Below are 57,671 nucleotides of genomic sequence, written 5' to 3' on the forward strand. Positions count from 1 at the left end.
TCACAAAACCCGTATAAATTAATCCGCAAACTTTGGGAAACATGGAATCAAGCCATTCAATCGTTTCCTGTCCTTTGGAATCCACCAGGGTCAGATCAAAAATAATCAGGTCCGGTTTTTCAAACAGGTGTTCACGGGCTTGAACCAGACTGGTCGCCACATGAATTTGGGCGTGGGGAGCCATGTCTTTGCAGACGTCCTCAATCACCATTGAAATCAGGGGGTGATCTTCGAGCACCAAGATTTTTTGATTTTTCATTGTTCGCAGGCTAAGTCAGGCACACAGGACCTTTGGGTCTCTTCTTCCACCCAAAGAGTACATGAATTCACGGTAACAATTAAGCCTGCATTTTGCCTTTTTTTACAAAGGGTTCCGCTTTTCGGGGGGGCATCAGAAACAAGCATCCTCATTTCACGGAATGGGCAAGAAAATTCAAGTCAGTAAGATGGATTCATACCGAATTCTTTGCGGAGCAAGCCATCATGACAATCGCACTGGTCCAACATCACCAACACGACTGCGAACCGCTTTATTTTCGCCAGTCCGAAGCCAGAGTCACCATGGAGCTGGACAACGTGGCACACGGGCTAAAACATTTTGCTCAACAACTGCGTAAAACTGCTTCAGCACAGGCACGCTTTGCCTTGGTGGTTCAGCTGAAAACCTGGACGCTGAACAAACCCACCCTGCAAACCCTGATGACGCAATACCTGGATGAGGTTGAGCGCACCCAACAAGTCGTGCACCTGGACCCTGAAAGTCATAACGAATCCATTGAATCGCTGTGCGAGCAGCTGGTGTTTTTAAGTGCTGTGTTTGAGCAGGAATCTGAACTGATCGATCAAATGGCATTTGCCGATCCCCAACTGATGTTGTGCGACTAGAAATTACTTGCCGATACAAAACCGACTGAAAATCAAGCCCAGCAAATCATCGGGCAACATACGCCCGGTGATTTCGCCCAAAGCATCGTGCGCCAGGCGCAACTCTTCTGCAAACAAATCCAGGATTCGATCATCCTGTTGTGCGAACTCATGTGCGGCCGCAAGATGCTGACCGCACACCATCAAAGCATCAACGTGGCGCTGTCGCGCCATGAAACCATGGTCGGGCGTGTGGGCGATCCCCACCTTGGCCAATATGGCGTCTTTTAACAGCTCCAAGCCCTGACCATTTTTTGCGGACACTGGCAGTATGTCGAGCGGTAATTGTGGCATCTCAGGCAGCAAATCGACCTTGTTCATCACGGTAATGGTAGGCAAATGCACCGGCAGTTCAAGGTGGGTGTTCAACGCACTCGGTGAGTCCTGAGTTGCATCTTTCAGGATCAGCAACAGATCGGCCTCCTCCACTGATTTTCGAGTCCGCTCAATGCCAATTCTTTCCACCTCATCCGCTGTTTCACGCAAACCGGCCGTGTCAACCAACACCAACGGAATGCCACGAATATTCAGCTCCTGTTTGATTCGATCCCGCGTGGTGCCCGCAATGGACGATACGATCGCAATTTCCTCGCCGGCAAGCGCGTTTAACAAACTCGACTTACCCACATTGGGCTCGCCCACCAGCACAATTTGCAAGCCATCGCGAAACTTCACTCCTTCCTGCGCTGCACCGAGCAACTGTCGATGTGCATTCAAGATATCCGCAAGTTGACCTTTGGCATCTGCCTTCTCGAGAAATTCGATTTCCTCTTCAGGGAAATCAAGTGTGGCTTCGAGCAGCAAACGCAAATGTACAATCCGGTCGGCCAGATCATTGACCTGCTTCGAGAACACACCACTGAGCGACGCCGCGGCGGCTTTGGCTGTCGCTATAGAGCCAGCATCGATCAAATCGGCCACCGCTTCAGCCTGCGCCAGATCAAGTTTGTCATTCAAGAACGCACGCTGCGTAAACTCACCTGGCATGGCATGGCGCAACGGAATATTCAACTGCCGGGCAAGGGAAAGGGCATGCGCCACAACACCTTGCAACACTGCCTGACCACCATGGCCCTGGAACTCAAGCACATTTTCGCCGGTGAATGATGCAGGCGCGTTAAACAACAGGGCAATGCCCTCATCAATGGCGTGCTTATCAAAATCACGAAGCGTTAAAAGAGTTGCCAGGCGCGGTTTGGGCAACTTGCCACAAAACGCCATGCAAAAGGTCTGAAAACTGGAAGAAGAAGGAAAAGAAAACCGCACCACCCCCACCCCGCCCTTACCGGGCGCGGTGGCGATGGCGACGATGGGATCACCGTGCAGTGGCTGGTGCAGACTCAATTTGACGTGTAATTACCCACTGTTGGGCAATCGACAAAATATTGTTAACAACCCAGTACAGCACCAAACCAGCCGGGAAGAAAATGAACATGACCGAGAACACCAACGGCATGATCATCATGATTTTGGCCTGAACAGGATCGGGGGGCGTTGGATTCAACTTGGTCTGGATGAACATGGTTACCGCCATGATCACAGGCAAAATGTAGAAGGGATCCGGCGCAGCCAAATCGGTTACCCAACCCAACCAAGGTGCGTTGCGCATTTCAACACTGGCCAGCAACACCCAGTACAAAGCAATGAACACTGGGATCTGAATCAGAATGGGCATACAACCGCCCAAGGGGTTGATTTTCTCGCGCTTGTACATTTCCATCATGGCGCGCTGGAAACCCATTTTGTCATCGCCATATTGTTCTTTCAGCTTTTGCATGCGCGGGCCAACCTTGCGCATTTTTGCCATCGATTTGTAACTGGCGGCTGACAGCGGAAAAAACACCAGCTTGATCAAAATGGTCAGTACCACAATGGCCCAACCCCAATTGCCGATGTAGCTGTGAATTTTCTCCAGCAACCAATAAATAGGCTGGGCAATCACGGTAAGCCAACCGTAGTCCACGACCAAATCCAGTCCGGGGGACAAGGCTTCCAGCACACTTTGATCTTGCGGGCCTGTGTACAGTTTGGCCGTATAGGTGCCAGTCTGCTCAGGCGCCAAAGTACCCAGGCTACTCACGAGGCCAATGGAGTACAAGTTGGAATCTACCTGACGGGTGTAATTCTCGCGAGGACCATCCTGACCAATGATGGCTGACACAAAGTAATGCTGAATCATCGCCAACCATCCGGAATCAGCGGTTTTTACATAGTCTGCACTGCGATCGGCGATGTCTTCAAAGTCGATCTTCTGGTACTTCTTCTCAGGTGTATAAACAGCCGGCCCTGTGAATGTTGCATACAGGGAAGAGTCACTTTCAAGCGGGTTGCCGTCACGCGTAATTTGCACATATGCACTGGGTGATACGGGCTCTGTGCTTATGTTGCGTGCATTGATCACGAGGTCAATGTCGTAGCGATTCTTGAAAATTGTGTAGGTGGTTGTGTTTTCAACACCACCGCTTGTGGCTTTAAACACGAGCTTCAGCTCATCCTGACCAGGTGCAAATTCAGTAGAACCCGACACCAGCTCAAACAAGGTACGATGATTGGGTGCATCAGGCACACCCACCAAGCCAGCCTGGCCAACATAAGTACGGTTGGCTGTTTGCTCAAACAACTGAACCGGCAATTCCGGATTCTCGGCAGCAGGGTGATTGAGCAATTTTGAAGTAATCAGCTGTGCACCTTGGCTTGAAAACTGTAGTTCAAGTACATCGGTTTTGACAGTAATGGTTTGCGCTGCAGGCGCTGCTTCAGCAACGCTCGATGCAATCGCGTTCGGATCTGCAGGCACATCACCGGCAGTCGGGGCCACTGGCTGAGGCAAGTCATTCGCTGCATTGGCAGCAGTTGAACCACCAGCCTTGGCGACATCGTCTTGGTCGCTGGTTTGAGCGCCAGTGCTAAGGCCAAACAAGGTGGGCTTGCCAATAGAAGCCTGATAATTGTCCCAAAGCATGATGAGAGACAAGCTGAATATCATCAAAAGGACTAGCCTGCGCGTTTCCATTTAAATCCTTAATTACTGAGCTTAATGACTAAGAGTCGTGACTGGTGTGGCGAGCTTCAGGAACAGGGTCCAAACCGCCAGCATTCCAGGGATTGCATCGACAAATGCGGCCAAAAGACAAAGCCGCTCCTTTCCATGCGCCATGAATTTTAACTGCTTCAAGGGCGTATTCCGAGCAACTGGGGTAAAAACGGCAAGAAGGCGGGAAAAGAGGGCTAACAGCAAGCTGATAGCCTCGGATCAGTGCTGTGATGGCACGCGCCGTGAGAGATCGTTGAAAAGTTGTTGGAGTTCTATCCACCACGCTGCTCGATCTGAATGACCTACTGCACACACTGGCTTGCTCAAGCGAACCAGAAATCTGCCTTGGTAGTTACCCAGCGAGTCTTGGCAGGCATGGCGGATTAAACGTTTTAGCGTATTGCGATCCACGGCCCGTTTGGCCAAGCGCTTGGGAATCAGTATTCCGAATTGCGGCGGGGTGTCTTCGAACAGTGCGTGAAGCATCAACCGATCTGTTTTGGCCACTGGCCTGGTTTTTAACAGACCACCAAATGTTTCAGATCGAGTGATTTTTGTCGCATGCGACCCGGAACCCACCCTGTGCAATTCAGAATGTTCAAAGCGCCAGGCTTATACGGACAAACGTGCACGGCCCTTGGAGCGACGTGCGCGCAGCACGGCACGACCACCACGGGTGCGTGAACGTACCAAAAAGCCGTGTGTTCTTTGACGGCGAACTTTAGAAGGTTGATAAGTGCGTTTCATGGCAAGCCTCTGGCCCACATGGGCTTAAAATTTGGCGAAAAATTAATTAAAACTGGTTTGGCCCCTGGGTTAGCCTGTTACTAACCGGTACTTATCGGTCAGGCAGAGCCGACATGGATCGACGCTCACACCAAGGGAACCCAAAATTATAGAGGCAAATTCGGGAAAAACCTAGAAAAATCTGCAAGTTCGCGTGAAGGCAGCTAATCACTCACTCAATCCGTGGGGGTTTGGATACAATGGAGCGCTGAGTTTTAATTCCTGCAAAGCAGTTCATCCGAATAATAAGGCTGTTCATAACGTGATTGATCAATTCTGGAACCACTGTGTTGAAGCGCTTCGGAAGGAAATTCCAGCCCAACAAATCAAACTGTGGATCGAACCACTGACTGTGGTTGAATTTGATGAAAACACCGCGAGCCTGAGCATGGCCGCCCCAAACCGCTTCAAGCTTGATTGGGTGCTGAATAATTATGGTGGCCGTTTCAATGAACTGGCCACCGAGTTTTTTGGCTGCGATATGGCCATTCAGTGGCAAGTAGCCGCTAAACAGGCGAGTCCCCTCGTAGCGCCCCCCGCAGCGCCAGCCAAGAACAACAGTGATGCCGCCGCGCAAGGTGCACCCAAAGTTGCCGCCGTGAAGCGCGACGAAATTGCGGCCACGGTCTATGAACGTAGCCGTTTGAACCGAGACCTTTGTTTTTCCAATTTTGTGTCGGGTCGTGCCAACCAGCTGGCCCGAGCTGCCGCAGAACAAGTGGCATCCAACCCGGGTGTGAGCTATAACCCGCTGTTTTTATACGGCGGTGTTGGTTTGGGCAAAACCCACTTGATTCATTCCATCGGCAACCGCCTGCTGGAACAAAACCCAAACACTCAAATTCGTTACATTCACGCCGAACAGTATGTAAGCGATGTGGTCAAGGCCTACCAAAAAAAGGCATTCGAAGAATTCAAGCGCTCTTATTACTCACTCGACTTGCTCTTGATTGACGATATTCAGTTTTTCGGGGGCAAAAGCCGCACCCAGGAAGAATTTTTCTACGCATTCGAGCAGTTAATTGCTGCCAAAAAGCAAATTATCATCACCAGTGACACCTATCCCAAAGACATTCAGGGCATGGACGACCGGCTGATCTCCCGTTTCAATAGCGGTTTGACCGTGGCCATTGAGCCTCCCGAGCTTGAAATGCGGGTTGCCATTTTGCTGAAAAAAGCTGAACAGCAAAAAAATCCTGTTTTCAGAAGACGTGGCCTTTTTCGTGGCCAAGCACATGCGAAGCAATATTCGTGAACTGGAAGGTGCCTTGCGCCGAATCATGGCTTTTGCCAGCTTTCACAACAAACCAGTAACAATGGATCTGGTGCGGGAAGCTTTGCGCGACATGATCTCGGTACACCATGGTCAGGTGTCCGTGGAGAGCATTCAAAAAACAGTGGCCGATTACTACAAAATCAAGGTCGCAGACATGTTCTCCAAGCGCAGGCAAGCACAAATTGTGTTGCCACGCCAGGTGGCCATGTATTTGGCCAAGGAATTGACTGAAAAAAGCTATGTGGAAATTGGTGAGTTGTTTGGTGGAAGAGACCACACTACGGTGCTGCACGCTGTGAACAAAATATCGGAATTGCGAAATCAATCCTCAGAGTTGAACCATGCGCTGCATGTGCTGGACCAAACCTTGAAGGGTTGATTTAGAATTGTGGATAACTGTGTAACAAACGTGCACAACAATACGAGTTATCCACAGAAAAAAAAGAACCTGAAAAATTCGAAAAAAGTTATCCACAGTATGCAGATCGAGTCCCGGAAGTTCTACACCAATTTCGAAAGAACCTAAGAAGCTCAATTCAAAGGAAAAAATAGAGTTGTCCACAGAATTGAATCAACTCTATTAACTAATCCTATAAGGAAATATTAAATGGAATTAATTCATAGCTCGCGCGATGCATTGGTTCGAAAACTGCAAATCGTCAGCAACATCGTCGAACGTCGAAACACCTTGCCGGTGTTGGCCAACATTCTGTTGAAGAAACAGGGAGGCCTGCTGACTCTGCTGTCTTCAGACATTGAGATGCAGATTCAAACCAGTGCGGAAGTGGGTGCTGGTGGCGAAGACACTGCAACCACTGTGGCTGCTAGAAAATTCCTGGATATTTTGAGATCACTGCCTGAAGACTCGGATGTGATGGTGAAACTGGACGGCAAGAAGATGTCCGTGCAGGCCAAGAAAAGCCGTTTTGCATTGCAAACCTTGCCAGCAGAAGACTTTCCACTGGTACAGGAACCCAAAGAATGGGTCACTCAGATCAGTTTGCCCCAAAAAATGTTAAAGAATTTGTTGGGCATGGTTCACTTTTCCATGGCTCAGCAAGATTTGCGTTATTACCTGAATGGCGTGTTGCTGGTCATTGAAAGTGCTTGCGTTCGAGCTGTCGCCACCGACGGACACCGTTTGGCCTACGCTGACGCGCCTGGCCAAGGCGGTACCGCCAAGCATGAGGTGATTATTCCGCGTAAAACCGTGCTTGAACTGTCGCGTTTGTTGAATGATACGGATGACACCGTGACTATTGATTTGGCCAGCAACCAGGCCAAGTTCACTTTCTCGGACATTACCCTGATCACCAAGCTGGTTGAGGGCAAGTTTCCTGATTATCAACGGGTGATTCCGAAAACCCACCAGCACCATGTGGTCATTTCCCGTGATGCCTTGTTGCATTCGCTGCAGCGGGCCTCGATTTTGACCAGCGACAAATTCCGCGGCATTCGCTGGGTGTTAAGCGCCAATGGTTTGACCATTGTGGCCAACAACTCGGATCAGGAAGAAGCCCGGGATGAAATGGAAGTCGAATACCAAGGTCCCGAGATTGACGTGGGTTTTAACGTAAACTACTTGTTGGATGTGTTGAACAACCTCAAGTCGGAAACCGTGCAGTTTACGTTGCAAGACGGGAACAGCAGTGCATTGGTGACCACCCCTGGCAAAGACGATTTCAAGTATGTCGTGATGCCCATGCGTATTTAAAACGACAATAAAACGAAAACAACAACACTCTTATGACTTCAGAAACACAGAATGGCGGTGATTTGCCCGTACAAGGCAACAACGCAGATTATGGCGAAGGTTCAATCCAGATTCTCGAAGGTCTGGAAGCGGTCCGAAAGCGTCCTGGCATGTACATCGGTGACACATCCGATGGCACCGGTTTGCATCACCTTGTGTTCGAAGTCGTCGACAACTCGATCGACGAAGCCTTGGCTGGCCATTGCGATGACATCGTGGTGACTATTCATGCTGACAACTCAATCAGCGTGACCGACAACGGCCGGGGTATTCCGACCGGTGTAAAAATGGATGACAAAAACGAGCCCAAGCGCTCGGCGTCTGAAATTGCGCTGACCGAGTTGCACGCCGGCGGTAAATTCAACCAGAACAGTTACAAGGTTTCTGGTGGTTTGCACGGTGTTGGTGTGAGTTGCGTCAATGCCTTGTCGAGTTGGTTGCGCCTGACGGTACGCCGTGAAGGCAAAGTACATCAGCTTGAATTCGCGCGTGGCTTTGTTCAAAACCGGATTATCGAGCAAGTAGACGGTGTTGATGTATCGCCCATGAGAATTGTGGGCACCACGGACAAGCGTGGTACTGAAGTACATTTCCTGCCTGACACTGAAATTTTTCAGCAGAACAATGATTTCCACTATGAAATACTGGCCAAGCGACTGCGCGAACTCAGCTTCCTGAACAATGGTGTGCGCATTCGCTTGAAAGATGAGCGCACAGGCAAGGAAGATGATTTCGCTGGCAGTGGCGGTGTGATGGGTTTTGTTGAATTCATCAATGCCAACAAGAAAATTTTGCACCCCAATACATTTTACGCGGCGGGTGAACGCCCAGCCGAAACTTACGGTGGCATTCCCGGCACCAGCATTGGCGTTGAAGTGTCGATGCAATGGAATGACGGCTTTAATGAATCGGTGTTGTGTTTCACCAATAACATCCCGCAACGCGATGGGGGTACGCACCTGACTGGATTGCGTGCCGCCATGACCCGCGTAATTGGCAAATACATTGAAGTCAATGAAATAGCCAAGAAGCAAAAAGTGGAAGTGACTGGCGACGATATGCGCGAGGGCCTGTGCTGCGTGCTGTCTGTAAAAGTGCCTGAACCCAAGTTTTCAAGCCAGACCAAAGACAAACTGGTGTCAAGCGAGGTGCGTGCACCCGTAGAGGACATTGTGGCCAAGGTGCTCAGTGAGTTTTTGGAAGAACGGCCTAACGATGCCAAGCTGATTTGCAGCAAGATTGTTGAAGCAGCGCGTGCGCGTGAAGCCGCTCGCAAAGCGCGTGACATGACGCGACGCAAGGGCGTGCTGGACGGTGTTGGTTTGCCGGGCAAACTTGCCGATTGTCAGGAACGCGACCCTGCCAAATGCGAAATCTACATTGTCGAGGGTGACTCTGCGGGTGGCTCGGCCAAACAGGGTCGAGACCGCAAGTTCCAAGCCATTCTGCCGCTGCGCGGCAAGGTACTCAACGTTGAGAAAGCCCGATTCGACAAATTGCTGACTTCGGAGCAAATTACCACGCTGATTACTGCCTTGGGTACCAGCATTGGCAAGGACGATTTCAATCTGGCGAAATTGCGCTATCACCGCATCATCATCATGACCGACGCGGACGTGGATGGCGCACACATTCGAACCCTGTTGTTGACTCTGCTTTATCGCCAAATGCCGGAACTGGTTGAACATGGCCATGTGTACATTGCGCAACCGCCACTGTACAAAGTCAAGCACGGTAAAGATGAGCGTTACCTGAAAGATGATCAGGAAGAGGCGCAGTACATGCTGACCATTGCCTTGGAAAAAGCGGCGCTGATTCCTGGTGAAGGCAAAGACCCAATCAAGGGTGAAGCACTGGAAGAATTGGCCCGACAGTTTGTGACCGTGGAGGCTGTGGTACGCCGTTTGAGCCGTTTGATCGATCCCGATGTACTGAACGCGATTGTGGAAGGTGTTGAACTGGATCTGGATTCGGAAGAAGCATCCAAGGCAAGCGCAGCCCGCTTGCAGGAAGTACTCGATCCAACAATCATGACTGTCTTTTCACAGTTCGATGAGCAAAGCGACAAGCATCGTGTCTTGATTCACCGCCGCCACCACGGCAATGTGCGTGTCACCACAATTGATCCGGATTTCGTTCACGGCGCTGATTATCCACTGTTGGCCCACGCCGCGAAAACCTTCAAAGGCTTGATTTCCGAAGGCGCCGAAATTCAACGTGGCGAAGGTGAAAAACAAAAGGTACAGGCGGTGCAAAGTTTCCGCGAAGCCATGCAGTGGTTGCGTGAACAAGCAGAAAAAGCAATTACCAAACAGCGCTACAAAGGCCTGGGTGAAATGAACCCACAACAGTTGTGGGAAACCACCATGGACCCCACCGTGCGCCGTTTGCTGCGCGTTCAAATTGAAGACGCCATTGCGGCAGATCAAATTTTCACGACCCTGATGGGCGATGAAGTTGAGCCCCGTCGTGCGTTCATCGAGAGCAACGCTTTGAAAGCAGGCAATATTGACGTTTAAGAACAACGTCCTTGATCAGATAATCACAATCTTCGATTAAGCTCAAACCCCACACACTACGTCGTGGGGTTTTTTATTGGGGATGCAACTTCATGGAATCCAGCAAAGCAAGGTGGATCGGCCTTTCGGTCATTGCATTGGCTTGTGTACTTTACTCCATGGACTTGACGGTATTGAATCTCGCAATACCCGCCATTAGTGCTGACCTCCAGCCCAGCAGCGCGCAGCTGCTTTGGATTGTTGATATTTATGGATTCATGGTAGCTGGTGCCTTGATCACCATGGGCACACTGGGTGACCGGATTGGTCGCAGGCGTTTGCTGATGATTGGTGCGGCGGCATTTGGCGTGGCCTCAGTGTTGGCGGCTTTTTCAAACAGCGCAGAAATGTTGATCGTGACGCGCGCTTTGCACGGTTTGGCTGGTGCCACGATTGCGCCTTCTACGCTTTCGTTGATTAGAAACATGTTCGATGACCCCGCCGAGCGCATGAAGGCCATTGGTATCTGGATCAGCAGTTTTTCAATTGGCGCAGTGATGGGGCCTTTGGTCGGCGGGGTATTGCTGGAATATTTCTGGTGGGGCTCGGTTTTTTTGATCAATGTACCGGTGATGATTTTATTGTTGGTACTCGCGCCACGCCTGTTGCCTGAATACAAGGATGAATCTGCAGGTCGCATGGATCTGCCCAGTGCAGCGCTTTCACTCAGTGCTGTACTTCTCCTTATTTATGCACTGAAAAACACTGCGGAACAGGGTTTGAACATCACCGGAGCTTTGTGTTTAGTGGGGGGTTTGGCGCTTGGCGTGTGGTTTGTGCGTCGGCAAGCGGGCTTGAAGGATCCACTGATTGATCTAAACCTGTTCAAGGCACCCGGCTTCAAGGCGGTGCTGGGCACTTACCTGTTGAGTTGCCTGACCATGTTTGGTGTCTACGTTTACATCGCCCAATACCTGCAACTGGTGCTGGGTTTGACTCCTTTGGTTGCGGGGGCCTGGACAGTGCCCTGGGCACTCGCTTTTGTGGTGGGCACGAACATCACGCCTTGGCTGGCCAGACAATTGGGACAAGCGAAATTGGTTGTATTTGGATTGTTGGGTACAGCGATTGGTTTTGCCGGCCTGGCTTTGTTGAGCATTAAAGCCGACATGGGATTGCTGGTGTTGGCTACAGTGGTACTTGCCTTGGGTTTGTCTCCGATGTTTACTTTGGGAACAGAATTGATCATCAGCAGTGCACCACCGGAGAAGGCCGGTTCTGCATCTGCATTGGCAGAAACGGGTGCTGAATTCGGCGGTGCAGTGGGTATTGCAGTATTCGGCAGCATCGGTGTGGCCATTTACCGGGATCGCATGGAGAGTTTGTTGAACCCAGCCTGGCCAAGCGAGATTCAGCGTGCCGCCCAAGATACCTTGGGTGGGGCCGTGGCTTCTGCTGTGCAATTGCCGGCAATGGAACAAATCAGTTTGTTGCAAGCCGCCAGGCATGCCTTTATGGAAGGCATGCAACTGACTTCAATTGCTGGCGCGGTACTTATGTTGCTGGCCAGTGTACTGGCCTATAAAAGTCTGAAGCACCTGCGCACTGCGCACTAAGCGGACTCTTTAATTTTTCTTCAGGTTCCAGGTCACACGCATGCGGGCCACGCTTTGCCCGCTCGCATCGCTAACCTCCACTTCAACTGGAAAATTGATTTTTCCAGTAGTACGAAGCGTCTTCTTCAGCGGCGAAATGGCTTGCGCCACCTTGGCCTGGGCATTGACAAGGCCAAGGGCAGGTTGCAGCACTTCAAACTCAACCTGAGCGGCTACTGGCCGCACTCCCAAAATAACGGAGGCAAAGCCACCCGCCATGGCTGCGCCCGAGCAGGTCTCGGCCAGGGTAAACAGAGCACCGTCAGCAAGCTTGCCAGTGTCGTCCAGCAGTTCGGGCCTCTGTGCCATTTCACACCGAGCCACGCCCTCGCCCATGCTGCTTAACCGAACACCACAGGCTTTGGCAAAAGGCACTTTGCCATCCATTTGCATCTTGACCAGGGGTCGCATGATCAGGGTAAGTAGTGTGTCCAACATTATTGTTCTCCTTGAAGCAGTGTGAACTGAATGTGAAGCTCAGCCAGGGGTTCGTTGGCTTCGTTGTTCAAAGTGCTCACCGTCTGCGCAAGTCTGTTGTCGAAATCAATTGTGGGCGCTGCGGTGTGGATCCAAACAGGCCCTTTCGCGGGTCGTTTGTAAGCGATTCTGCTGGTATAAGCCGTGATTTTCCAGCCATGGCTGTGCAGTGCCAATGCTTGTAGAAGTCGCACTTTTGCATCTGCTTGAGCGGCGGTGAACAAGGCGCCAGCATGGAGGGTTCCAATGTGGTTTTTCAGAAAAGAATCAAAACCCAGTTGAACGTGTTCTTCTGAGTTTTTATTCACAGAGCCCAGTTTGGCAAACTGGAAAAATGGATTGCTGGCCAGTGTTTGGGCCAGGCGCATGGCGTTCATTCGGGGTCTCCTTTGGGTTGCGAGAAACGCGTGTGTACGGCATTCAAAAACTTCAGCACGGTGTCAATTTCCTCCGTGGTAAAACCTTCGACCAGTTGTTTATTCAATTTGACCAACAGGGGTTTGGCGGCCTGCATTTTGTCCCTGCCTTTGTTGGTCATTCTCAGGTGAGCCACGCGGGCATCTTCTCTTGAAACCACCCGTTCAATCAGTTTGGCGGTTTTCATGCGTTGCACCAGACCGGTCATGGCAGAGCTGTTCAAACCAAGCACTTCGCCAAGCTCTTGCATGGAAGCGTGTGGAAATTTATCCAGTGCAAACAACAAACTGACCTGCGCGGCCGGCACACCAATGGCTTGTTCAACGCCACTGTCGGCGTGGCGATAAAGTACAGCACGCGCGCGGTTGAGCATGAAGAAAAGACGACGATCCATGTGCGTTCCATATATTACGTATGCGTAATATATGGAAATCAGACAGATCAGTCAATTAATACGTGTGTGTAATAAATTCAGTGAAGTCAGAACCGGGGTCTTTTACTGCGATAGACCTGAGCGTTCTCGCGGTGACTGAAAACCAGTTGCCACAGCATGCCTTTGCGGGCACGGAAGTAAGCTGCGCAGGTCATCAGGTAATAGGTCCACATGCGATGAAAACGTTCATCGTAATTGGCTTGAAGTGTGGGCCAAGCCTTTTCAACATTGGCATGCCATGCCATCAGTGTTTTGTCGTAATCCGTGCCAAAGTTGTGCCAGTCTTCCAGCACCAGTTTGCCGTCAACATGTTCGGCAATCTCGCTGGGCGACGGGATTTTTCCGTTCGGAAAAATGTATTTGTCGATCCAGGGATCGGTGGCCTCGGTTTTATTGAATCCACCAATGGTGTGCAATAAAAAAAGCCCGTCTTTCTTCAGAAGACGGTGTATGGCGTCAAAGTAGGCTGGGTAATTTTTCAAACCTACGTGTTCGAACATACCCACAGAAACTATTTTGTCAAACTGACCCTGAAGGTCGCGGTAATCAATCAATTCAATTTCTACAGGCAACCCGGCGCAACGCGCCCGGGCATATTGTTGTTGCTGGGTTGATACTGTAATGCCCAGTACTTGCACGTTAAAATGTGTTGCAGCGTACCAAGCCAACCCACCCCAGCCACAACCGATATCCAGCAATTTCTCACCTGGTTGCAACTGCAATTTTTGGCAAATCATGTTGAGTTTGTGCACTTGAGCCTGTTCAAGCGTGTGAGCTTGTTCCCAATAACCACATGAATAAATCATGAGCGGATCAAGCATCGCCTCGAACAGGTCGTTGCCGGTGTCGTAATGATGTTCCCCGACTTGAAATGCACGCGTGGGTGCCTGCAGGTTGATGACTTTTTCACGCAAAGCCAACATCAGCCATTGCATTTTGGTCCAGGCTTTGGTGTGCTCATCGGCGTTGTTGCGCATCAGGCGATACATCATTTCGTCAAGTCGTTTTACCGTCCACCATCCGTTCATGTAGGCCTCACCCAAACCCAGAGAGCCATGGCCGAGCACAGCACCGAACAGGCGTTCGTCGAGTATTTGAATATCGTGGGGTTCAGGGCCGTTGATGCGTACGCCCGCGCCTTGCAAAAGGCCGGCTATCGGCTTGGGTACCTTTTGGGCATCGACCAAATCATGCGAGTTTGTTTTCATAGGACCTGTGAAGTGACTATGACGACACACTGATTATTGCAGACTTGAAAGGTGCTTGCCAAACAGCTTCTTGACGAGGAAATTCAACGTGAAAACTGGAATGCAGGCACACCGTTTGGAACGGTTTTGTTGATATTGCCTTTCCAGCCTTCTACCCGTGCAGCAACATGCGCAAGGCCTTGAACCAGCAAGGTGGGTGTGGACAGCAGGAACATCAGAATGCCAATGTTGGTCATTGAGAAGTTCACCGGAAAATTTCCTTCGGTGCTGACTGTTGAGGGGCTGCCCGTGGCGTCGGCGGCAATGGGAATAAAAGTGCCAAAGATGATGGCCAGCACTGCACCACCGAAAAAACGCCCCAGACTGTTGCACATGGAGCGTGAAGCCGGGCTGGTGCCCACAGCGTTGTGTGCAAGAAGGGCAATGTTGTTAAAGATTCGTGACAGGTTTGCGTTGGATGCCAAAACCACGTTCATGTTGAACAAACGCATGCCTTCAGCAATTTTTATGCATGCGCGGGTCACTGGTCCATATTGGTGGATATTCTTGGCCATGTATTCACCCTTGAAACAGTTTTTTGAGGCCCTGACAGGGTCGCTCATTTTCTTGGCATGTGCTTTTTGATAACTTTCACTGGCCCATTTTCGCAAGGTGGGTGCGATGTGGGTGTTGGCCACGCGATCAAGCAATGCCGCAGGGTAGGCAAGTGTTTTGAGGGCAAAATTGTGGATGGCGGGCGCTGCAATTTCTTCGGTTTGCCGGCGTGCATCTTTCATCGCCTTGGCATGCGGGTTGGCGATCTCCATGTGGTCCACTGTACTGACCAGCGCCACATAATGGCTTTCTTTGGTCGTGACTGCTTTGGCATAACGATAGCGTGCCCAAAGGGTTGCCGAGTCGCCGGTTGGCTTGTCAACTTGCATGTATTGCCCCAAAGCATTTCTAAGGGCTTGCATGTTTTCAAGCTCGGTTTTGGCTGGGTCGATTGCGGCCAGGGCAGAATTCAGAATGTGTGGAATACCTTGGGTATCAAGGCTATCCGATTTGATTTTCTTCAGCAGATGGTGCTTGCCTTGCATGGCCTTGACCATGATTTGAATCAGTTCGGGTTTGTTTTTGATGGCTTTGAGTTGCGACAGTAATTTTTGAAGATTGTCGCTGACGTCTTTCGACAATTCCTGCTGTTGTTTTGTGTTGACCTTGTGTTTTTGAACCGCAATTTGACTGGCCAAGCCTGCGCAGAAGCCCAGCAAACCCAAGGCTGAAGAGGCCACTGGAAATGCAATGAGCAAGTTCAAGATACCTTGCCCCAAGAAAGTGGCCGTGTTGCCTGAAAGGCCGCGTATTGCGGTCAACAATTCGGTGGTGGCTACACCGATGAACCCAAGCATGCCGAACATGAGAAATTTGTTTTTGGTGCTTTTTTCATCCACACCACTGGCAGCAGTATTGCGCATCACGTTGTAAGTCATGCCTGTGGGTGCTGCATTCATTTCACACAATCCGTGCAAAATATGGCTCAGATTGGAGAAACGCCGAGCCCACAGATTGCGTGACGTATGGCCATTGTCCTTGTTGTAATAATTTGGGCTGTAGCGAATATAGTCTTCACGCATCAAGCGGTTTTGAACACCACTGGAATTCCACACGGCCTCGTCGTATTCCTCATCGGTCAGGTCGCGGCCCAGCGCGTTTGATTTTTGTTTGGCTTGGTAGTCTTTTCGCAGAATGGCTGCTTCGGAGTATTGTTTGGATTCAAAATGCGCTTTGCCGACGACGTTGATGGCGCGTGTCGAGCCCACAAAGTCGCAAATTTTTTTCCACATGGTCCGCTGTTTGTAGGTGTCACCGTGCACATGTTTGTTGCCTGATTTGCGGGCGATGTTGTTCTTGATGCTGCGGTCAAGCGCGGGTGTGATTAAGTTGGGTGAGGAGGAAATTTGCAAGGCCACGACAGGTCTCCAGAACGTACAGTTCGAGTGCATTTCATCTTTTCTTTGACCCTCAACATGTCACAAACTGTGAATTTGTCCAAAAGCGGGCACAAAGTCATCACCCTTTGTGTGTCACTTTATTCATTAAAGTTTGAAAAAATAAGGGTTTCCCCTATTTTTTGTGCACCGCAATAGCGCAGTACTTGAACTCGGGAATTTTTCCGTCGGGGTCGAGTGCTGCGTGGGTCAGTTTGTTGATGGCTGCCTCGGCATAACAAAAAGGTACAAACACATGGCCCGGTGGTGTGCCAGTGTCGGCGCGTGCAAACAGTTGAACCTCCCCGCGGCGGGATTGAAGCCGAATGGTATTGCCAGCCTCAATGTTCAAGGCCTTTAAATCTTCGGGATGAAGCAGTGCAGTGGGTTCGGGTTCAATGGCGTCCAGAACGCTGGCGCGACGGGTCATGCTGCCAGTGTGCCAGTGTTCGAGTTGTCGTCCGGTGATCAATACAAAGGGGAACTCGGAATCAGGTGTTTCAGCAGCCCCACGGTATCGCGCTGGCACCAGGCGGGCTTTTCCATTGGGTGTCGGGAAGTGCTCGGTAAACACCACGGCTTGGCCAATGTCTCCTTCATGAGCGCAGGGGTAAACCACGGCGTGCTCGCGTTGCAGGCGTTGCCAGGTGATGCCCTCAATGCTGTGCATGGCGCGGCGCATTTCATCAAACACGTCTTCCACACTGTTATACCGCCAGTCCAGCCCCAGTCCTTGAGCAATACTTTGAATAATCCAAAGGTCTTGCCGTGCTTCACCGGGCGGGTCGATGGCTTGTTGCCCAAGTTGCACCAGGCGATCGGTATTGGTGAAGGTGCCGGTTTTTTCAGGAAAAGCGCTGGCGGGTAAAACCACATCTGCAAGGCTTGCTGTTTCGGTCAGGAAGATGTCTTGCACCAACAGAAAATCGAGTGCGGCCAGTGCTTTTCGGGCATGGTTTAAGTCGGGGTCAGACATGGCGGGGTTTTCACCGAGTATGTACATGCCTTTTACAGCACCGGCGAGAATGGCTTGCATGGTCTCGACCACGGTGAGCCCGGGGGTGTTGGAAAGTGGCGTGTTCCAAAGGGCCTCGAACCGTTGTTGTGCTTCGGGATTGCACACCCGTTGGTAATCCGGGTACATCATGGGGATCAGCCCGGCGTCTGATGCGCCCTGCACATTGTTTTGGCCGCGCAGGGGGTGAAGGCCCGTGCCAGGTCGACCAATTTGCCCGGTGATCAGTGCCAGTGATATCAGGCAGCGTGCATTGTCGGTGCCGTGGGTGTGCTGTGAAATGCCCATGCCCCACAAAATGATGGATGCACTGGATGTGGCATACAGGCGGGCCACTGCACGTAATTCAGCCGGTGATATGCCACAGATGGATGACATGGCCTCGGGTGTGCAGGCGCTGACATTTGCTTTCAGTTCATCAAAGCCTTCGGTACGTTGTTCGATGAATTCCCGATCAATCAGATCTTCGTTGATGATGACGTGAAGCAAGGCATTGAGCAGTGCGACGTCACTGTCGGCTTTAAATTGCAGAAAGTGGGTGGCGTGCCGTGCCAGGTCTGAACGCCTGGGGTCGGCCACAATCAGTTTGGCGCCGTTTTTAACCGCGTTTTTAATCCAGGTGGCGCCCACAGGATGATTCACTGTGGGGTTGGCACCAATTACGAAGATCACTTCGGCCTGGTTTACATCCATCACCGGGTTGGACACGGCTCCCGACCCAATGCCCTCCAGCAATGCAGCCACCGACGAGGCATGGCACAGGCGGGTACAGTGGTCAACATTGTGCGTACCAAAACCGGTGCGAACCAGTTTTTGAAACAGATAGGCTTCCTCGTTGCTGCATTTGGCGGAGCCAAACCCAGCCAGTGCGTGGCCGCCATGGGTTGTTTTTATCTGCTTGAACCGATCAGCAATCAAGGCCAGTGCTTCGTCCCAGGTGGCGGTGCGAAACGCATGGTTCACCTCTTCAGGATTCAGTAGGTTGACCGGATTCTTGGCAACACCTTCACGGCGAATAAGCGGTTGGGTGAGACGTTGTTCGTGGTGAACATAGTCAAAGCCATAGCGCCCCTTGACGCACAGGCGGCCTTCATTGGCGGGTCCCTTGCGACCTTCGACATGCAAAATGGTATTGCCCTTCACGTGGTAGGTGAGCTGACAGCCGACACCGCAATAAGGGCATACCGAATCCACAGTCTTATCCGCGGGCTGGTGTGCTGCGGCTCTGGCTGGGCTCAGCGCACCGGTGGGGCAGGCTTGCACGCATTCGCCACAGGCCACGCAGGTGGAGTGGGCCAAAGCGTCACCTTGATCGAACACAACGGTGGCATGTTCACCGCGAAAAGCCAGGCCAATGACATCGTTCACTTGCACCTCGCGGCAGGCGCGTACGCAGCGGGTGCACTGGATGCATTGGTCCATGTTCACTGCAATTGCAGGGTGCGACAGGTCGGCGGACACGGATGCTCGCGCCTCAAACCGGGTGCTTTGAATGCCCATTTGCTGGCACCAGTGGGTTAATTCATTGTCGGCCTTCAACTTGTTTGGGTTCACTTGCCTGGGCATGTCAGCCAGCAACAGTTCCAGAACCATTTTTTGCGCGGCGATGGCTTTGTTTGAATTGGTCTGTACCACCATGCCAGCTGCGGCCTGTCTGCAACACGAGGCGGCCAGGGTACGTTCCCCCTCCACTTCGACCACGCAGGCGCGGCAGTTACCCGCAGCCTCAAGGCCGGCCTTGTAACAAAGGTGAGGTACGTCGATGCCCTCGCGCTGGGCAAGCCGCAGAAGGGTCTCACCGGGCAGGGCTTCAACAGTTTGTCCGTTGAGCTGTAAGCGGATCATTTGCGAGGCGTTCATGATTGGCTGCCTCTGGCCCCGGATTCCAATTCCTGAGGAAAGTAGCGAATAACGCAGTCAATCGGATTGGGGGCGGCCTGGCCCAAGCCGCAAATGGAGGCATCGCGCATGACGGCAGAAAGCTCCCGCAACAACGGTACATTCCATCGGGGCTGATTGATCAAGGCCAGGGCTTTGGCGGTACCGGTGCGGCAGGGCGTGCATTGCCCACAGCTTTCATGCACGAAAAACCGCATCAGATTGCGGGCCATGTTCACGGCGCTGTCAGCTTGAGAGAACACCACAACGGCCGCGGAGCCGATAAAGCAGCCGTGGGGTTGCAGGGTGTCGAAATCAAGTGGCACATCGGCCAGTGCCGCTGGCAATATTCCGCCAGACGCGCCGCCTGGCAAATAGCCGTAAAGTGTATGGCCGGGTTGCATGCCATCGCAGTACTCGGAAATCAGCTCGTTCAGGGTAATACCTGTTGGGGCCAGGTGAACGCCGGGTTTTTTCACGCGTCCTGACACAGAATATGACCGTAGACCACTTCGCCCGTGGCGACCCTGTTTGGAGAACCAGCCGGCCCCTTTTTCAAGGATGGTGGGTACCCAGTACAAGGTTTCAAAGTTGTGAACCAGTGTGGGTTTGTTGAACAAACCCACTTGAGCCACGTAAGGCGGGCGTAGTCTTGGTAATCCACGTTTGCCTTCAATCGACTCCAGCATGGCCGATTCTTCACCGCAAATGTAGGCGCCTGCACCACGACGAAGTTCAATGGCGGGCATGTTGCTTATCGGCGGTTTGGCTTTCAGAAGGGCCAGTTCGTTTTGCAGCATGGCCCGGCAGGCGTGGTATTCGTCGCGCAGGTAAATGTAAATGGCGCTGGCTTGAACGGCCCAAGCGGCAATCAGCATGCCCTCCAAAAATTGATGTGGGTTGTGTTCAAGGTAGCTTCGGTCTTTGAAAGTACCGGGTTCGCCTTCATCAATGTTCACAGCCATCAAACGAGGTGCGTGTTGCTCGCGCACAATGGCCCACTTCTTACCGGCTGGAAAACCCGCGCCACCCAGGCCGCGCAGGCCTGAATTCGAGAGCGTGTCGATGACCGATTCAACTGTGCGTGTCCCAGTTACACATTCGTGCAAAAGTTGATAACCCCCTGCGGCTTTGTATTGGGTCAAACCAGTGTGGCGCGTTGGCAAGGGCTTGGTGTGCTGACCGAACGCTGCTTCCATGATGTCATGATGATTGGCCCAGCCCATTTCATGCTGGCCCACAGCCGCAGCCGGGGCCTGCTCGCAACGCCCAATGCAGGGTACCGCTTGAACCCGCAGTGTGCTGCCCAGCAAGGCCGGCAATTGGTCGATCAGGCCCTGTGCACCTGCCATACAGCAAGCCGGGCCATTGCAAAGGCGCACAGTCAGGGTGTGGTTCCCCGAGCTTTTCGAATCGACCACATCAAAGTGGTGATAAAAAGTAGCCACTTCAAACACTTCGGTCTGTGACAGCTTCAGGCATTCAGCCAGCGCAGCGAGGTGAGTTTTTGGCAGGCAGCCGAGGTGGTCCTGCAGCAGGTGGAGGTATTCAATCAGCAGGTCGCGACGCAATGTTTCCCCGCCCAGAACGGCTAGGACTTCGGACATGCTGTGCGAATCAATTTGTCGACCTTTGGGCTTTTTGCGGTGTTGTTGCGCAAAGTCAACAGCAGTTGCAATCGGTATGATTGCTGGGTTCATCTTTTCTCCGCCTTCTGTTGTTCGCCCTATTAGGCCGTGATTGAACTTACACAGCCCTTTCTAGGACCAAGGGCTTGTGCTGAAGTTCATCGTAAACCTGTCTATCCAATTGCCGTTAGTGCATTCTGTCAACCCAAGTTTGCTGCGCTGCGGTAGCATCCTGTTCTTGAATCAGTTTTCGAAAAATGTGTATGAAAAACAAGCCTTTTGGCATTTTCCTGGCGTCCATGTTGACCTTGGTGTTGTCGGCCTGTGCCACGGTTGCACCGCCAGTGGCGCCCTTGCCTGAACCTGTACCTGCTGCCCAGGCGCAAGACCCAATTGCACCAAAAACCCGCGAGCCAGTGGTCGCTTTGGTGCTGGGGGGCGGCGGTGTGAAGGGCTTTGCCCATGTGGGTGTGATCAAGGTGCTGGAAAGCCACGGTATCAAACCCAGCATTGTGGTGGGTACCAGCGCGGGCAGCTTTGTAGGCGCTTTGTATGCCAGCGGCATGAATGCTTACACCTTGCAAAGCGTTGCTTTGGGCATGCAGGAAGCCGATATTCGCGACCTGACCTTGAGCAGTCAGGGGTTTCTGATAGGCGACAAATTGCAGCAGTATGTGAATACGCAAGTGAAGAATAAAGCCATTCATCAGTTCCCGATTCGTTTTGCAGCGGTGGCCACAGACCTTGAAAGCGGAGAAAAAGTGGCCTTTAACTACGGCAACGCCGGGCAGGCTGTGCGTGCATCGTGCAGCATCCCCAACGTATTTTTACCCACTCGAATTGGGAAGCGTCAGTTTGTGGACGGTGGATTGGTCAGCCCTGTGCCGGTGCTCACGGCCCGTGAAATGGGTGCTGATGTGGTGATTGCGGTGGATATTTCTGCCAAACCCCGCACTGGGGCTGGTGCCATGGGATGGTGGGGGTTGCTCGACCAGAGCATCAATATTCTGAGCCAACAGGCCATTCGTGCCGAGCTGGCCCGCGCCGATGTGGTGATACAACCCAGTGTGCAGCATGCGGATGCATTGAACCTGGACCAGCGCCACGAGTTTTTGCTGGAGGGCGAAAAAGTGGCGCAGAAGCTGGTCCCGAAAATTCAAGCGGCCATACAGGGAAGCCGTGAACGGCTGATGGCACAATCAAACCCGCAGGCACGGCTGTAATTTTTCGCAGTACAATGCCCTGATGACACAAGAAAAAACAGGGCATTCAGACATGGGTTCGCAGACGGACAAACCCACGATTTTGATCGCTGAAGACCACCCGATGATTTCAATCATGTTGGCCGACATGATTGATCAGCTGGTCAATCAAAGCGAGATCATTGTGGTGGAGAGCATGGAAAAAGCCAGAGGGGTTCAGGTCACCCCAGATTTGGTAATCGCTGACCTGGATCTACCCGACTCCAAAGGTGTAAGCACCATCAACACTTTCGCTGTGTTGTTTCCCCAGTGCCCAAAACTGATTTGCTCCGGTGTGCTGGACAAACATCTGGCGCGCGAGGCCGAGCGAGCTGGCTACTTTTATGTGAACAAGGCCAGCACCTACCCCGAGCTGCTGCGTGCCCTTCAAAACCTGTTGATACAGGCCGGTGTACTCGACGACGTACCCAAAGGCACGGAAAAGGCTGCCAACGAATATCATTCCAACATTTATGCCCCGGGGTCGGATAAACCGCTGACTTGGAAACAGGTGGAAATCATGCGCAAAACGGCAGAAGGTTTGTCAGCGAAAGAGGTTGCGCGGGAAATGGACATTAGCCCAGACACGGTGCGTGGGCACATCAAAGAGATATTCTTGCGGCTTGGCGCCAAAAACAAAGGTCAGGCTGTTGATATTTTCATTCGGGCGGAACGCAAGGCGCGTTTACTCGATTCTTGAACACCGCGATGGCTGGGGAGGCCAAGATGATCCATTTGATGCATTCCGTTCGGGCCTTGTTTGTGGCTTTGCTTGCGTTGATATTCGCTGGCACAGTGGCCGCGGCGGATTTAAGTGGCATTACCAGCAAAGAGGCTGTGACTGCGTTGCGCACCACCCTGAGCAAAGGGGCCGATTCAGCGGTGGGCAGTTTGGGCAAAACCGATGGTTTTTTGGGCAACCCGGCGGTGAGAATCAAGCTGCCGGAGTACCTGGAAAACAGCAGAGGCTTGTTGAAAATGGTGGGCATGGGTTCACAGCTGGACCAGATGGAGGTCAGCATGAACCGTGCAGCAGAAGCCGCAGTGCCTCAAGCGAAAGCCGTGTTGAAGAAAACGATACAAAACATGACGGTTGAAGACGCCAAACAGGTACTGAGTGGCGGTGACACCGCAGTGACAGATTTTTTTCGCAGCAAGACGCAAGCCGATTTGTACACCCAGCTTTTGCCGATTGTGAAGGGCAAAACCGCGCAGGTGGGTTTGGCACAGCAATACAATGCACTGGCCGAAAAGGGCAGCCGCTTTGGATTGGTGAAGGCTGAAGATGCCAATTTGGAGGGGTATGTCACCAACAAGGCGCTTGATGCGTTGTTTTTGATGGTGGCCGAAGAAGAGAAAGCGATTCGTGCCAATCCCGTTGCAGCTGGCAGTGCTGTGCTTAAGAAAGTGTTTGGGAGTTTGAAGTGAAAAGAATGACTCAATTGGCCGTAGTGTCTCCTGTGTGCCTTGGTGGCCTGTTCAGAACACCATGATCATGGTGACGAGGCTGGGCATGTGCATGATTCGCCTTCCGCTGTGGAGCAGGCGGCAACGCCCTCACAAGTTCAGGATGGCATCACGGTTCAAAACGCCTGGGTGCGCCCCACTGTGGGTGAGCAGGATGCAACCGGTGCGTATCTGACCATTACCAGTCAGGAACCGATTGCTTTGGTGGGTGTGGCCACGCCCGCTGCTGAAATTGCCGAAGTGCATGAAATGAAAATGGATGGCGACATCATGCGCATGCGTATGGCCGAACGCATTGAAATGAAAGCCGGTGAGCCGCTGGAACTGAAGCCGGGTGGCTACCATGTGATGTTGATGGCTTTGACTTCACCGATAGAGGCAGGTCAGGAAATTGAATTGAGCCTGCAATTTGAAAAAGCAGATGGCAGCAAAGTTGAAATGCCCGTGAAAGCCGTGGCGGGTCAAAACGCGGCAGGTGATCACCACAGCCATGGCGGCGGTGGTGATCACAAGCACTAAGGTCATCCAGCAGATTTAGAAAGCCAGTTTCACACCCACCAGCGCGGAGCGCCCGCCCAGCGGAGTGTAGCCGCGCACGGTGTTCAGCGTGGTGGCTGAGAATGCCAGTTCGTCGGTCAGGTTTTGCAGGTTGGCAAACACTTCACCACCTGAGCGGCCCCAAGTGAACGCCTTGCCGATTCTCAAGTTCACGAGTTCGTAACCTTCCACTTTGGTATCACCTGCACCAGCTTTGCTGTCGCTGACCCAGATCAGCTCCGGCGTGATGGTCCAGCCGGCTTGTGTGTAGGCTGCACTGGCGACCACACGTTGCGGGCTGATGCGCGGCAAATTGCCTCCCCCATCGGTGCGTTTTCCACGGATCAAGTCGTACTGAACTGCGGGCTGCAATTTGCCAGAACCCACTGCGTAGGCAGTTTGATAACCGAGCTCAATGCCTTGAAACTCAGCAGGTACCGCTGTGAAATCAAATACCTGAATGGGAGGCTCGCCCGGTTCAATGAACTGGGAATTGGCACCTGTACGCCCAATCAGGGCGATGTAATTGTTGTACCGGCTTGCAAACGCTGTGGCGTTGAACTTGGATTCGCCCCGTGCCCAAGTGCTGGTTAATTCGAGGTGACGGCCGCGTTCCTCTTGCAAATTCGGATTGCCTTTCTCGTAAGCGTCTGTGGCCACATGCACGCCGTCGGCATACAACTCGAAGCTGGAGGGCGCACGCTCCACCCGAGACACCGAACCACCCAGCGACCAGCCATTGCCTATGGGCGCAGTGTAACCCAGTGAGAAAGAGCTGGGAGTAAAACTGCGGTTGATGGCAGGACCCGCATCTACACCGGCACCCGCCACCGGGCCATTCAAGGGCGATAAGCCACTGGTGGCTGCATTCACATCCACTTGGTCACCACGCAGACCGAATTCGAACACTCCGCTATTTTCCTGTCCGCGGCTGGCGCGGAAGATGGTGAAGATGCCTGTCTGGTCGGTGCTGGTGCTGGGCACAAAGGCCTCATCACCGATGGCTGAAAAGTCGGTGCGTTCAAACTGTACGCCAGTGCTGGTGTTGAAATTCAAACCGGCAATGGAAAATGGCTGCAGGGCCACTTCCACGCGGCCGTCCACGCCATCGTTTACAAACAGGGTGGCGGGTGCACCATCTTCAAATTCCCGGTGTTGATAATCGGTTTTGGCCAGCCGGTATTTCACTTGCTTGAAGGCGGCGTTGTTGAAGTTTTGCTCGCCTTCCAGTGCGTAGCGCTCGCTTTCCATGCCAATGCGTACATCGAGCGATTTCGGAACACCGTATTCGTTGTTGTAACGTTCCGCGGATACGCCTATGTAGCCATTGCCGGTTTGGAACGAGGCTCCGATGGCTGCACCATCGGATTTCGAGGAGGAGTTTTGAACCCGGCTGCCCGTGACACCGTCGGGGTCGGTGAAGGTGGGGGTTTCAAGGTCGCGCGTGGTGCGCTTGAATCCATCGAGGTGAATGCTGACCCCCTGCCCCAAACCGGCATCCAGCTTAAAGCCACCCGCTGTTTGATCCGCAGCGCCACCGCCCAGCAAGTTAACCTCACCCTGAAGGCCTTGGACGGGCGTGCGTGCAATACGTTGGTCGACCAGATTGACTACACCGCCGACCGCATTGCCACCGTAGGCCAGTGCGGCGGGGCCACGAAGGATTTCAACCTGGTGCAGGGAAAATGGATCGACTGGCAAAGCGTGATCGAAGCTGAGTGCAGACACATCGACGGTGGCAGCAGAATTGCGCAGAATCTTGATGCGGTCTGAGTCTTGCCCACGCACAATCGGGCGGCTTGAGTTGGGGCCAAAGCCGGTGGTGGAAACGCCGGGCTCGTAACGCAATGCATCACCCAAGGTGCTGGCGCCACTGGCATTCAGCTCATCGGCTGTGATCACGGAAAAAGGTTTGGTGATGGATTCCGGCTGCTCGGCTGTGCCGGTGATCACAACGGATTCAAGGAGGGCTTCTTGGGCCAGGGCTTGGGTTTGGGCGATGAAAAGCACGCTGGCCAGCGCCACGGCACGGCGCTGAAATTGGGATTTGTTCATGTTGTTTCCTGAAATACAGCACGCCGCCTCCCAGCCCTGTTTTGACCACACAAGGGCTCGGAAAGCGACAAAAAAATAAAGGGGATTGTTTACTTCAGGAAAAACCGGGCGGATCGCGTACACGCACACGCTGTGCAAACAGTGTGTTGCGAGGTGTTTGAGTCGCAATATGTGGCTTGCCCAATTCGACCAGCACCGGCAAAGCGCAGCCTGTTGGTGGATTGGAAACCGCAGCCTGCGCATTGGCAAGCCCATCAAACAGCAAGCAAGAATGGAGAATATCGCTGGAAGCGCTGTGCCCATGTGCGTGTGAATGGCCGTATTGCGACTCGGCCTGCAGTGAGTCCCGGTGCTCAATGCTGTGGGCAAGCCCTGCCCATTGCGTGGCCAAAACGGCCAGCGCGATTAGCATGTGTTGGAGCCAGCGGATGCGCATCGGGGAGATCAATTCGATTAACTGCAATAAGTGTAGTTTAACAAACCTGTCAAGCGGGGCCAGCAATCAGTGCCCGGCTTTGCGGCGCATATTCTCCAGACGTTGGTCTTTCAAGGTCCAGATGTCACCGATCCAGGCTTTGAAACGGTTCTTGAACTCCAGATCGTTGCGGAAGTCGCCCGCGATCATGTCGGCTGGAATGGGCAGAATTTCGACATGCACTTGCATACGGGGTTGCTTTCCGCACAACCAGCTCCAGGTGATGTTTCCCTGGCTGGGCCCATACGCAATGGTGACATTCACCATGCCTGCGAACTGTTCGCCCATGGCGTTCAATGAGGCGGACAAGCCGCCATACTTGGGGCCCAGCAGGTGTGTGTAAGGCGATTTGGTTTTCGCTTTTTTGGCAGGTGTAAAGCGGGTTCCTTCCAGAAAGTTGATCACGGTGACCGGGCTTTCCTTGTACACGGCGCAGGCTTTGCGGGTGGTTTCCAGATCCTGGCTGGCCAAGGCCGGGTTGCGCGCGATGGCAGCGCGGCTGTGGCGCTTCATGAATGGGAAATCCATGGCCCAACACACGACACCCACAATCGGGACCCAGATCAGTTCTTTCTTCAGAAAGAACCGACCAAAAGGCGCATGGCCATGCAGTACGTCAAACAACACCACAATGTCGGCCCAGGCGGTGTGGTTGCTGATCACCAAATAGCTGCTGTGCGGTTTGAACTCGCCATGAATTTCGACCTGTCCTTGTTGGCCATGCAGCAGTTTGTACAGTTGCTTGTCTGAGCCAACCCACCAGGTTGCAATTTGTACACAGCAGTTCGAGGCCACGCGTTGCACCCTGTAAACCGGCACAAGGCGCAGCACGATGAAGGGGAACATCACGATGAACCAGAAAGTGATGCAAAGGCTCATCATGGTGACAGTGAGCACACCAACGACGGGTGCTGGAAGAATTTTGGACAGAGGCACTTTGGGAATCCAGGGCGGGTAGCTTTGCGGGCTGTTCAATCAAACAGCCCGGATCTTACCCCAGAAACCCTTAAACACCCAATAGGCCGGTGACCACATCCACGGGGTATATTCCTTGCGGGGTAATGCGGTTGGCACCATCTGCCACCTCGAATGTGGCGGACAGTCTTTCGGAGCCACCACGCTCGAGAATGGTGCTGACAGCCCAGTATTCGCAAGTGGTTTTATCCTCCGCCACGCGCAATATGCTGTAGCCGCGCTCGGTCACGTTCACGTGTTTAATGTGTGGGCTGGTCAGGCGAATGGCCTGAATGATCTGGTTGGGCAGATCAAGGCCCGGCGATGTCACAGAGGTGACCACGAATTCCGTGGCCACGCTACCCTGCCCGGTGACGGGATTGTAGCCGCCCACCGCATCAATCGGCTGATTGGGATTGTCGGTGATATCGGCCACCCAGGCGGTGTGCACATCGCCAGTCAAAATCACCACATTGTTGATTGCATCACCACCGTCGTCGCCTCGCAAGGCGTTGATGATGCGCTGGCGCTCGGCGCTGTAGCCGTCCCAAGCGTCGCCGTTCAGGCCCGATGGCGCAAGCAACTCACCGAGTTGTGCGGGGGCCGGGTTGTTTAAACCGGGTTTGATGATCCACTGGTGAAACACCACCTGGTTGCCGATCAGTTTCCACTGGGCTTGTGATCCCCGCATGCCGTTGATCAAAAAGTTGTATTGTTCCTCCCCGATCATGGTGCGGTCGGGCTGGCTGGCCACGCCATCGGTGGGGTTGACCGGTGTGGCGGCTTCCACGTCGCGGTCAAACAGGCGCGTGTCGAGCAAGAACAGATCCACCATGTCGCCAAACTGAACACGGCGGAAAATTTTGGTTTGGTTGCCGGGTTCAGGCAGGCGAATCGGCATCCATTCGTCGTAGGCACGTTGTGCAAAAGCCTTGCGTTCTTCCCACACACCTTCAGCTCCCTCGGTGTGGTTTTCTGCACCATCGCGGTAGGAGTTGTTGGTGGATTCGTGGTCGTCCCAAATGGTGATGAACGGGAAGCGCTCGTGAAGCTTTTGCAGGTCTTCGTCTCGCTTGTATTGGGCGTGACGGGTGCGATAGTCGGATAGCGTGATAATTTCCATCGCCGGTTCATACTCGCGGACATTGCCGTACTGGCCGTTGCCATACTCGTAAATGTAGTCACCCAAGTGGATGATGGCGTCGATGTCATCCCGTTCAGCCAGTTTGGCATATGCATTGAAAAAACCATGCGCCAGGCTGGAGCAACTCACCACACCAAAATTCAGCGGGCGCTTGTTGCCAGCGGCTGGCGTGGTACGCGTGCGGCCCACCGGGCTGGTTTTGCCGTTGCTGCGGAATTGATAGAAGTACACGGTGTCCTGGTCAAGCCCGTTGCAAATCAGCTTCACGGTGAAGTCTTGCGCGGCGGTGGTTTGAAAGTCCATCGACTTGACAAACATGGTCAGCGCTTCGTCCTTGAACACATCCACGCGACCACCCACGGTGCGGTTGGTGTTTTCAGGTGTAATGCGGGTCCACAGCACCACACTGTCAAAAGCGGGGTCGCCACTGGCTACGCTGTGCAAGAACTGCACATTCTGCGTGGGGGTTTCTTCGTTGGGATTGGTGCGACCATCGGTCAGAGCACTGGTATTGTCGCTTCCGCAGCCCTGTAAAAGGCCCAGGCCGCCAACACTGGCGGTGCCAAGACCCAAACCTTTCAGGAATGAGCGGCGGGTAATGCCCGGGCGTTTTTGAATTCGACTGCGTTTGCGGCGTGGACCTGACATGGCGAGTATTCCTGAAAGTTTTGAATTTGCTGCTTATGCGTTGGGCAGTGTTTTGGGGATCATTAGTTCATAGAGCATGCCCAGCCCAAGCCCATAGCCGCCTTGCAGGTTGGGGCCGCCTCGGTCGCTGGTGAAGTACATGCGCTTGCCATCGGGGCTGAATGCAATCCCCGCAATTTCGGACTGGTCTTGACCAACGATTTGCAACAGGGGAACCAGCACGCCATCCGGGTACACCACCACCACTTGCATGTCACCGCCGTCCTCGGCCACCAACACTTCACCAAATGGCGTCATCGTGATGTTGTCCACGCCCGACAGTATGTTGTTGGGTGCTTTGGCAGTCGTTAAGTCGTAAGCCACTTCAATGGTCTGATTGGTGGTATTCAGCATCCAAAGTCGTTCGTCGCCCTTGGTGGTGAAAAACACGCGGTCATTTTGGTACCAGACGCCTTCACCACCATCAAATGCTGTGGTTTCAGGCAAGCGGTTTTCCATTTGGGGTGCATTCGGATTGGCTGCGTTCACCCAGCTGTAGCGAACGGGGCCATTCAATGCATCGGCCACATCGCCCTCCACTTTCAATACTTGCAGCAGCCCTTGGTTCATGTTGGCGCGCTCGGCACCAGCGGGCCAGTCACCCGCGGTGGGAACCCAGCGGTAAAAGCGCCCATCCGGCATGTCCTCAGTCATGTAAAACACACGACGTTCGCTGTCGATAGCCACCGCCTCATGGCTGAATACACCCAGCGCCGGAAGCGGGCGTGCGGCTTGTATGCCAAATGGATCGCATTCCCACACCAGACCGGTCGGGATTTCTTCGCAGCTGAGCCAGGTCTTCCAAGGGGTTACCACGCCCGCGCAGTTGAATGTGGTGTTTCGCAAAATGCGGTAGCTGTCTTCAACAGTACCATCTGGCCCAAACACCAGCGCACTGGCGCCACCGAGGCCGGGTACCAGTGTTTCGATCGGATTGGTCAGCGGGGCCAGCTGCGGAACCTGAAATCCAATTGTGCCCACGCCGGGAACCTCGCTGTTGGAGCAGTAAATCCAGCCACCATCTTCACGGGGAACCACACCGCCGCCGTCGTTGAAGATATGCCAGGGTGTTGCGCCGGCCGCTGGCGGCAAACTGTTGATGGCCACTACGCGGGTTGAAAAACCGGCCGCAGTGCGAACTCCATTGGCATCGGGTTCACCCAAGGGTCCTATGTTTCGGAATCGAAACTGGTTATTGCTGAGCGCAGTGCCGCCAAACCGGTTGGTTTCAGAAGCTCCCACACGCCCCCCAGTCGACCCCAGTGGATTGTCGGAACTGCCGCAGCCGGCCATCCAAGGCAGTACACTGGCGCTGGCGCCATACAAAAATGTTTTAAGCAGATTGCGTCGGCGAACGCTGGAAGGCAAAGCGGGTGAAAACGACATGGCGGGCATCCAGATTGAACAGCATCAAGATGTAATACCCGCCAAACCGAATTTTGGTTTCCGAAGCCATCTTCAGTGTGACGCGTCATTGATCTGTCACACTGAATTGCAGCCCTTCAGGTTTTGAAATAAGACACGGCCCGATGCAAGTCTTCAGACATGCTTTCCACCTGGCGGGATTGCCCCTCCAGTTGCATGCTGGCCAATTTCAGTTGTTCCGACAATGCCGAGATGTCGCTAACCCGCTCAGAGATATCCGCACTGGCGGCCTCTTGTTCTTTGGTCGAGTTGGCCACGGCCAGCGCATATTCAACAGATTGCTCAAAGTGATGAACAATTTCCTGAAGGCCACCCATGAGCTTGTCGGCGTACTGCATGTTTTCGCTCATGTGTTCACCCACCTGCTCTACCGACTTGTTGGAACGTTCGGAGTAGGTACAAATTTCACCGATCAGTGTGCGAATTTCATCGGTCGCCGTGGCGGTGTTTTGTGCCAGGGTACGTACTTCATCCGCGACCACGGCAAAGCCACGCCCCTGTTCTCCGGCGCGGGCTGCTTCAATGGCGGCATTCAAGGCCAACAGGTTGGTTTGCTGGGCAATGCCCTGTATCACGGACACGATGCCATTGATTCGGTCAGAGCGTTCTACAAGCCCGGCAATTTCCTGTGTGGTGGTTTGCATTTGACTTGCCATGTCATTCATTTTGCCTTGCAGGGTTTGCATCAAAGCCATGCCACTTTTGGCTGTATCCGCTGACAACTTGGCCTGAACCTCGGTTTTGTGGGCGTAATCTGAAATTGACTTGGCGCTGGTGCTCATCTGTTCTACGCTGACTGCCGTGGCATTGGAACTGTCCGCTTGTTTTTCAGCTGAACCTGACAAACCTGACGCCACATTCACCAGTTCGCTTGAAGCGGTTTTGAACGTGCTGCAGGCCTGAGACACCTGGTTGATGATCTCCCGCAGACGCACTTGCAACTGTTGCATGCCGTCCATCAGTGAGCCACTTTCGCATTTCGGAACAGACTGAGTCAGGTTACCTTGCGCCATGGTGGCCACAACATTGAGCGCCTTGGCGGGTTCGCCACCGATTTGCTTGCGCAGCGATGCAGCCACCAAGCCCACGGTGATACCGCACAACAGCACAATAGCGATACACACGATTCCGATGGTGATCAGGGCATTCTGGAATACGGAATCGCCTTGGACCACTGCAGCCTCCATGGTGCTTTTCACGCTTGAGTTCAAGGCATTCATGGTGTTGTCAATCTTCTGTTCCAGGGGGTCTCCTTCGCCCAGCAACATCAAAGTGGCGGCCTGTACTTCGCCCAACTCGGATTGTTCAATCACTTTTTGGTACACCGCGTGTAAGGCCGTATTGTCGGTGTTGATCGTTTCGATCAAGCCGCGAGTTTCACCCACGTGTGCGCTGGCCAGCATGCTTTGACCCAGTGAATCAATTTCAGAATCCAGCGCCAGCATGCGTGATTTGGCTAGATCGAACCGCTCCTGCTCATCGGCAAGAATCACATTGCGGGCCTCACGTGCCAACAAGGCAGATTTACTGCCCAGATTGGACACTTGGCTTAACAGAGAAACCTGTTTATCTGTGTTTTCCTGATTGAACTGGTTCAGGGCATGAATTTGATAAACCGCAAACACGCTCAATGCGAGCAAGGCCGCAATGGGTATGCCCATGACAATACCGAGCCGAACATTCAGGCTGGTATTGATGATTTTGTTCATAAAAGTGGAAGCCATAATTGCCTGCTCATGGTAGGGCTTGAATGTTCACGCCAATGGTCAAGGTACCAATCGCCTTGCCACCATCCATGACGGGCACTGAAACCTGCGAAACCACTGCACCGGAGCTCTCGTCTTTCTTGGCACGGGCAACATAGTCGTCGCCTTTGCCGTCGGCCCAGGCTTTCACAAATTTGGGCTCATCACCCTGCCAATAGTCCGAAGTCATCGAGCTGATGGCCACGTTGGCACCCTGGTTGTCGGTCAAGATGGTTTCAGTGAAATAGGGTTTCGCTTTTTCTGCGGCCAGCAGGGCTTTCGACACCGGGCTTTCCATCATCGCTTTGGCCTCCGGCAAACCGCCCGATGCAGCAATCCATTTGCTGTCCATGGCCTTGATCGCGTCCAGTGTCAGGCCTTTTCCGTTTTGGGCTTTGACAGCTGCGATTACCTCGGGTTTGGCGGCGATTGCCTTGATTTCGGGCAGTACATCGTTGGCGGTGCCCGCAAAAACACTGCTGCCTGTGGTCAGAATGAAAGCGGCCAAGCTGGCCTTTGCGAGAGACTGGAATCGTTTCATGTGCTGTGCTCCATGAGATTGAGCGTGGGTCTCAATCGGTTGATTGTTAAATTTTTTCCTCCATACGGGGGATGTATCTAGGTTAAGGATTTGATTCTCAATGCAATTAGTTAATAAGCAGTGGGAATAGGCCTTACTAAAATTCGTTGGTCTATTTGGAGGGGGATGTTAGGGTAAACCCTTGCATCTGTTCAAGGCTTGACGCAACAGTTGCGTAGAACAAGGGTTGGCGCTATGTTTAGCTTGGTAACAACTGTTGCGCAAACAAAAAAGGGGAAAAAATGAAAAAATTGATGCTTGCTGCTTCTGCAGCTGTTGTATTGGCCGGTTGTGCTGCTGGTGGTATGTTTGGCCCAGCTCCGAAAGACGGTGAACTGGCTCAGCCCACTGATTACAAATCCTGGCCTGTATTCCTGGCCGGTATTGAAAAGCCCACTGGCCACATTCGTGACATTTACATCAACCCTACTGGCGCTGCTGCTAAAAAGGGCGAAGCCTTTGCCAACGGTACAGTGAGCGTGATGGAAATTTACAAAGCCACCAAAACCGGCGACAAAATGACCAAAGCTGGCCTTGAAAAAGTGTTTGTCATGTACAAGGGCAACAACTGGGGCAGCACTGCTCCGGAAGGCATGAAGACCGGCGATTGGGTATATGCAGCGTTTGAACCCAATGGTCAGCCTGCCAAGGTGGATTACGCCACCTGCCGCGGTTGCCACCTGCCGCTGGCCGACAAAGACTACATTTTCCACTACGACAAATATTTTGACACACGCAAGAGCGCCCAGATTCTGGACGGTCATGCTGGCAAAGTAGCCATGTCTGTTGAAGAAGCCCACTTGGCCGCCGTGGTTACCAAGTAATTCAACAGCACTTTTCGTACAATAAAAGCCACCCGATTTTGGGTGGCTTTTTTGTTGGGATATCCAATGCGTACTGTCCGTTTCATTTTGTATGCCTTGTGTGCATCTGCATTGGTAGGCATAGGCGCACTGGTTTTCATGTTGAAGTCGCACCCCACAGTTGAATTTCCGCAGCCGCTGCAACAAAAGTCTGCCAACGGGTTGCGAACCTTGTTCCTGGGAACGTCATCCATGGCATGGACCGATGGGCAAACCACCTGGCTGGTGGACGGTTTCTTCTCGCGTCAACCTTTGTCCAAGGTCGCATTGACTCGCTTGAACGTTGATAATTCGCAGGTGAGGGCGGTTGCTGCAGCCATGTTCAAGCGTCTGAACATGCCCAGCGTACTGGGCGGCATCGTCGTAGCGCACTCTCATTACGACCATTCCATGGACGCGCCGTTTCTGGCCAAAGAATACGGTGCAAAGGTAGTGGGTTCCGAATCCACTTCGCAGATTGCCAAAGGTCAAGATCTGCCGTCGACTCAGATTGAGGTGTTGCAAGGTGGTGGCCAGGTAAAGTTTGGCGAATTTGAAGTTCGGCTGATTCAGTCAGCCCATGCACCCACAGGTTTTACGGGTGGGTTCAACACGAAGCCGGTGTTTCTTCCGGCCCATGCCCTGCAGTTCAAAGAGGGAATCAGTTACTCCTTCGTGGTATCCCACCCTGGCCTGGGGCCTGGCCCGTTTGCACTCATTCAACCCAGTGCAGGTTTTGTCGAAGGTCAAAATAAAGGCTTCTCGGTAAAACATGTGTTTTTGGGAATGGGGGGTTTGGGCAAGTTAAGCTATGCGTACATCGAGAACTATTGGCGTGAAATGGTGTTGGTTCCCGGGGCCACACATGTGTACCTGATTCACTGGGATGATTTCACCCAACCCTTGATGAAACAGGGCGAGCCGTTGGCCTTGAAACCCATGCCCAAGTTGCTGGATGACTTTCCGAGATCTCTTGAATTGTTAAAGATGTTTTCAGAACGAGATGGTGTGTCACTTCATGTGTTGAATTCATGGGAGATGGTTTATTTTTAACCACACTGGAATTCTTATTTAAGCGCATACTGGATCCGCATGCTGTGTGGCATGAGCCATGAGCATTAGCCGCAGAAGCGTAGCGAACATGTCAAAACCCAGCGGTGTGACCACCCAAATCAACAAAAAGAATTTTGCCGATCTGTTTCACAACGAGGTCACGGCCTGGCTGGTTTTGGCCTTGTCGGTTGTCATCACGGCACTTGGCTGGTGGCTGTCCAGCGAAGCCATTGAGAAACGCGCCAATGATCGTTTTTCATTCGAGGTTCGAGATGCCCAAGAACGTATCCAGGGCCGCATCCAACAGTATCAACAGTTGTTGCGTGGTGGCGTCGCGTTCTTTGATGCGCACACCATGGTCAATCGTGATCACTGGCGCGTGTATGTGGCGTCGCTGAACTTGCAGCGTGAGCTGCCTGGAGTGCAAGGCTTTGCTTTTGCCGAACATGTGTCACCAGATGCTTTAGCGCAATACGAAAACCGCATTCGTGCTGAGGGATTTCCAGATTATTCAGTCAGCCCTCCTGGTGAACGCGAGGTTTATTTTCCCATCACCCTGATCGAGCCGTTTGATGAACGCAATCAGCGGGCTTTTGGTTTTGACATGTTTTCCGAACCCATACGCCGCGAGGCCATGCAGCGTGCCATGGAGACGGGTCAAGCCACTGTATCGGGTTTGGTGCAGTTAAAGCAGGGTGATGGAAAAAGCCCGGCAGCGGGTTTCCTGATTTATCTGCCAGTGTATAAAACTGGCGTGGATTTGAACTCCGTGGATTCCCGCCGCCAGGCGATTCGAGGCTTTGTGTTCAGCCCCTTTTTTGCGTCTGATTTGATGCAAAACGTGTTAGGCAACGAAAAAATACCCCTTCACTTTGAATTGTACGACAGCGAGAATATGGCGCCCGAATCGCTGATTTACGATTCTGCTGGGGGTGTTGAAAGTCCGGTCGAATCTCGTTTGTTCGGCCACTCGCATGCGGTGACTGTGCCTGTGGAGCTGTCTGGACGAACCTGGACTGTCCATTTTGAAAGTACGCCTGATTTTGATCGGGACGTTCACAATTCCCTGCCGAATCTCATTCTGTTTGCCGGCGGTGCGATTGACGTGATGCTTTTTCTCACCATCTACTCCTTGGTGCAACAGCGCAGGCGGCAAAGTGCAAGCAAAGCGAAAAGCCAGTTTCTGGCCAACATGAGCCATGAAATCCGCACACCGCTGAATGCAATTCTCGGTTTCAACACCCTGCTCGGAGAGCAGCTGAAAGATACCCAATCCAAGGAATATGTGACACAGATTCAGGAGGCTTCTGAGCAGTTGCTAGGGATGGTTGAAGATGTATTGAGCTTCTCCCAGATCGAAGCGGGCTCAATCCGGATCGAGAACATCGAATTTGATTTGCACGACAGAGTACGCAAAACCTTGCGCCTGTTCACCGCAAAAGCGCAACACAAGGGTGTCGCACTTGAGCTTGAAATTGACTCGATGACGCCTTTGAGGGTGAAAAGTGACCCAGCGCGATACAGCCAGGTGTTGTCAAACCTGCTAGACAATGCAATCAAGTTTTCTGACCGTGGTGTCGTGCGCGTCAAAGTTCAGGTCGACCGGCTGGACACACAAGAAGCCGTGATTCGAACAGAAATTCACGATCAGGGCATTGGCTTTGATATCAAGGAGTTTGAGCGCCTGACCCGCCCCTTTGAGCAGGCAGACAACACTGCGACCCGTCGCTTCGGCGGCAGCGGTTTGGGTCTGGCGATTTGCAAGCGGTTGACCGAGTTAATGGGTGGTGAGTTGTTCGTGACCTCTGTGCCACAGGTGGGCAGCACATTCGGTTTCACCTTGCGGGTTCAAACTGTATTTGCCCATGCTGATGCTGCCACCGCAGGGTTGTCCTCCGAGGCCGTGTCGCTTCAGGGTAAAAAGATCCTGGTGGTAGAAGACAACAAGCTGAACCAACACGTCATCAAAGCCCTGCTGTCGAAAATGCAGGCCGATGTACTGCTGGTTGACAATGGGCAAATGGCTGTTGATGCAGTGCTGGTCGATTCATCGATTGACCTTGTTTTGATGGATATTCACATGCCCGTAATGAACGGAATTGACGCTGCCGTCGCAATACGCCAGTTGCCTGGTCCGGCCAGTCGTTTGCCGATAGTAGCCCTGACTGCAGGAGCCCTGCCTGAAGATGAACAGGCCTGTATGGAAGCCGGCATGAACGAATTTTTAAGCAAACCAGTGGACGTGCCCAAGTTGCGGCAGGTGTTGGCTCGACAATTATCAGCTGCGCACTGAAAACACAAACATGCCGACCAGCATGGCCGCAATAAAAATCAGGCCATCCGTGGCCAAACTGGCTGCAGCGACCACTGCGGGACCCGGACAAAAACCGCCAACACCCCAACCGGCACCGAACAGCACAGCACCAAGCAACAGGTTTTTGTCGATGCGGGTGTTGGTGGGCAAATTCATCGGCAGGCCCATCAGGCTGTTTTTCAATCGCTTCGCCAACAAAAACCCAGGCAACCCGAGGGCAATTGCTCCGCCCATGACAAACATCAGCGAGGGGTCCCAAGGCATGGATAAATCAAGAAATCCGATCACCTTGGCCGGGTTGGCCATGCCCGAGATGATCAAGCCCCAACCAAACACCAACCCTGCCAAACCACTGGCCAATGCAAAACCAATCTTGTTGTTCTTCACGATGTTTGCTCCTCAAACTGCATGCATGATCACCGAGGCCACCACGAAACCTGTGACCATGAAAACACCCGTGGCCGCCAATGACCTCAATGACAGCCTCGAGAGGCCGCAGACACCATGTCCACTGGTGCAGCCCGAGCCCAGCCTTGTGCCATAGCCCACCAAAAGGCCCGCAACAATCAAGGCCACTGTGCCGCGTGGGCTTTCAAATTCGAAGCTGCCCACGACTGCTTGGTAAAGCCAGGGTGCAGCGGCCATGCCCAGCACGAAGGTAAGCCGCCACAGCGTTTCACCATGTTGCGGTTTTAGCAAACCACCCACAATGCCGCTGATGCCAGCCACTCGGCCAGTCAACAGGATCAGCATGACTGCTGACAGGCCAATCAATAACCCGCCAAGCAAAGCTGGATAAGGTGCAAAGGCTTCCCAATTGACAGTCAACATGAGGTACTCGTTTAAATATGATTGGACGCTCATATTAGCATGGCCAAAAAATAATCACCAGATTGAGTGTGAGTTACAATGCGGCGTCTGTCTTGCAGCTCACACAACGCCATGCCCTGTTCGGAATCCACTTCCAAAGCCCAATTGACTGAGGCCAGCCCTGCACCTTCGGTTGCCGTGATTGGCGCCGGCATTGCAGGCAGCAGTGTGGCCCTTGCGCTTTGCAAGCTGGGTGTGCAGGTGCATCTGTATGACTGCGCAAGCGGGCCCGCAGCGGGTGCCTCTGGCAACTGGGTGGGTGCATTTCACCCCCACATCACCCGTGGTGATTCGCCTTTGTCGCAATTGACGCGTTTGGGGTTTGAGCACACTGTTCAGGCACTCAAAAATTTGACCGAACAAGGTTTGCTGGCAAAGGGTGCTGATTGGGACACGCCAGGACACCTGCAAACCCTACCCCCCGAGGAAGCGGACCGCGCGCGGGAAACCCTGGCCCTGTTGAATTTCCCACAAACATTGGTGCAGTGGGCGCAGCCCAACTCGCTTTTGCCCACCCCCCTGGGCGGTCTGTTTTTCCCGCAAGGTGGCTGGGTGAAACCAGCGCGTTGGGTAGAGGCCAATCTGCAGGCCTGTGGTGATCTGCTTTGTACCCATTACAACAGCACAATTAATGACATCGGCCCGTTGCGGGAACAGTACTCGGCAGTGGTCGTTTGTGTGGCCGAAAACGCACTGGAATTGGTACCGATCCCTGGTGCCCGCGCCAATGCCGTGAAAGGCCAAATCAGCAAACTTCGGTGTGCAGTAAAACCCGGTGTCGTGTTGTCGGGTGAAAGTTACGCGATTGCTCCAGCAGCAGAAGACTGGTTGGTGTTGGGGGCCACTTACGAGCGACCCGTATTGCACCTGAACCCCACTGCAGAAGCCGATGAGTTGAACATTGCCCGGTTCAAGGCAGCATTTCCTGATTTACCTCTTGGAGAGTGGCTTGATCACCGTTGCGCCGTGCGATCTGTTTGGCATGATCGCTTGCCCGCCATCGGCCCGGTACCGAATATGCCAGGGGTGTACATGAGCACTGGCTTTGGGTCGCGTGGATTGCTGTGGGCGGCTTTGGGCGGGTGTGTGGTGGCTGACTACTTCAAGGGCAGCCCAATCGAGTCGAAACTCTTGAAAAAAATTACGCCCCGCGCTGCGAAGGCGTAATTCCGATTCGAATCAAGACGCTTCTTTGGCGGTTTTGGTTTTGGCTGTGGCTTTTGCCGCTGGCTTGGCGGCGGTTTTGCTTTTGCTTGCGCCTGGCTTTTTCTCGGCCTTCGCCTCAAATTCAAAACCAATCGCACCATCGGGCTTCTTGACCAGAAAGGCCTTGAATGCGCGGCGGGTTTTCGACGAGACAAACCGTGTCAGCAAATCAGTTTTACCGTCGAGCAACAACTTTTCCATTTGTTCGCGATCAATGGGTTGTTGCAGGATCACCTTGCCTGAGCGGAAGTCACAGCTTTTGCTCGGCCCGACTGATTTTTCGCACACATAACTGGTGGCCTGTTCATACACATTGGATGCACATTTGGGGCAAGGCCCCAGCCGGGTTTCGCCCGAGAAGTCGACGGGTTCGCCATTGTCATCGTCTTTGGCCTGACCAAAATCGAACTCCAGTTTGTGCTCATCCGTCAGCTTGAGCACGGCAGCAAATGGCCGCCCCATCTTGCTGCGGAAACCATCGAGCATTGGCAACTCACGGTCTTGCAACAGCTTTTCAACTTCAGCCACCTCAAATTGACGACCGCCCGGTACCTTGGAAATCGAGAAATCACATTTTGTGCATGCGAAACGGCGGTAGTTTTCTTTCACCACGCTGCCACAGTTCGGGCACGGCGTCACGAGTGTGGCGTAATCGCCAGGAATGGTCTCTTCTGTGTAGTTTTTCGCACGATCAACAATGTTCTGCGTGATCTTCGCGATTTCCTGCATGAATTGTTCGCGTGAGAGCTCACCCTTCTCCATCAAGGAAAGTTTGTATTCCCACTCGCCAGTCAACTCCGGCATGGTCAGTTCTTCAACATCCAGACCGCGCAGCAGGGTCAGCAGCTGAAATGCCTTGGCGGTGGGCACCAATGCGCGTTCTTCACGCACCAGGTATTTTTCGTTGATCAAACCTTCAATCGTCGCCGCACGCGTGGCTGGTGTACCCAAGCCTTTCGTACCCATGGCATCGCGCAGTTCATCGTCATCGACCAATTTGCCGGCACCTTCCATGGCGGAAAGCAAAGTGGCTTCACTGTAGCGTGCGGGTGGTTTTGTGCTCAGAGTGTGTACATCGATTTCATCGGTGCTTACCTTTTCACCGGCATCCACGGCGACAAGGCTGTCATCGCCGGCAACCGCGGCTGCGCGACCGTAGATGGCCAGCCAGCCCGGTTTCACCAGCACCTTTCCTTCGGTTTTGAAGGGATGGCCCTCAACAGTGGTAATGCGTGTGGTGACGTTGAACTCGGCGGGCGGGAAAAACACTGCCAGAAAACGTTTCACAACCAGGTCGTACAACTTGGCTTCAGGTTCGCTCAGGTTTTTCGGCACTTGCAAGGTAGGAATGATCGCAAAGTGGTCTGAAATCTTGCTGTTGTCGAACACCCGTTTGTTGGGTTTGACCCAGTTGTTTTTCAGAATTTGTTCGCAGAATGGGCCATATGCCCCTGCAATATGACCTGAATCCAGACCTACAAAGCTTTTCAACGTTTGGTTCACTGTGCCCATGTAATCTTCGGGCAACGCTTTTGAATCCGTACGCGGGTAAGTGAGGACCTTGTGTTTTTCATACAGCGCTTGGGCCAGGCCCAGGGTGTTCTTCGCCGAAAAGCCAAAACGGCTGTTGGCTTCACGTTGAAGGCTGGTCAAATCAAACAACTGGGGCGCAATTTGTGTGGTGGGTTTGCTTTCCTCTTCCACCGTACCTTGTTTGCCATCACAGGCGGCCACAATGGCCTTGGCCTTCGCTTCATCCCACAGTCGGTCTGCGCGTTGCTCGGGGTCTTCCGCTTTTTTGAAGTCGCGGTCAAACCACTTGCCTTCATAGGCACCGGCTTTCGCACCAAAGCTGGCGCGAATCTCGAAGTATGTGCGTGGTACAAACTTGCGGATTTTTTCTTCGCGTTCCACAACAATGGCCAGTGTGGGCGTTTGAACACGACCCACAGTGGTCAGGTAAAAGCCGCCTTCCTTGCTGTTGAAGGCGGTCATCGCGCGCGTGCCATTGATACCCACCAACCAGTCGGCTTCTGAGCGGCAACGCGCGGCATCCGCCAGTGGCATCATTTCAGCATCGCTGCGCAAGTTTGAGAACGCCTGGCGAATGGCGGCGGGTGTCATGGATTGCAGCCACAGGCGTTCCACTGGTTTGTTGCATTTCGCGTATTGCGCAATCAAGCGGAAAATCAGTTCACCTTCCCGTCCAGCGTCACAGGCGTTAATCAAACCGACCACATCCTTGCGTTTGATCAGCTTGTTCAATACTTTCAGTCGCGACTCTGTTTTCGCAATCGGGTTCAGGTCGAAGTGAGTTGGCAACACCGGCAAATTGGCAAAACTCCATTTGCCACGCTTCACCTCAAATTCATCAGGCGCCTTGATCTCCACCAAATGACCTACGGCCGATGACAGCACATACTCGTCGCTTTCAAAGTAATCGTCGTGTTTGGTGAAACCCCCCAGAGAGCGCGCAATGTCGGCGGCCACAGAGGGTTTTTCCGCGATGATCAGTTTTTTGGGGTTTTCGCTACTCAATTGGTCCAACTCGTCGGTGTGTGTAATTTCAAGGCCTTGTGCGCCGAAGTGTAAGTGTCAGGGCTTCAACAAATCAAGGCTTTCTCTAGAATCTTGTTCTCCGTTGTTGAAATCGCCTTTTTTAAAATACACCATTTGCACGCACCCAGCGGTTCCCGCTTTCACCCAGCACCAGCCCCAGCAACTCCAGTTCAGTGAGCACGGCGAGTGTGTCTTCCGAGCCCAAACCCAATTGTTGGGCCAATGTGTCGGTGTGCACCGGGTCATGCCCAAGGCATTGCAACACTCGGCCCAACTCCTCATCCTGTAAGGCACCAGTGTCCATGGTGCAGGTCATTTCGGTGTGGCAATCGCTGTCATCTTCTTGCAACACGCAGGCATGTTTGAACTCTGGCAGGCAGGCTTGCGCCTCTTCCATCAACTCTTGGGCTGTTTCGGTCAGTAAAGCCCCTTTCTTGATCATGTCATGACAGCCTTTGCTTTGGCTGCTGTGAATGGAACCTGGAATGGCACCCACTGGCCGCCCCAGTTCACTGGCGACTCTTGCTGTGATCAGGGAACCTGAACGCATGGCTGCTTCGACGACCAGCAGTGCATCGGCCAAGCCGGCAATGATGCGGTTTCGACGGGGGAAGAATCCAGCTTGAGGCGCAGTACCGGGTGGGTATTCCGACAGCACCAAACCGCCCTGCTCAATAATTTGCCGTTTAAGGGCGGCGTGGTGCTTGGGGTATACTTCGTCCGGCCCGCAACCCAGCACGGCGATGGTGCCCCCTTGAGCTTGAAGCGCCCCTGCGTGCGCCGCACCGTCAATGCCTTCGGCCAGGCCGCTTACAACAACCCATCGGGCTTGCGCAAACGCCTTGCCAAAGCCCTGTGCATTGCCTAAACCGGTGCGCGTGGCGCTCCTGCTGCCTACAATCGCAATGCTTCGGGTTGTCAGCAAATCCAGGCGGCCATCACCGAACAGGATCAGGGGTGGGTCTTTCAGTGCAAGCAAACCCTGTGGGTAAGCAGGGCTGTGAATCCCTACCCAAAACCGTTTGTCGCTTTGCAACAACCATGCGCTGGCCAGTGCATGCCAAAGCCGAACTGCTTCGCAGGGGGCGGGTAAACCGCAGCGGGGGCCTTGTTGCGCCAATTCGTAGCGTGCACGCGCTTTGATCGTGGTGTTGTATGCCAGGTTCATGGCGATGAGCAGCTCACTCATGCAAGAAGCCAGACAACAAGTAATGGAATTTGCGAACTATTTTTGCCACAGAAGGTATATCCTTTTAAGTGTTGACTGTGAAGGTTTTTTGAAAGCATGGCTTTACTCCCAATTTTGCGTTATCCGGATCCGCGCTTGAAAACGGTTGCCACCCCCGTCACCCGGTTTGATGACGCGCTTGTCAAGCTGACCCAAGACATGGCAGAAACCATGTACGACGCGCCTGGCGTGGGTTTGGCCGCAACGCAGGTGAATGTGCACAAGCGAATCATCGTGATCGATGTCACTGATGACAAATCAGGCCTGACCGTATTCATCAACCCCGAAATCATCGATGCCAGCAAAGAATGCAAGGTCTACGAAGAAGGTTGCCTGTCCGTGCCCGGCATTTACGAGAAGGTGGAGCGCCCCGACACCGTGAAGGTCCGCGCTCAGAATGTGAAAGGCGAATGGTTTGAGATTGACTGCGACGAACTGCTTGCCGTGTGCATTCAGCATGAAATTGATCACCTGAACGGCAAGGTGTTTGTCGAATACCTTTCGCAGCTGAAGCAAACCCGCATCAAAACCAAGATGAAGAAGCAAGAAAAGCTTCAAACCGCTTGATTGCCCAACCCCCCATGAATCGAACCCTGAATGTGGGTTTCGCAGGCACGCCCGAGTTTGCTCGGGTGGCGCTTGAGAAACTGATTGCGGCCGGTTATCCCGTGCATCTGGTGTTGACCCAGCCTGATCGCCCTGCCGGCCGCGGCATGAAACTGCAGGCATCCCCTGTCAAACAACTGGCGCAGCAACATGGCATTCCTGTTTTGCAACCCGTTAGCCTGAAAAAAAGGCGACGAAGCCCAACAGGCCTTGCTGGCCTTGAAAACTGCGGTGCATGGCCAGCCTCTGGATGTGTTGATTGTGGCTGCGTACGGCCTGATACTGCCGCAAACCGTGCTGGATGCGCCCCGTTTGGGTTGCTTGAACATTCATGGCAGTCTGTTGCCGCGCTGGCGTGGCGCCGCACCCATTCAGCGCTGTATCGAGGCAGGTGATGCTGAAACCGGCGTGTGCATCATGCAGATGGAGGCAGGGTTGGACACCGGCCCGGTGCGCCTGTGGCGAGCCTTGCAGATTGAACACACCGACACTGCGTCTACCTTGCACGACAAACTGGCCACACTGGGCGGTGATTTGTTGGTGGAGGCTCTGGATTCCCTTCAAGTGGCAACACTGCCCCTGGTTCCACAACCTGATGTCGGAGTGACCTACGCCGAGAAAATCACAAAAGCGGAGGGCGTGATCAACTGGCACTGCAGCGCTGTGGAACTTCAGCGTACACTGCGTGCCTTCGATCCTTTTCCCGGTGCGAACACGGTGTGGGGCGGTGAAGCCCTGAAGTGTTTTGATCCCGAAACGGTCGCCTTGGCTGGCTTGATGGGTAACCCGGGTGAAGTGTTGTCCGTTGGTTCAGCTGGCATTGAAGTGCAATGCGGGCAGGGTGTGTTGCGTATTCGAACCCTTCAGAAGGCCGGCAGTAAACGTCAGCCTGCGCAGCAGGTGGCACAGGCTTTGGGTTTGCAGGCCGGAAACCAATTGGGCGCATTGGTCTCCAATTAGGCGAAGGGACTCGCGCGAATCTTGAAATTTCGCAAAAAAACCCTACTTTCGAGTTGTCGAATCAACGGGCCGCAGATCGGCCAAGGTGAGTAAGATCATGTTTAACTGGATGAAAACATTCATGTTGATGGCGGCCATTACCGCCCTGTTCGTGGTGCTGGGCGGCATGATGGGAGGCCGTGGCGGCATGTTGTTGGCCTTGGGTTTTGCACTGGCGATGAACTTCGGAGCCTATTGGTTTTCCGACAAAATGGTTTTGCGCATGTACAAAGCCAAGGAAGTGGATGCCAGCAATGCGCCAGAGTTTTACAATATGGTGGCTGAACTTGCACAGCGCGCAGACATGCCGATGCCGCGCGTTTACCTGATCAACGACAGCGCCCCCAATGCATTTGCGACCGGGCGCAATCCTGAAAATGCCGCTGTGGCAGCGACCACCGGAATTTTGCAGGTACTGTCTGCTCGAGAACTGCGCGGTGTCATGGCGCATGAATTGGCGCACGTGAAGCACCGGGACATCCTGATTTCCACAATTTCGGCCACCATGGCAGGTGCCATCTCGGCCCTGGCCAACTTTGCCCTGTTTTTTGGCGGGCGTGACGAGAATGGTCAGCCCATGAACCCGATTGCCAGCATTGCCCTGGCCATTCTCGCGCCATTGGCTGCGTCGCTGATTCAAATGTCAATCTCGCGCGCCCGTGAATATGAGGCAGACCGCGGAGGCGCAGAAATTTGCGGCGACCCGGCAGCCTTGGCCAGCGCACTGGACAAAATTCAACGGTATGCCAAGGGCATTCCGTTCCGCACCACCGAAGCGCATCCGGAAACCGCTCAAATGATGATCATGAACCCACTGTCCGGCCAAGGTATTGCCGGCCTGTTTTCTACTCACCCACCCACTGAAGAACGAATCGCCCGCTTGATGGAAATGGCCCGCACTGGCGGTCCACGTTGAAGCCGGTTCACAGCACACCGCCCAAACTGACAGAAGCCAGCTTGGCCTTTGCCCTGCTTCGGGCTGCAGCAGTCATGACCCGTGTACTGCGGGAGGGTCGTTCGCTCGACCAGGCCTTGGCCGCTGAAACCAAAGGTGTTAAAACCTCGCAGGCTTTGGGTGCAATTCAAGACCTGGCTTACTTCGGCATGCGCAACCTTGGCCGTGGGCAAGTATTAACCCGCTTGATCAGCGGCAAAGCGCTGCTGAACCCCGAGCCCCTGAATGAATTGATGGCCTTGGGTTTCGGTTTGCTGTGGGATGACAAAAACCCGAAGTACCCGGCGCACACTGTGGTAGACCAAATGGTGTATGCCTGCACGGGCAGCGAGCAATTTGCACGTGCCAAGGGCCTGGCAAATGCCTGTTTGCGCAACTTTCTGCGTGATTCAAACACCTGGCGAAGCAAGGCGCTTGAAGATCCGCTGGCGCAGCACAACTTGCCTGTCTGGTGGATTGAAAAACTGAAAACCAGTCACCCGCAACACTGGGAAACGATGTTGGCACAGGCGCAAAGCCACCCGCCTTTGGTGGTGCGCGTGAATACCCGCAGCAGTTCTGCATCCGCCTATGCGGAGCAGTTGAATGCAGCGGGCCTGGAAGCACGAGTGATTGGCGAGCAGGCCGTGTTGCTGGCCAAGCCAGTGCCAGTCTCTGCGCTGCCAGGATTTGATTTGGGCCAGGTGTCGGTGCAAGACAGCGCAGCACAGTTGGCCGCGCAGTTGTTGAATCCTCAAACTGGTCAGCGCATTCTGGACGCATGTGCCGCACCCGGCGGTAAAACCGGGCATTTGCTAGAGTTGGCCGACATTGAACTGGTTGCCCTGGATTCCAGTCCGCAGCGCCTGGGCCGCGTCGAAGACAACATCCGCCGTATTGCGCCCACCCTGAATGGTCAATGGGATTTGCGTTTGAAAGTGGCGCAGGCCGAGTTGCTCGACACGTGGTGGGATGGTGTGCCTTTTGACGGTATTTTGGCCGATGTACCATGCACGGGCTCTGGCGTTGTTCGCCGTCACCCCGATATTCCGTGGTTGCGCAGACCGGACGATATTGCCAAGTTGTCGCAGATTCAACACAAAATACTGAATGCCTTGTGGTCTACCCTAAAGCCGGGCGGTACACTTTTGCTGGTGACCTGTTCCATCTTTCCTGAAGAGGGGCCCCTGTTGGCAAAAGCATTTCTCGACAATCATTCCGATGCCCTGGCGCAAACCGCGCCCGGCTGGGTGTTGCCAGTTGCAGCGGCCAACCCTGATCAAGGCTTTGATGCATCTCCCGACGGGTTCTTTTACGCCAAGTTTGAAAAATCCCTAACCTCTTGAGGAAGTGCCTTGAAATTTAGCCAGGCCCACTCCTCGTTATGGACACGTGCTTTGCATGGCCTGCTGGGCCTTGTGCTGATGTGCGTGCTGGCTGTGGGGCTGGCCCAGCTTGATTCTTCAACGCGGGTCACCGCGGTCAAGCTCGAGCCCAGCAAGCCCCCGGCGGCTGCCGCATGGAACCTGGCTGCCGAGTTCGAGATTGAATTGGGCCACAAGTTGCGAGAGGCGGTTGATCGGGGCTTGCCGTTGCAGTTTACGGTCGATTTTCAGTTGATGCGTTCCCGCTGGTATTGGGTTGATGAAGAAGTGGTCAGCACCACCTACCCGCTTAACCTGTCCTACAACGCCCTGACCCGAACCTACCGCGTAGTGACCCCCACCAACACCTACAATACCCCCACGCTTGAAGACGCCATGCAGCACATGACCAAGGTGCGGGACTGGGCTGTTATTCCTCGCGATCGAATCGAAATCGGGCAACCTTACACCGCACAAGTGCGTTTTCGATTGTTGCTGACTGAACTGCCGAAGCCTTTCCAGATCAGCGCATTGGTAAACAGCGAATGGGATTTGTCCTCTGAGTGGCTCACCTTTGAATTTACGCCCAAGCGCGAGGCCTTGAAATGAATCCCTGGCTGGAGAACACCCGGTGGCTGCGTTACACGCTGCTGATTCTGGGCAGCCTGGGTGGCGTGTTGCTGTTTCTTCTGGCTTCGGCCTCTTCGAACACTGATTTTTTTGAAAGCAATTATCCCTTGCTGATTACGCTGAACGGCATTATCGCCGCGGGCTTGTTCAGCATTTTGGCCTTGCTGATTGTTCGAATGGTGCGCCGGTACCGTGCAGGTGTGTTTGGCTCGCGGCTCATGTTGCGCATGTCCTTGTCGTTTGCGCTGATGGGGCTGATTCCCGGTTTTGTGTTGTACCTGGTGTCGGTGCAATTTCTGGCAAAGAGTATTGACAGCTGGTTTGACGTGCGGGTGGACGGCGCACTGGAATCAGGCTTGAACCTGGGCCAAACTGCGCTGGACAGTTTGATCAATGAACTGGCCCTGAAAGGACAGTCCATTTCAATCGAACTATCGCGTGCTACACCCAGCGAGCAATTGCTGGAGCTGCCCCGCCTGCGCGATGCTGCCAATGTGCAAGAACTCACCCTTCTGACAGAAACCGGGCAAATTCTGGGGAGTTCAGGAGGCGCACTTGATAGCCTGTTGCCCAGCTTGCCCACGCAGGTGATGTTGCGCCAGGCCTTGATGACGCGACCCTTTCAACAAATTGAACCTGACCCCGAAGACCCTGATGGGCGCCTGTACATGCGTGTGGTGGTACCGATTGCCCCGCCCCTGACCAGTTTTGATTTGGGTCAGCGCTATGTACAAATCATGCACCCGGTGCCCACTACGCTTTCACAGCGGGCCAATGCCGTGCAAAGCGTGTACCGCGATTATCAGGAATTGCAGCTGTCGCGTTCGGGTTTGCGAAAAATTTATGGCATTACACTGACCCTGGCACTGTTGCTTACGGTGTTTGTATCGGTGGCTGCGGCGTTCTGGCTTTCATCGCGCTTGTCATCGCCTTTGTTGTGGCTTGCCGAGGGTACCAAGGCCCTGGCCAGTGGCAACTTTAAAACCATGCAGCCTGTGAATGCGGACGATGAATTGCGTGAGTTGGTTGATTCATTCAACACCATGACCCGGCAACTGTCGGAGGCGCAGCGCCGCTTGCAGGCCAATCAAAACCAGCTGGCGGCCAACAACGACTTCTTGCAAAGTTTGCTGACCAGCCTGTCGGCCGGTGTGCTGGTACTCGATCACAAACTGCGCCTGAAAATGTACAACGACGGCGCGCTTCGGATTTTTGATCGTTCACTGGCCGAGAACCAGGGCCATCCGCTGGATGACATGCCCGGGCTGGAGGGGTTTGCCATGGCGGTGCGCGCCAGCGTGGCCGACAACCAGGGCAATGAAGGTGAAGAAAGTGGCATTTGGCAAAAACAGCTGGAGATTCCGCGAGCCTTTGATTCGCAAAGTTCAAAGTCGATTCTTGTTCGAGGTTCACGCTTGCCGGGTGAAAAAGCCGGTTACGTGCTGGTGTGCGACGACATCACTGCATTGATTTCTGCCCAGCGCACAGCGGCCTGGGGTGAAGTGGCGCGTCGCCTTGCGCATGAAATCAAAAATCCGTTGACCCCAATTCAGCTTTCTGCCGAGCGCCTGCAAATGAAGTTGGCCGACAAACTGCAAGAGCCAGAGTCTGGAATTTTGCAGCGTGCCACGCGCACGATTGTGAACCAGGTGGAATCACTGAAACGTTTGGTCAATGATTTCCGCGACTACGCACGTTTGCCACCAGCAGATTTGAAGCCACTGGATTTGAATGATCTGGTGGTCGATGTCTTGGCGCTGTACGATGTGCATGTGGGCATTGAAGAACAGGCTGAAACCCGCTTCATTCCAAAATTGACTGAAAATTTGCCGCTGGTGGCTGGAGATTCGTCGCAGTTGCGCCAAGTGATTCATAATTTGTTGCAAAATGCTTTAGACGCATGTGTCGATTGTGATCAGCCCAAAGTAGAAGTGCGAACAGAAGGTTTGAAAGCGCCGGAAGGCGAACTGGAACAGTTGGTGGGTGTGAAGTTGGTGGTGGCTGACAACGGGCCGGGGTTTAATCCTGACTTGCTGGCAAAAGCCTTTGAGCCTTACATCACTACAAAAACCAAAGGCACCGGTTTGGGTTTGGCAATCGTTAGAAAAATTGCAGATGAACACAAGGCGCGAATAGCCATTAGAAACAGGGTAGATGCACAAGGGCGGGTTGTCGGTGCAGCGGTGGAATTGACCTTCCCCGTGCTGCAGGACGCCTTGAACAATGCCGAACATAGTCAGGCCGCATAAAGAAGGAACTTTCTAACCATGGCGACCATTCTCGTTGTAGATGACGAAATTGGAATTCGAGAACTGTTGTCCGAGATTCTCGGCGACGAAGGGCATGCGGTGCTGCTTGCTGAAAACGCAGGCCAGGCACGTGCATTGCGTGACCAAGAGCAGCCTGATCTTGTGTTGCTCGACATCTGGATGCCGGACACTGACGGCGTGACTTTGCTAAAGGAATGGTCGGTGAAGGGGCTGTTGACCATGCCCGTGATCATGATGAGTGGTCACGCAACTATTGATACCGCTGTTGAAGCCACGCGAATTGGTGCGCTCGACTTTCTGGAAAAACCCATTTCATTGCAAAAACTGTTGGGCGCTGTTGAAAAAGGTTTGGCCCGCGGGAAGATGGTTCAATCTGCACGCGCGCTGATGCAGTCGCAGCCCAAGTCCAATGGCGTGGGTAGCGCTGCCAGTTTGTCCAGTGGGGCACCCGCCACGACACACAGTGGCTCGGCTGCTGCACCCGATTCAAGCCCCTTGGGTCAGGCCCTGGCCGAGTTGTCCACACTCGATCTGGATGCCCAACTGCGCGATGCCCGTGATTCATTTGAACGTATTTATTTTGAATACCACCTGCGTCTGGAAAACGGCAGCATGACCCGGCTGGCCGAGCGCACAGGCATTGAACGCACGCATTTGTATCGCAAACTGAAGCAGCTGGGCGTGGAAGTGGGCCGCACCGCGCGCAAAAATATCGCATGAAAATCATCATCGTCGGCGCCGGGCGTGTGGGGGCCAGCCTCGCTGAAAGCCTGGTGTCCGAACACAATGACATTACCCTGATCGATCCAGACCCCAAAGTACTGGCGGATCTTCAAGACCGCTACGACTTGCGTACCATTGCAGGCAATGGCGCTTTGCCGCGCGTGTTGAAACAGGCCGGTGCCGAGGATGCCGACATGCTGGTGGCGGTTACCCGCAGCGATGAAACCAATTTGGTGGCTTGCCGAATGGCTGCGCTGATGTTCAATGTGCCTCGCCGAATTGCGCGTGTGCGCTCGCCCGAAATGATGGAGCAGGCCCACCTGCATGGTGATGAAGGCTTCAATGTGGACCACGTGATTTGCCCGGAGCAAAGCGTGACCAATCACATTGAGCGCCTGATCGAATTTCCCGATGCTTTGCAGGTACTTGATTTTGCCGATGGCAAGGTGACGCTGGTGTCAGTTCGCGCGTATGCGGGCGGGCCTTTGGTGTCGCACCCCATTGAAGACATTCGCAAGCACTTGCCCAAAGTCGATGTTCGAATTGTGGCCCTGTTTCGCGAAAACCAGCCTGTGGCGGTTGAGGGTTATACGATGATTCAACCCGGCGACGAAGTGTTTTGTCTGTCTGCCACTGAGCACGTGCGCACGGTGATGGCTGAACTTCGCCGCATGTCCAAACCCGTCACCAAAGTGATGATCGCCGGAGGCGGCAACATTGGTCTGCGCCTGGCTCGTAGCCTTGAAGACAATTACCAGGTGAAGGTGATTGATGCCGACCGCAAGCGCTGTGAAGACCTGGCGAATCAGTTGGGCTCGCGTACCCTGGTGTTGTACGGCGATGCCACCGATGAAGATTTACTGGCCGAAGAAAATGTGCAGGACGTGGACACTTTCATTGCGCTGACCAACGACGATGAAAACAACATCATGTCGTCCTTGTTGGCCAAGCGGATGGGCGCACGCCGGGTTATTGCACTGATTCAGCGCAAGGTATATGCCGAGCTGGTGCAGGGCGGGCAAATTGACATTGCATTGGCGCCTTCGAATGCAACACTCAGTGAATTGCTCAAGCACATCCGCAGGGGTGATGTGGTGGCAGTGCATCGCCTGCGCCGTGGTGTAGCCGAGGCAATTGAAACCATTGCGCACGGCGATTCCAAGTCGTCGAAAGTGGTGGGCCGTGCCATTGAAAAAATTGACATGCCCAAGGGTGCCGTGATCGGCGCAATTGTGCGTGGTGACCAAGTCATCATGGCGCACCACGACACAGTCATTGAGGCAGAAGACCACATCATTACTTTTGTAGAAAACCGCAAACTGATACCGCAGGTGGAAAAACTGTTCCAGGTCGGTGTGGGATTTATCTAACGTGGCGCGTGCAGCATGAGGAACTCGCTCTTTCCAGTGCTGGGTGTATTGGGCTTTGCCGTGGCGCTGTTCTCTGTGGCGTTTTTGGTGCCGCTGACTTATGCATTCGTAACCGATGAACCCACTGTGCAGGCATTTGCCACAGGTTTTTTAGTCACCTTTGGTATTGGGGTCACAGCACACGTATTAACCCGCCGCTTTCGCCGGGAACTTCAACCCAGAGACGGTTTTCTGTTGGTGTCTACGGTGTGGTCGGGTTTGCCTGCCTTTGCCACCATTCCGATGGTGCTGTTCTTTGATGATCTTAGCGTTACCGACGCCTACTTCGAGATGGTCTCTGCCATCACCACCACGGGCGCTACTGCATTAAGCGGCCTGGACAACATGCCGGACAGCATCAATATCTGGCGGCACTTGCTGTCGTGGATGGGTGGCATGGGTATCCTGGTTCTAGCGGTGGCAATCTTGCCGTTGCTGGGTGTGGGTGGATCTCAGGTGTTCAAGGCCGAGACTCCCGGCCCGATGAAAGACAGCAAATTGACCCCACGGATTACAGAGACTGCCAAGTCGTTGTACATGGTCTATCTCATGATCTCAGTTGCTTGTGTGATTAGTTACAAGCTTGCGGGCATGGGCTGGCTGGACGCATTCCTTTACACGGGGACTACAGTTTCCCTCTCAGGAATGGCGGCGCATGACAGCAGTTACATGTATTTTGATTCGGCTTCAATCGAGATGGTCGCTGTGGGGTTCATGATGATCGCTGCAGTGAACTTCTCCATCCACTTTTTAGCCTGGCGTGGAAAATCGTTTCGTCCGTATGCCAATTGCCCGGAAGCGAAGTGGTTTTTCCTGCTGATGTTTGGATCGGTGACGTTGATCACCATGTATTTGTTGGCGCATCAGGAATACACCACTTTCAGCGAAGCATTTCGGTTCGCACTTTTCAATACAGTGTCAGTGGCCACTACGACAGGTTTCGCGAACACTGATTATTCCAAATGGCCACTTTTCGCGCCCCTACTCATGATCTTCATGAGTATGTTTGCGACTGCCGCGGGGTCGACTGGTGGTGGCATCAAGATGCTACGTGCGGTCATTCTGTTCAAGCATGCGATTGGCGAGTTGTCGCGTATTCTTCATCCCCGTGCAATCAACCCGGTGCGCATTCGAGGTTCGGCAGTGAGCTCGCAGGTGATTTTCGGTGTGCTCGCATTCATGCTGATGTATGGCATGAGTGTGATCACCATCACCATGTTGTTGATATTTACAGGCCTTGATCCAATTTCTGCGCTAACCACGGGTATCTCAATGATCAACAACCTTGGCCCAGCGTTGGGTCAATTTGGCCCTGTGGACAACTATGCCGCTCTAGGCGACTTTCAAACCTGGCTTTGTTCATTTGCCATGTTGCTCGGTCGCCTGGAAATGTTCACCATCTTGGTGCTGTTCACGCCAGCGTTCTGGCGCAAATGAAAACGCGGCTTTTTCTGGTGCCTGGCCGCGACCCGGAAGCACGAGCCCGGCGAATTGAAGCACTGCTTTCCGAGCAGGCTGGCGTTGGCAAGATTACCTTGATGGCCAGTACCGAGATTTTTTCCTACGCCTCAGTGGAGGCTCAGGCAGAGTTGTTCCGTCTGGACTCTGAGCGCAAAGCGCGCGGTATTCACGTGCTGCGCTTAAGTCCCGGTTGCTTGTGTTGTTCCTCCAAATTGGTGCTGACAACTCACCTAGCTCGCACCTTAAGATTGAATCAACCCAATGTATTGTTAATGGAACTGGAAAGCCAAAGCCACCCGGAACAGGTGTTACAGTTATTAAAAGAGCCTCAATGGAATGACTGGTTTGCCGATATAACACTTGTGGAGGATGTTGCGTAAGGGGTTAGACGCCCAAGGCGTGGCCTTGAAATTGCTAGATAGATCACCATATTCAACCTGAAAGTATTATTTGGAGGTTTGCGATGTTAATGATGATTGATAGCCCCTTTTACTGCGTGGTGGATTTGGTCATGAGCGAGGGGCAACCCAGCCTTGGCATTGAAATCGTGGACAAGAACAATCAGCGCGAACTGTTTTTGCAGGGCGACGCGGCTGAAAAATTCCGCGAAGAGGTGAAATACCTTGCCGCCCAAGAACCCGATATCGACGACATCGAAGCTTTTATTGAAAGCTACAAACCCTGGATGCAACACCCGGTTACGTTGCACTGAACGTGTCTTGAAAATGCCTCTGCTGTTCTGGCAGAGGCCACCTTCTCAATCCCAATTCAAGCGAATCTTGGTTTGGCGTGAGTTTCGCGGCTCAACATCAAACTGACAATTGACGAGCCCACCCACACAGCAAGTACCAGCATGCACACAGTCATGCCAGCTTTTGAATAAGCACCGGTGATGTTTTCCACGGCTGCATAGTGGTCAAGAATCGCACCCAGTACAGGCTGCTGCACCAGTGGGCCGACCATGACACCCAGGTTCACAATGCCCACTGCGGTAGCACCCAAATGGTGGGGCACCGACTCCTTCACGTAACCGAAGCTCAGCACCATGGAGCCACCCCCAAAGGCCGTGATCCACAACAAAACCGACACCAGTGAAATCGGAAGTTCAGGTTGAATACCCAAAATGATGAAGCCACTGATCGACAAAACCGCGCCTATAAAATAGGGCAGTTTGCGCTGCTTGAGCTTGTCGGAAAGCGCACCAAAAAACAGGCTGCCAGCGGCAAAGGCGATCAGCATGCCGGTGATAATCAGTGAGGCCTCTTTCACGCTGAGCCCATGCCAGGTGGTGAGGTAGGGCACACCCCACAGGCCGGTGAACGTAAGAATTGCACCGCAAACACCACTGGGAATCCAGAAAATCAACCACACAGCAGGAAAGCGAAGTGTGTGGCCCAAAGCGGTAAGCAATGGCAAGGTGACTTCATTGGCGGGGCGTTTGGCCACGTGGTTTTTGTAGCCGCGCTGCGAGGGCATGTCGCGAACATAAATCCAGATCAGCAGGCCCAGTGCCACGGCAATCATTCCACTGGCGCCCATGACCATGCGCCAGCCAAACAAATCGGAAAGTGCACGCAAGGGCACGCCTGCCAGTACGGCACCCATGGTGCCCACGGCCAGGCTGACACCGGACATGCTGGCGAAACGCGCCGGCGAAAACCACTGGGCCACCAACATCAGCATGGACACCCAGGCCACTGCAACCGAGCCACCCACCAAGCCGCGACCCACTGCCGCCCAACCCAGGGTGGGTGCAAAGCCGAACATGAGAGCACCCATACCGCCGAGCATACAGCCCGCAGTCAGAATTTTGCGCGGACCAATTCGATCGACCAACAGCCCCACAGGTATTTGCATGGCTGCGTAAAAGTAGAAGTAAAACGCAGAGAGGTTGCCCAGTGCTGCGCGGCTGAGGTCGAACGTGGTGCTGAGTTCCTCGGTGAGTACGCCAGGTGTAACGCGCTGAAAGAAACCGAACAGGTAAAACGCGGCTGCCAGGCCCCAGATGATGAACGACATCCGCAGGGGGGGCGGGGAAAGGTGATTGGGCGACATGGTGTTGTTCTTGTGGTGACTGCAGGCAGTGTCGCATGTGGGCGCGCTTGTGCCACTTGGGTGTAACCCGAGTGGTCTCTTGCTCAACTCGGCGTGGGTTCCTTGTGTCGCACTGGACTAGTGGGCTTGGGAGCTAAACTTGAATGGTCACCGCTGCCCGAAAACTTGGCATTTCGGCTTGTCGTCTTGAGCCTGCACTAAGCCAAGCCCTCCAAAAGTAACGGTCGGGTCTTGGCTTTCGCGCCAGGGCGCGATCATTAGTCTCTGCGCGCCAAGCCGGCAAGTTTTCTGACTGGTCATCGTGCGACCCATTGCAAGTTCAGCTCCCCGTACTCCCGTGCAGCGCTTCGCCATCACCACGCAACTCGCAGCTGTGTTTGGTGCCCAATCGGCGGCGGTGTTTCGATCGCCTCGCCTTCAAGAAAACTACGAGGGAGCGGAACCCAAGCCGATTAAACCAGCACCGTGCTATTCCATGCCGCCATGGCCAGCGCAGCGCGTTGCTCAACTACCTTGGCTACATTGGCTACACCGTCCAGCCCCGCAGTCAGCCATGTGCCACCCACCGCTTGCACTGCTTTGATTTCACGCCACTGCGGCAGGTTTTCCAGTGTAACGCCCCCGGTGGGTATCACACGTGCCGTGGCCAACGGTGCGGTAATTCCTGCCAAGGCTTTGGGGCCACCTGCTGCCATGGCCGGAAAAAACTTCAGCAATTCAAACCCCAGTTCAAGCCCGCGCATCATTTCCGATGCTGTGGCGGCACCGGGAACCCAGGCATATCCTTTTTTCAGGGCGTGTTCAGCCAGGGTTTCAGTGAGGCCCGGTGAAATAAACAGCGTGGCTCCAAGGTCCGCGCTTTGATCAAATTGTGCTGGCGTTAAAACCGTGCCTGCAGACAGCTGCATTTGAGGAAAACGCCTGGCGATCTCGCCCAAGGCTTCAAGCGCAACCGGGGTGCGCAATGTGATTTCAATTTGAGTGATGCCACCTGCGCAAAGTCCTTCCGCAATTTCCAGTCCTTGTGTGAGGTCGCTGATCACTACCACGGGCAAAACGCCTTGCTGCAACCAGTGTTGTGTGCGTTCAAGGCGTGTGTCGGGTTTGTATTGGGTGTTCATGGTTTGTCCTTGTTGAGCAGGGGAAACAGGTTACTGGCCCCCTCTTCTGCGCTGCTTACCGTGTTTCTCCACACCTGAAAATATCCGCGCCCATGGCTGACTGCCTGCGTGGGTGTGGGCATGGGCTCTCGGTTACTCAAATCGGCCGTGGTCTGTAAAACGCCCTCATGGGCATCTACCCGCACCATATCGCCATCGCGAAGCCGCGAAATGGGCCCATCGGCTTGGGCCTCAGGGCATACATGAATGGCCGACAACACTTTGCCCGATGCGCCACTCATGCGACCATCGGTTACCAAGGCCACTGGTAAGCCTTGGTCTTGCAGAATACCCAGAATGGGTGTGAGTTTGTGCAGCTCGGGCATGCCGTTGGCACGTGGGCCTTGGTGGGCCAGTACCACCACTACGGGTTGCGTCAATTCGCCCTTGTTGAACGCATCAATCACCTGGTGTTGATCGGTGAATACGCGGCAAGGCGCTTCGACAAACCGGTGTTCCTGTTTCACCGCCGACACTTTGCACACGCCTCGGCCCAGGTTGCCTTTCATCAGGCGAATACCGCCGTCTGGCTGAAAGGGATTGGTGTATGGACGCAGCACCTCGGTGTTGCGTGAGGCACCTGGTTTGCGGGTAGAGAAGGTTTCTGAGGCGGGCAGCACTTCGGCCACGGTGTTGGCCATGGTGGTGCCCCATATGGTGAGCGCGTCTCCATCTACAAATCCGCCGTCCATCAGCGTGGACAGCAAGCCCGCTGTGCCACCTGAG

General features: G+C 53.7%; 49 protein-coding genes and 2 pseudogenes (1 of these 51 running past the window's edge). 24 read left to right on the plus strand and 27 right to left on the minus strand.

Annotated features, from left to right (window positions below):
• On the minus strand, positions 1-259 hold a 259-nt coding region (locus tag A0129_RS04575; RefSeq protein ID WP_291712806.1), incomplete at its 3' end, for a response regulator.
• Between the two features lie 224 nt (positions 260-483).
• Between A0129_RS04575 and A0129_RS04580 the strand changes: the two genes are divergently transcribed.
• Complete coding sequence (locus A0129_RS04580) at positions 484-885, plus strand: hypothetical protein (protein WP_291712809.1); 402 nt, start codon at positions 484-486, stop codon at positions 883-885.
• A gap of 3 nt (positions 886-888) precedes the next feature.
• Here the strand turns inward: A0129_RS04580 and mnmE are convergent, their stop codons facing one another.
• The 5 genes from mnmE to rpmH are packed head-to-tail and all read right to left on the minus strand — an operon-like array spanning position 889 to position 4,705.
• On the minus strand, positions 889-2,268 hold the full coding sequence (mnmE, locus tag A0129_RS04585) for a tRNA uridine-5-carboxymethylaminomethyl(34) synthesis GTPase MnmE (RefSeq protein ID WP_291712811.1): 1,380 nt from the start codon (positions 2,266-2,268) through the stop codon (positions 889-891).
• Entirely contained in the window at positions 2,240-3,937 is a 1,698-nt protein-coding gene (yidC, locus tag A0129_RS04590) for a membrane protein insertase YidC (protein ID WP_291712812.1), read from the minus strand. Before yidC ends, mnmE begins: the two co-directional genes overlap by 29 nt.
• Before the next feature lie 28 nt (positions 3,938-3,965).
• Positions 3,966-4,271 (minus strand): membrane protein insertion efficiency factor YidD, encoded by a 306-nt coding sequence (gene yidD / locus A0129_RS04595; protein ID WP_341710461.1) that lies wholly within the window; start codon positions 4,269-4,271, stop codon positions 3,966-3,968.
• Positions 4,178-4,537: a ribonuclease P protein component gene (locus A0129_RS04600; protein WP_341710462.1), complete on the minus strand. Its 360-nt coding sequence runs from the start codon at positions 4,535-4,537 to the stop codon at positions 4,178-4,180. Before A0129_RS04600 ends, yidD begins: the two co-directional genes overlap by 94 nt.
• A 33-nt stretch (positions 4,538-4,570) precedes the next feature.
• On the minus strand, positions 4,571-4,705 hold the full coding sequence (gene rpmH / locus A0129_RS04605; protein ID WP_008247028.1) for a 50S ribosomal protein L34: 135 nt from the start codon (positions 4,703-4,705) through the stop codon (positions 4,571-4,573).
• Between the two features lie 304 nt (positions 4,706-5,009).
• Here rpmH and dnaA point away from each other — a divergent pair.
• The 4 genes and pseudogenes from dnaA to A0129_RS04625 all read left to right on the plus strand — a co-directional run bounded on the left by dnaA (position 5,010) and on the right by A0129_RS04625 (position 11,887).
• Positions 5,010-6,399: pseudogene (gene dnaA, locus A0129_RS04610) on the plus strand (chromosomal replication initiator protein DnaA).
• A gap of 228 nt (positions 6,400-6,627) precedes the next feature.
• Entirely contained in the window at positions 6,628-7,734 is a 1,107-nt protein-coding gene (gene dnaN, locus A0129_RS04615) for a DNA polymerase III subunit beta (RefSeq protein ID WP_291712818.1), read from the plus strand.
• A gap of 32 nt (positions 7,735-7,766) precedes the next feature.
• A complete protein-coding gene (gene gyrB, locus A0129_RS04620) occupies positions 7,767-10,292 on the plus strand; it encodes a DNA topoisomerase (ATP-hydrolyzing) subunit B (RefSeq protein ID WP_291712820.1) in 2,526 nt (841 codons plus the stop codon).
• Between the two features lie 92 nt (positions 10,293-10,384).
• Positions 10,385-11,887 (plus strand): MFS transporter, encoded by a 1,503-nt coding sequence (locus tag A0129_RS04625; RefSeq protein ID WP_291712822.1) that lies wholly within the window; start codon positions 10,385-10,387, stop codon positions 11,885-11,887.
• Positions 11,888-11,896: 9 nt separating this feature from the next.
• Here A0129_RS04625 and A0129_RS04630 read toward each other — a convergent pair whose 3' ends face one another.
• The 7 genes from A0129_RS04630 to A0129_RS04660 all read right to left on the minus strand — a co-directional run bounded on the left by A0129_RS04630 (position 11,897) and on the right by A0129_RS04660 (position 21,024).
• Positions 11,897-12,364, minus strand: coding sequence for a PaaI family thioesterase (locus A0129_RS04630; RefSeq protein WP_291712824.1), 468 nt, complete (start codon positions 12,362-12,364; stop codon positions 11,897-11,899).
• Positions 12,364-12,780, minus strand: a complete 417-nt coding sequence (locus A0129_RS04635; RefSeq protein ID WP_291712827.1) for a DUF4442 domain-containing protein — start codon at positions 12,778-12,780, stop codon at positions 12,364-12,366. Before A0129_RS04635 ends, A0129_RS04630 begins: the two co-directional genes overlap by 1 nt.
• A complete protein-coding gene (locus tag A0129_RS04640) occupies positions 12,777-13,214 on the minus strand; it encodes a MarR family winged helix-turn-helix transcriptional regulator (RefSeq protein ID WP_291712829.1) in 438 nt (145 codons plus the stop codon). Before A0129_RS04640 ends, A0129_RS04635 begins: the two co-directional genes overlap by 4 nt.
• Before the next feature lie 86 nt (positions 13,215-13,300).
• Positions 13,301-14,461 carry a cyclopropane fatty acyl phospholipid synthase gene (gene cfa, locus A0129_RS04645; protein ID WP_291712830.1) on the minus strand — a complete coding sequence of 387 codons (1,161 nt, stop codon included), beginning with the start codon at positions 14,459-14,461 and terminating at the stop codon, positions 13,301-13,303.
• An 83-nt stretch (positions 14,462-14,544) separates the two neighbouring features.
• Positions 14,545-16,413: a hypothetical protein gene (locus A0129_RS04650; RefSeq protein WP_291712833.1), complete on the minus strand. Its 1,869-nt coding sequence runs from the start codon at positions 16,411-16,413 to the stop codon at positions 14,545-14,547.
• A 154-nt stretch (positions 16,414-16,567) separates the two neighbouring features.
• Entirely contained in the window at positions 16,568-19,306 is a 2,739-nt protein-coding gene (gene fdhF / locus A0129_RS04655) for a formate dehydrogenase subunit alpha (RefSeq protein ID WP_291712834.1), read from the minus strand.
• Positions 19,303-21,024: an NADH-ubiquinone oxidoreductase-F iron-sulfur binding region domain-containing protein gene (locus A0129_RS04660; RefSeq protein WP_291712837.1), complete on the minus strand. Its 1,722-nt coding sequence runs from the start codon at positions 21,022-21,024 to the stop codon at positions 19,303-19,305. Before A0129_RS04660 ends, fdhF begins: the two co-directional genes overlap by 4 nt.
• A gap of 191 nt (positions 21,025-21,215) precedes the next feature.
• Between A0129_RS04660 and A0129_RS04665 the strand changes: the two genes are divergently transcribed.
• From A0129_RS04665 to A0129_RS04680, 4 genes are read left to right on the plus strand one after another with little or no spacing between them, the layout of a single operon-like run.
• Positions 21,216-22,175: a patatin-like phospholipase family protein gene (locus tag A0129_RS04665; protein WP_291712839.1), complete on the plus strand. Its 960-nt coding sequence runs from the start codon at positions 21,216-21,218 to the stop codon at positions 22,173-22,175.
• Positions 22,176-22,227: 52 nt separating this feature from the next.
• Entirely contained in the window at positions 22,228-22,893 is a 666-nt protein-coding gene (locus A0129_RS04670; RefSeq protein WP_291712841.1) for a response regulator transcription factor, read from the plus strand.
• A gap of 26 nt (positions 22,894-22,919) precedes the next feature.
• Positions 22,920-23,621, plus strand: a complete 702-nt coding sequence (locus A0129_RS04675) for a DUF4197 domain-containing protein (protein WP_291712843.1) — start codon at positions 22,920-22,922, stop codon at positions 23,619-23,621.
• Positions 23,622-23,663: 42 nt separating this feature from the next.
• Positions 23,664-24,179 (plus strand): copper chaperone PCu(A)C, encoded by a 516-nt coding sequence (locus tag A0129_RS04680; protein WP_291712845.1) that lies wholly within the window; start codon positions 23,664-23,666, stop codon positions 24,177-24,179.
• 15 nt (positions 24,180-24,194) lie between these two features.
• On the opposite strand, the gene A0129_RS04685 is transcribed toward A0129_RS04680, so the two are convergent.
• The 7 genes from A0129_RS04685 to A0129_RS04715 all read right to left on the minus strand — a co-directional run bounded on the left by A0129_RS04685 (position 24,195) and on the right by A0129_RS04715 (position 33,223).
• Positions 24,195-26,252 carry a TonB-dependent receptor gene (locus A0129_RS04685; RefSeq protein WP_291712847.1) on the minus strand — a complete coding sequence of 686 codons (2,058 nt, stop codon included), beginning with the start codon at positions 26,250-26,252 and terminating at the stop codon, positions 24,195-24,197.
• A 94-nt stretch (positions 26,253-26,346) separates the two neighbouring features.
• Positions 26,347-26,664 carry a hypothetical protein gene (locus tag A0129_RS04690; RefSeq protein ID WP_291712849.1) on the minus strand — a complete coding sequence of 106 codons (318 nt, stop codon included), beginning with the start codon at positions 26,662-26,664 and terminating at the stop codon, positions 26,347-26,349.
• 90 nt (positions 26,665-26,754) lie between these two features.
• The gene (locus tag A0129_RS04695; RefSeq protein WP_291712851.1) at positions 26,755-27,702 is read right to left on the minus strand and encodes an acetyltransferase; all 948 of its coding nucleotides are present in this window, start codon (positions 27,700-27,702) and stop codon (positions 26,755-26,757) included.
• 31 nt (positions 27,703-27,733) lie between these two features.
• Positions 27,734-29,473 carry an alkaline phosphatase D family protein gene (locus tag A0129_RS04700; RefSeq protein ID WP_291712853.1) on the minus strand — a complete coding sequence of 580 codons (1,740 nt, stop codon included), beginning with the start codon at positions 29,471-29,473 and terminating at the stop codon, positions 27,734-27,736.
• A gap of 33 nt (positions 29,474-29,506) precedes the next feature.
• Positions 29,507-30,898, minus strand: a complete 1,392-nt coding sequence (locus A0129_RS04705; RefSeq protein ID WP_291712854.1) for an alkaline phosphatase PhoX — start codon at positions 30,896-30,898, stop codon at positions 29,507-29,509.
• A 116-nt stretch (positions 30,899-31,014) separates the two neighbouring features.
• Positions 31,015-32,661 carry a methyl-accepting chemotaxis protein gene (locus A0129_RS04710; protein WP_291712856.1) on the minus strand — a complete coding sequence of 549 codons (1,647 nt, stop codon included), beginning with the start codon at positions 32,659-32,661 and terminating at the stop codon, positions 31,015-31,017.
• A gap of 10 nt (positions 32,662-32,671) precedes the next feature.
• On the minus strand, positions 32,672-33,223 hold the full coding sequence (locus A0129_RS04715) for a hypothetical protein (RefSeq protein WP_291712858.1): 552 nt from the start codon (positions 33,221-33,223) through the stop codon (positions 32,672-32,674).
• Positions 33,224-33,504: 281 nt separating this feature from the next.
• Between A0129_RS04715 and A0129_RS04720 the strand changes: the two genes are divergently transcribed.
• From A0129_RS04720 to A0129_RS04730, 3 genes are all read left to right on the plus strand, one after another.
• Positions 33,505-34,086, plus strand: coding sequence for a cytochrome P460 family protein (locus A0129_RS04720; protein ID WP_291712859.1), 582 nt, complete (start codon positions 33,505-33,507; stop codon positions 34,084-34,086).
• A gap of 66 nt (positions 34,087-34,152) precedes the next feature.
• Complete coding sequence (locus A0129_RS04725; protein WP_291712861.1) at positions 34,153-35,157, plus strand: hypothetical protein; 1,005 nt, start codon at positions 34,153-34,155, stop codon at positions 35,155-35,157.
• Positions 35,158-35,245: 88 nt separating this feature from the next.
• Positions 35,246-37,450, plus strand: coding sequence for a CHASE domain-containing protein (locus tag A0129_RS04730; RefSeq protein ID WP_291712863.1), 2,205 nt, complete (start codon positions 35,246-35,248; stop codon positions 37,448-37,450).
• Here the strand turns inward: A0129_RS04730 and A0129_RS04735 are convergent.
• On the minus strand, positions 37,436-37,858 hold the full coding sequence (locus A0129_RS04735) for a DUF6691 family protein (RefSeq protein WP_291712866.1): 423 nt from the start codon (positions 37,856-37,858) through the stop codon (positions 37,436-37,438). The two genes, A0129_RS04730 and A0129_RS04735, sit on opposite strands and share 15 nt — an antisense overlap.
• A gap of 12 nt (positions 37,859-37,870) precedes the next feature.
• The gene (locus A0129_RS04740) at positions 37,871-38,299 is read right to left on the minus strand and encodes a YeeE/YedE thiosulfate transporter family protein (RefSeq protein WP_291712927.1); all 429 of its coding nucleotides are present in this window, start codon (positions 38,297-38,299) and stop codon (positions 37,871-37,873) included.
• Between the two features lie 114 nt (positions 38,300-38,413).
• On the opposite strand from A0129_RS04740, the gene mnmC reads away from it, so the two are divergent.
• Positions 38,414-39,508, plus strand: coding sequence for an FAD-dependent 5-carboxymethylaminomethyl-2-thiouridine(34) oxidoreductase MnmC (gene mnmC / locus A0129_RS04745; protein ID WP_291712868.1), 1,095 nt, complete (start codon positions 38,414-38,416; stop codon positions 39,506-39,508).
• Between the two features lie 12 nt (positions 39,509-39,520).
• Here mnmC and A0129_RS04750 read toward each other — a convergent pair whose 3' ends face one another.
• Together A0129_RS04750 and dprA are read right to left on the minus strand one after the other, a co-directional pair.
• A complete protein-coding gene (locus A0129_RS04750) occupies positions 39,521-42,085 on the minus strand; it encodes a DNA topoisomerase III (RefSeq protein ID WP_291712870.1) in 2,565 nt (854 codons plus the stop codon).
• A 121-nt stretch (positions 42,086-42,206) separates the two neighbouring features.
• Positions 42,207-43,295 (minus strand): DNA-processing protein DprA, encoded by a 1,089-nt coding sequence (gene dprA, locus A0129_RS04755; RefSeq protein WP_291712872.1) that lies wholly within the window; start codon positions 43,293-43,295, stop codon positions 42,207-42,209.
• A gap of 96 nt (positions 43,296-43,391) precedes the next feature.
• Here dprA and def point away from each other — a divergent pair, with 96 nt between their 5' ends.
• From def to A0129_RS04810, 11 genes and pseudogenes are all read left to right on the plus strand, one after another.
• The gene (gene def / locus A0129_RS04760; RefSeq protein ID WP_291712874.1) at positions 43,392-43,901 is read left to right on the plus strand and encodes a peptide deformylase; all 510 of its coding nucleotides are present in this window, start codon (positions 43,392-43,394) and stop codon (positions 43,899-43,901) included.
• A 26-nt stretch (positions 43,902-43,927) separates the two neighbouring features.
• Positions 43,928-44,900 (plus strand): annotated as a pseudogene (fmt, locus tag A0129_RS04765) (methionyl-tRNA formyltransferase).
• Between the two features lie 97 nt (positions 44,901-44,997).
• Positions 44,998-45,855: a zinc metalloprotease HtpX gene (gene htpX / locus A0129_RS04770; protein ID WP_291712876.1), complete on the plus strand. Its 858-nt coding sequence runs from the start codon at positions 44,998-45,000 to the stop codon at positions 45,853-45,855.
• The gene (gene rsmB, locus A0129_RS04775) at positions 45,852-47,219 is read left to right on the plus strand and encodes a 16S rRNA (cytosine(967)-C(5))-methyltransferase RsmB (protein ID WP_291712879.1); all 1,368 of its coding nucleotides are present in this window, start codon (positions 45,852-45,854) and stop codon (positions 47,217-47,219) included. The genes htpX and rsmB overlap by 4 nt, the downstream gene beginning before the upstream one ends.
• 9 nt (positions 47,220-47,228) lie before the next feature.
• The gene (locus A0129_RS04780; RefSeq protein WP_291712881.1) at positions 47,229-47,846 is read left to right on the plus strand and encodes a DUF4390 domain-containing protein; all 618 of its coding nucleotides are present in this window, start codon (positions 47,229-47,231) and stop codon (positions 47,844-47,846) included.
• Positions 47,843-50,116 carry an ATP-binding protein gene (locus A0129_RS04785; RefSeq protein WP_291712883.1) on the plus strand — a complete coding sequence of 758 codons (2,274 nt, stop codon included), beginning with the start codon at positions 47,843-47,845 and terminating at the stop codon, positions 50,114-50,116. The genes A0129_RS04780 and A0129_RS04785 overlap by 4 nt, the downstream gene beginning before the upstream one ends.
• A gap of 18 nt (positions 50,117-50,134) precedes the next feature.
• Positions 50,135-50,857, plus strand: coding sequence for a response regulator (locus A0129_RS04790; protein WP_291712885.1), 723 nt, complete (start codon positions 50,135-50,137; stop codon positions 50,855-50,857).
• Positions 50,854-52,230, plus strand: coding sequence for a Trk system potassium transporter TrkA (gene trkA / locus A0129_RS04795; RefSeq protein WP_105027801.1), 1,377 nt, complete (start codon positions 50,854-50,856; stop codon positions 52,228-52,230). Before A0129_RS04790 ends, trkA begins: the two co-directional genes overlap by 4 nt.
• 15 nt (positions 52,231-52,245) lie before the next feature.
• A complete protein-coding gene (locus A0129_RS04800; protein ID WP_291712886.1) occupies positions 52,246-53,706 on the plus strand; it encodes a TrkH family potassium uptake protein in 1,461 nt (486 codons plus the stop codon).
• A complete protein-coding gene (locus tag A0129_RS04805; protein WP_105027803.1) occupies positions 53,703-54,110 on the plus strand; it encodes a GTP-binding protein in 408 nt (135 codons plus the stop codon). The genes A0129_RS04800 and A0129_RS04805 overlap by 4 nt, the downstream gene beginning before the upstream one ends.
• Before the next feature lie 83 nt (positions 54,111-54,193).
• Positions 54,194-54,442 carry a DUF3567 family protein gene (locus tag A0129_RS04810; RefSeq protein WP_040511986.1) on the plus strand — a complete coding sequence of 83 codons (249 nt, stop codon included), beginning with the start codon at positions 54,194-54,196 and terminating at the stop codon, positions 54,440-54,442.
• Positions 54,443-54,498: 56 nt separating this feature from the next.
• Here A0129_RS04810 and A0129_RS04815 read toward each other — a convergent pair whose 3' ends face one another.
• From A0129_RS04815 to edd, 3 genes are all read right to left on the minus strand, one after another.
• A complete protein-coding gene (locus A0129_RS04815; protein WP_105027804.1) occupies positions 54,499-55,785 on the minus strand; it encodes an MFS transporter in 1,287 nt (428 codons plus the stop codon).
• Between the two features lie 452 nt (positions 55,786-56,237).
• Positions 56,238-56,906: a bifunctional 4-hydroxy-2-oxoglutarate aldolase/2-dehydro-3-deoxy-phosphogluconate aldolase gene (locus A0129_RS04820; RefSeq protein WP_105027805.1), complete on the minus strand. Its 669-nt coding sequence runs from the start codon at positions 56,904-56,906 to the stop codon at positions 56,238-56,240.
• A protein-coding gene (gene edd, locus A0129_RS04825; protein WP_291712889.1) for a phosphogluconate dehydratase crosses the window boundary here: on the minus strand, positions 56,903-57,671 show its end. The gene runs 1,043 nt beyond the window's last position; the window shows 769 of its 1,812 coding nt (coding positions 1,044-1,812); the start codon falls outside the window, past its right edge; the stop codon is at positions 56,903-56,905. The genes A0129_RS04820 and edd overlap by 4 nt, the downstream gene beginning before the upstream one ends.

The sequence above is a fragment of the Limnobacter sp. CACIAM 66H1 genome (assembly GCF_001601825.1).
Taxonomy (GTDB): domain Bacteria; phylum Pseudomonadota; class Gammaproteobacteria; order Burkholderiales; family Burkholderiaceae_B; genus Limnobacter.

Coding starts and splice junctions, on each gene's coding strand:
- A0129_RS04720 (WP_291712859.1), top strand. CDS start 33,505: ATGAAAAAATTGATGCTTGCTGCTTCTGCAGCTGTTGTATTGGCCGGT.
- gyrB (WP_291712820.1), top strand. CDS start 7,767: ATGACTTCAGAAACACAGAATGGCGGTGATTTGCCCGTACAAGGCAAC.
- A0129_RS04715 (WP_291712858.1), bottom strand. CDS start 33,223: ATGAAACGATTCCAGTCTCTCGCAAAGGCCAGCTTGGCCGCTTTCATT.
- A0129_RS04665 (WP_291712839.1), top strand. CDS start 21,216: ATGAAAAACAAGCCTTTTGGCATTTTCCTGGCGTCCATGTTGACCTTG.
- rpmH (WP_008247028.1), bottom strand. CDS start 4,705: ATGAAACGCACTTATCAACCTTCTAAAGTTCGCCGTCAAAGAACACAC.
- A0129_RS04810 (WP_040511986.1), top strand. CDS start 54,194: ATGTTAATGATGATTGATAGCCCCTTTTACTGCGTGGTGGATTTGGTC.
- fdhF (WP_291712834.1), bottom strand. CDS start 19,306: ATGAACGCCTCGCAAATGATCCGCTTACAGCTCAACGGACAAACTGTT.
- A0129_RS04675 (WP_291712843.1), top strand. CDS start 22,920: ATGATCCATTTGATGCATTCCGTTCGGGCCTTGTTTGTGGCTTTGCTT.
- A0129_RS04725 (WP_291712861.1), top strand. CDS start 34,153: ATGCGTACTGTCCGTTTCATTTTGTATGCCTTGTGTGCATCTGCATTG.
- A0129_RS04730 (WP_291712863.1), top strand. CDS start 35,246: ATGTCAAAACCCAGCGGTGTGACCACCCAAATCAACAAAAAGAATTTT.
- yidC (WP_291712812.1), bottom strand. CDS start 3,937: ATGGAAACGCGCAGGCTAGTCCTTTTGATGATATTCAGCTTGTCTCTC.
- A0129_RS04630 (WP_291712824.1), bottom strand. CDS start 12,364: ATGTTGGACACACTACTTACCCTGATCATGCGACCCCTGGTCAAGATG.
- A0129_RS04670 (WP_291712841.1), top strand. CDS start 22,228: ATGGGTTCGCAGACGGACAAACCCACGATTTTGATCGCTGAAGACCAC.
- A0129_RS04820 (WP_105027805.1), bottom strand. CDS start 56,906: ATGAACACCCAATACAAACCCGACACACGCCTTGAACGCACACAACAC.
- A0129_RS04690 (WP_291712849.1), bottom strand. CDS start 26,664: ATGCTAATCGCGCTGGCCGTTTTGGCCACGCAATGGGCAGGGCTTGCC.
- A0129_RS04705 (WP_291712854.1), bottom strand. CDS start 30,898: ATGTCGTTTTCACCCGCTTTGCCTTCCAGCGTTCGCCGACGCAATCTG.
- htpX (WP_291712876.1), top strand. CDS start 44,998: ATGTTTAACTGGATGAAAACATTCATGTTGATGGCGGCCATTACCGCC.
- trkA (WP_105027801.1), top strand. CDS start 50,854: ATGAAAATCATCATCGTCGGCGCCGGGCGTGTGGGGGCCAGCCTCGCT.
- A0129_RS04660 (WP_291712837.1), bottom strand. CDS start 21,024: ATGAACCCAGCAATCATACCGATTGCAACTGCTGTTGACTTTGCGCAA.
- A0129_RS04800 (WP_291712886.1), top strand. CDS start 52,246: ATGAGGAACTCGCTCTTTCCAGTGCTGGGTGTATTGGGCTTTGCCGTG.
- A0129_RS04710 (WP_291712856.1), bottom strand. CDS start 32,661: ATGGCTTCCACTTTTATGAACAAAATCATCAATACCAGCCTGAATGTT.
- dnaN (WP_291712818.1), top strand. CDS start 6,628: ATGGAATTAATTCATAGCTCGCGCGATGCATTGGTTCGAAAACTGCAA.
- mnmC (WP_291712868.1), top strand. CDS start 38,414: ATGCCCTGTTCGGAATCCACTTCCAAAGCCCAATTGACTGAGGCCAGC.
- A0129_RS04625 (WP_291712822.1), top strand. CDS start 10,385: ATGGAATCCAGCAAAGCAAGGTGGATCGGCCTTTCGGTCATTGCATTG.
- A0129_RS04580 (WP_291712809.1), top strand. CDS start 484: ATGACAATCGCACTGGTCCAACATCACCAACACGACTGCGAACCGCTT.
- A0129_RS04640 (WP_291712829.1), bottom strand. CDS start 13,214: ATGGATCGTCGTCTTTTCTTCATGCTCAACCGCGCGCGTGCTGTACTT.
- A0129_RS04815 (WP_105027804.1), bottom strand. CDS start 55,785: ATGTCGCCCAATCACCTTTCCCCGCCCCCCCTGCGGATGTCGTTCATC.
- def (WP_291712874.1), top strand. CDS start 43,392: ATGGCTTTACTCCCAATTTTGCGTTATCCGGATCCGCGCTTGAAAACG.
- A0129_RS04685 (WP_291712847.1), bottom strand. CDS start 26,252: ATGAACAAATCCCAATTTCAGCGCCGTGCCGTGGCGCTGGCCAGCGTG.
- A0129_RS04635 (WP_291712827.1), bottom strand. CDS start 12,780: ATGAACGCCATGCGCCTGGCCCAAACACTGGCCAGCAATCCATTTTTC.
- A0129_RS04785 (WP_291712883.1), top strand. CDS start 47,843: ATGAATCCCTGGCTGGAGAACACCCGGTGGCTGCGTTACACGCTGCTG.
- dprA (WP_291712872.1), bottom strand. CDS start 43,295: ATGAGTGAGCTGCTCATCGCCATGAACCTGGCATACAACACCACGATC.
- cfa (WP_291712830.1), bottom strand. CDS start 14,461: ATGAAAACAAACTCGCATGATTTGGTCGATGCCCAAAAGGTACCCAAG.
- A0129_RS04805 (WP_105027803.1), top strand. CDS start 53,703: ATGAAAACGCGGCTTTTTCTGGTGCCTGGCCGCGACCCGGAAGCACGA.
- A0129_RS04790 (WP_291712885.1), top strand. CDS start 50,135: ATGGCGACCATTCTCGTTGTAGATGACGAAATTGGAATTCGAGAACTG.
- A0129_RS04700 (WP_291712853.1), bottom strand. CDS start 29,473: ATGTCAGGTCCACGCCGCAAACGCAGTCGAATTCAAAAACGCCCGGGC.